General features: G+C 61.4%; 31 protein-coding genes (1 of these 31 only partly in view). 12 read left to right on the top strand and 19 right to left on the bottom strand.

Annotation, left to right across the window (positions count from 1 at the left end):
- Positions 1-93: 93 nt before the first annotated feature.
- Positions 94-612: a hypothetical protein gene (locus ACP7BV_RS01955; RefSeq protein WP_426100947.1), complete on the bottom strand. Its 519-nt coding sequence runs from the start codon at positions 610-612 to the stop codon at positions 94-96.
- 484 nt (positions 613-1,096) lie between these two features.
- Between ACP7BV_RS01955 and ACP7BV_RS01950 the strand changes: the two genes are divergently transcribed.
- Entirely contained in the window at positions 1,097-1,366 is a 270-nt protein-coding gene (locus ACP7BV_RS01950; RefSeq protein WP_426100945.1) for a transposase, read from the top strand.
- A gap of 113 nt (positions 1,367-1,479) precedes the next feature.
- Here ACP7BV_RS01950 and ACP7BV_RS01945 read toward each other — a convergent pair whose 3' ends face one another.
- The 5 genes from ACP7BV_RS01945 to ACP7BV_RS01925 form a co-directional block, all read right to left on the bottom strand.
- Positions 1,480-1,740, bottom strand: coding sequence for a PAAR domain-containing protein (locus ACP7BV_RS01945; protein ID WP_426100943.1), 261 nt, complete (start codon positions 1,738-1,740; stop codon positions 1,480-1,482).
- Positions 1,741-1,926: 186 nt separating this feature from the next.
- The gene (locus ACP7BV_RS01940) at positions 1,927-3,714 is read right to left on the bottom strand and encodes a type VI lipase adapter Tla3 domain-containing protein (RefSeq protein ID WP_426100941.1); all 1,788 of its coding nucleotides are present in this window, start codon (positions 3,712-3,714) and stop codon (positions 1,927-1,929) included.
- Positions 3,711-6,077, bottom strand: a complete 2,367-nt coding sequence (locus ACP7BV_RS01935) for a T6SS effector phospholipase Tle3 domain-containing protein (protein WP_426100939.1) — start codon at positions 6,075-6,077, stop codon at positions 3,711-3,713. Before ACP7BV_RS01935 ends, ACP7BV_RS01940 begins: the two co-directional genes overlap by 4 nt.
- An 11-nt stretch (positions 6,078-6,088) precedes the next feature.
- On the bottom strand, positions 6,089-8,851 hold the full coding sequence (locus tag ACP7BV_RS01930) for a type VI secretion system Vgr family protein (protein ID WP_426100937.1): 2,763 nt from the start codon (positions 8,849-8,851) through the stop codon (positions 6,089-6,091).
- 672 nt (positions 8,852-9,523) lie between these two features.
- Positions 9,524-11,077 (bottom strand): glycosyl hydrolase family 18 protein, encoded by a 1,554-nt coding sequence (locus tag ACP7BV_RS01925; protein ID WP_426100935.1) that lies wholly within the window; start codon positions 11,075-11,077, stop codon positions 9,524-9,526.
- Positions 11,078-11,415: 338 nt separating this feature from the next.
- Here ACP7BV_RS01925 and ACP7BV_RS01920 point away from each other — a divergent pair, with 338 nt between their 5' ends.
- Positions 11,416-12,519: a serine hydrolase domain-containing protein gene (locus tag ACP7BV_RS01920; protein WP_426100933.1), complete on the top strand. Its 1,104-nt coding sequence runs from the start codon at positions 11,416-11,418 to the stop codon at positions 12,517-12,519.
- A 177-nt stretch (positions 12,520-12,696) separates the two neighbouring features.
- On the opposite strand, the gene ACP7BV_RS01915 is transcribed toward ACP7BV_RS01920, so the two are convergent.
- The 6 genes from ACP7BV_RS01915 to ACP7BV_RS01890 form a co-directional block, all read right to left on the bottom strand.
- A complete protein-coding gene (locus ACP7BV_RS01915; protein WP_426100931.1) occupies positions 12,697-13,380 on the bottom strand; it encodes a hypothetical protein in 684 nt (227 codons plus the stop codon).
- A 105-nt stretch (positions 13,381-13,485) separates the two neighbouring features.
- The gene (locus ACP7BV_RS01910; RefSeq protein WP_426100929.1) at positions 13,486-14,958 is read right to left on the bottom strand and encodes a tetratricopeptide repeat protein; all 1,473 of its coding nucleotides are present in this window, start codon (positions 14,956-14,958) and stop codon (positions 13,486-13,488) included.
- A gap of 129 nt (positions 14,959-15,087) precedes the next feature.
- Positions 15,088-17,463, bottom strand: a complete 2,376-nt coding sequence (locus tag ACP7BV_RS01905) for a penicillin acylase family protein (RefSeq protein WP_426100927.1) — start codon at positions 17,461-17,463, stop codon at positions 15,088-15,090.
- A 259-nt stretch (positions 17,464-17,722) separates the two neighbouring features.
- Complete coding sequence (locus ACP7BV_RS01900) at positions 17,723-18,709, bottom strand: HEAT repeat domain-containing protein (RefSeq protein ID WP_426100925.1); 987 nt, start codon at positions 18,707-18,709, stop codon at positions 17,723-17,725.
- 10 nt (positions 18,710-18,719) lie between these two features.
- Entirely contained in the window at positions 18,720-19,427 is a 708-nt protein-coding gene (locus ACP7BV_RS01895; RefSeq protein ID WP_426100923.1) for a hypothetical protein, read from the bottom strand.
- 200 nt (positions 19,428-19,627) lie between these two features.
- Positions 19,628-20,392 (bottom strand): helix-turn-helix transcriptional regulator, encoded by a 765-nt coding sequence (locus ACP7BV_RS01890; RefSeq protein WP_426100921.1) that lies wholly within the window; start codon positions 20,390-20,392, stop codon positions 19,628-19,630.
- A gap of 205 nt (positions 20,393-20,597) precedes the next feature.
- Here ACP7BV_RS01890 and ACP7BV_RS01885 point away from each other — a divergent pair, with 205 nt between their 5' ends.
- Positions 20,598-20,984: a cupin domain-containing protein gene (locus ACP7BV_RS01885; protein ID WP_426100919.1), complete on the top strand. Its 387-nt coding sequence runs from the start codon at positions 20,598-20,600 to the stop codon at positions 20,982-20,984.
- Between the two features lie 92 nt (positions 20,985-21,076).
- The gene (gene xth / locus ACP7BV_RS01880; protein ID WP_426100917.1) at positions 21,077-21,850 is read left to right on the top strand and encodes an exodeoxyribonuclease III; all 774 of its coding nucleotides are present in this window, start codon (positions 21,077-21,079) and stop codon (positions 21,848-21,850) included.
- A 116-nt stretch (positions 21,851-21,966) separates the two neighbouring features.
- On the opposite strand, the gene ACP7BV_RS01875 is transcribed toward xth, so the two are convergent.
- Entirely contained in the window at positions 21,967-22,620 is a 654-nt protein-coding gene (locus ACP7BV_RS01875; protein WP_426100915.1) for a pyridoxamine 5'-phosphate oxidase family protein, read from the bottom strand.
- Positions 22,621-22,730: 110 nt separating this feature from the next.
- Complete coding sequence (locus tag ACP7BV_RS01870; RefSeq protein ID WP_426100913.1) at positions 22,731-24,143, bottom strand: pyridoxal phosphate-dependent decarboxylase family protein; 1,413 nt, start codon at positions 24,141-24,143, stop codon at positions 22,731-22,733.
- A gap of 146 nt (positions 24,144-24,289) precedes the next feature.
- Between ACP7BV_RS01870 and ACP7BV_RS01865 the strand changes: the two genes are divergently transcribed.
- The 4 genes from ACP7BV_RS01865 (at position 24,290) to ACP7BV_RS01850 (ending at position 28,221) form a co-directional block, all read left to right on the top strand.
- Positions 24,290-25,696: an L-cystine transporter gene (locus tag ACP7BV_RS01865; protein WP_426100911.1), complete on the top strand. Its 1,407-nt coding sequence runs from the start codon at positions 24,290-24,292 to the stop codon at positions 25,694-25,696.
- Between the two features lie 76 nt (positions 25,697-25,772).
- Complete coding sequence (locus ACP7BV_RS01860) at positions 25,773-26,534, top strand: histidine phosphatase family protein (protein WP_426100909.1); 762 nt, start codon at positions 25,773-25,775, stop codon at positions 26,532-26,534.
- Positions 26,535-26,559: 25 nt separating this feature from the next.
- Positions 26,560-27,468 (top strand): NAD(P)H-hydrate dehydratase, encoded by a 909-nt coding sequence (locus tag ACP7BV_RS01855; protein ID WP_426100907.1) that lies wholly within the window; start codon positions 26,560-26,562, stop codon positions 27,466-27,468.
- 222 nt (positions 27,469-27,690) lie between these two features.
- On the top strand, positions 27,691-28,221 hold the full coding sequence (locus tag ACP7BV_RS01850) for a hypothetical protein (RefSeq protein WP_426100905.1): 531 nt from the start codon (positions 27,691-27,693) through the stop codon (positions 28,219-28,221).
- Positions 28,222-28,292: 71 nt separating this feature from the next.
- Here ACP7BV_RS01850 and ACP7BV_RS01845 read toward each other — a convergent pair whose 3' ends face one another.
- From ACP7BV_RS01845 to ACP7BV_RS01835, 3 genes are all read right to left on the bottom strand, one after another.
- Positions 28,293-31,526, bottom strand: a complete 3,234-nt coding sequence (locus ACP7BV_RS01845) for an efflux RND transporter permease subunit (protein WP_426100903.1) — start codon at positions 31,524-31,526, stop codon at positions 28,293-28,295.
- A gap of 1 nt (position 31,527) precedes the next feature.
- On the bottom strand, positions 31,528-32,670 hold the full coding sequence (locus tag ACP7BV_RS01840; RefSeq protein WP_426100901.1) for an efflux RND transporter periplasmic adaptor subunit: 1,143 nt from the start codon (positions 32,668-32,670) through the stop codon (positions 31,528-31,530).
- Between the two features lie 177 nt (positions 32,671-32,847).
- Positions 32,848-33,270, bottom strand: coding sequence for a divergent PAP2 family protein (locus tag ACP7BV_RS01835; protein ID WP_426100900.1), 423 nt, complete (start codon positions 33,268-33,270; stop codon positions 32,848-32,850).
- Between the two features lie 153 nt (positions 33,271-33,423).
- On the opposite strand from ACP7BV_RS01835, the gene ACP7BV_RS01830 reads away from it, so the two are divergent.
- The 3 genes from ACP7BV_RS01830 to ACP7BV_RS01820 all read left to right on the top strand — a co-directional run bounded on the left by ACP7BV_RS01830 (position 33,424) and on the right by ACP7BV_RS01820 (position 35,311).
- Positions 33,424-34,473 carry a DUF475 domain-containing protein gene (locus ACP7BV_RS01830; RefSeq protein WP_426100898.1) on the top strand — a complete coding sequence of 350 codons (1,050 nt, stop codon included), beginning with the start codon at positions 33,424-33,426 and terminating at the stop codon, positions 34,471-34,473.
- Between the two features lie 59 nt (positions 34,474-34,532).
- The gene (locus tag ACP7BV_RS01825; RefSeq protein WP_426100896.1) at positions 34,533-34,898 is read left to right on the top strand and encodes a hypothetical protein; all 366 of its coding nucleotides are present in this window, start codon (positions 34,533-34,535) and stop codon (positions 34,896-34,898) included.
- A gap of 89 nt (positions 34,899-34,987) precedes the next feature.
- The gene (locus ACP7BV_RS01820) at positions 34,988-35,311 is read left to right on the top strand and encodes a hypothetical protein (RefSeq protein ID WP_426100894.1); all 324 of its coding nucleotides are present in this window, start codon (positions 34,988-34,990) and stop codon (positions 35,309-35,311) included.
- A gap of 113 nt (positions 35,312-35,424) precedes the next feature.
- On the opposite strand, the gene ACP7BV_RS01815 is transcribed toward ACP7BV_RS01820, so the two are convergent.
- Positions 35,425-38,166, bottom strand: a complete 2,742-nt coding sequence (locus ACP7BV_RS01815) for a polysaccharide deacetylase family protein (RefSeq protein WP_426100892.1) — start codon at positions 38,164-38,166, stop codon at positions 35,425-35,427.
- 209 nt (positions 38,167-38,375) lie between these two features.
- On the opposite strand from ACP7BV_RS01815, the gene ACP7BV_RS01810 reads away from it, so the two are divergent.
- The gene (locus ACP7BV_RS01810; protein WP_426100890.1) at positions 38,376-40,172 is read left to right on the top strand and encodes an alkaline phosphatase D family protein; all 1,797 of its coding nucleotides are present in this window, start codon (positions 38,376-38,378) and stop codon (positions 40,170-40,172) included.
- A gap of 266 nt (positions 40,173-40,438) precedes the next feature.
- Here ACP7BV_RS01810 and ACP7BV_RS01805 read toward each other — a convergent pair whose 3' ends face one another.
- Positions 40,439-40,644, bottom strand: the final stretch of a protein-coding gene (locus tag ACP7BV_RS01805) for a hypothetical protein (RefSeq protein WP_426100888.1). Its footprint extends 2,056 nt past the window's final position; the window shows 206 of its 2,262 coding nt (coding positions 2,057-2,262); its start codon lies beyond the right edge, outside the window; the stop codon is at positions 40,439-40,441.

Below are 40,644 nucleotides of genomic sequence, written 5' to 3'. Positions count from 1 at the left end.
AAAATTTCTGCGTCATTCGCTCCTGCCTCGATACGCTGCGAAAGCAGGGCCACGGCATGCTGGAGGTGCTGCAACGCGCCTTCGCCGGTAATCCTATCCAGCCCACTGCATAGGCGCTGAACAGTCACCTTTTTTGTATGCACATTCGCTTGGGAATAACGGGACCAACTGCAAGAAGTCAACGTCACATCCGGGCTTTCTTAGTGGCCGAATAATCTCATCCCCGCCTTCCGTGATAAGAAAGGTGGACATCGCCGTTCCATTCCACAGTCCCCACGGTAAGGTCACCGTATCTCCAAAATGGGGCGCTTGCTTTGTTCCAGTCCCGTGCAGGGCTACTTCCGCCAACGATTCGACGACACCATCAACTTCAGGAGCTATTCCAAGAACGAACTCGCAGCGCTTCGAAGTCGCATCCAGTTCAATCGAAGCGCCGATAGTCGCATAAATGCAAACACCCTCGCCTGACACGGCTTCTGACCATTTCCAGATTTCGATGCGCTCGCCAGTCTTAGCTACGAACTCCGCCTCACGAGTCGGAGCACCAAAGCATTCTCTGTAGTGGAACTTAATCAGATCAAGCTGATCTGCCTGTTTGTTGGCTGGCTCCATCACCTTCTCCCGGTCCAATAGGTCGCGCCCTTCTGCTTGAGTTACATGCCCTGCAAGAGCTGCTCAAATTATCAGGGTCATCGACTCGTTTATTACGAACTTCCTTCGTATCCTTCCAATTGCCTTCTTACCAATCCTGCTTCTGCGAGCAGACGTGGTCGACCGTGTCGCACTGCACGGGGTCTGTGCGCGTGTTGGTTGTCGGATCTGACCCCGTGCCGCGCGCTTCGACAGAGTCTGACGCTGTAACGTCTAGCTGCCCGCCTTTTTTCGCATCGGCTTTAGCGCACCCTCGCTTTCCGCAAGTGCGGCTGGCAGTACCGCGCAGCGGCTGATCAAGGTGCTCCAGTACTACGGCCGAGCCCCTGTCCATTTGGCACTGACCCCGTGCCGTTCTGCTGACCCCGTGCCGTTCTGTTTAAATGTCAGCCCCAGCTTCCCCCTGTGTCAGACTAGTTGTCGCCTCTAAATTTTGGAGGAAACAATGAGAAAGCAGTATTCTGACGCCTTTATTGAGCAGGCATTGATAACGGTGTATTCACGCGGCGACCGCACGATCGAGTCGGTTGCCAACGAAGTGAATGTCGGCTATCGAACGCTCAAAAACTGGGTAAATCGGTATCCCAAACATCCAAAATACCCGCACTTCGCACGACCGCGCCGGGTTAAAAATCAGGTCCCCGCCGCACATAAGCCCGGTCGTGGAAATTACGCCAAGGGCCGCTGCAATTCCCAAAAACACCAGCGTCGCTAAAATATTCATTGCACTCCCAGTGGCTCGAAAATGACTATCCCGAAATTGATGATGCCGGTTTCCCCTTAGCTTCGCGGCGCAGCAGTAGTGCTCAAGCACAGCCTCGCCACGAATCAAAGGCGGCCGAAGTTGGGCACGGTGGATTGCAGCGTAGCGCCGCAACTCGTCTTGTGACCTTCGTAGGCCACGCCAATGCCGTCAATGGTATGGTGCGGATCGCCTTCGGTAATCGTGCCGTCACCATGTAACGGACAAGTGATCTTGTCCCCAACACGGGCAACGGCGACGCCCCCGACCATAAAGTGGGTGGCGGCGACGCCGGACACTTTGCCGCCGTGGCTAGTCGGGTCGTTCAGACGGATCACTTTTCGCATGGTTTTTTTCAATAAACTATGTGCATGGCACGGCGGCCATTCCTGGCTCCATCCGCTGATGCGCCATCAAATTGCCGCCCATTTTTATTTCACACTCGATCTGCAAGCCCATTTACGCGGGGATTCTTCTTTGTGCAGGGCGCGGGCTCACATCCGTTGCGTTCCCTACCGGCGTCGCCCGTGCTATCACTGTTGATAGTTGGCCGGATCGACCGCTGGGGTCCCATGGTGCGCGAACACATCGCCGCCTTTCGGATGCTTTTGCGTCTTGCGCTTGTCCTCAGACGGCGGGCTGATGAAGACGATGGACGCCTCGTTCTTGTCGCGCAGGTTGATCGCCGCACTGACACCGCCTTCGCGGTAACTGCCCATTACACCAATGGCCATCTGCATAAACAACGTTGTCGCCCCTGTGTTGCCAAGGCGTTTGTCGGTGTCGATGAACTGGCTGGACTTGGCGGTGTCGATTTCCGGTCCGCCGTGCGCTGCGTAAGCGTTCAAGGCGCTGTGCAACATGGTGACCTGACTGCTGTCGTCTCCGGTGGCCGCGATGACGAGGACGGGCGCCTTGGCCCGCTCCCCTTCGGGCAGGGTAAGCAGCGCCGCCTGCCAGCCGGCCTGAAGTACCTTGTCGCGTTCGTCGCGGCGCGTGATCGGCTTGCCGTGTTCATCGGTGAACTTGACGAACGTGGGCCGGTGGATGAAACCGAGCGTGGGCAACTTGTCGAAGGTCGCTAGTTGTTCCTTGTTCCATGGGATCGGAAACCAGGGAGTTGGCCTCCAATCCTTTGGGGGGTGGTGCGCCGTAGGGCTGGTGATGTTCACCAGACTGACGGCACCCGACCCGCGAACGTCGGACCGTTTCGCGAAGGCGGCGGCGGCCTCAAGCCACTCGTTGATAAGCGGTTGCCGCTGGATCGCATCCAGGTCCTCGTGACGCACCGGATCCGCTCCGACCTGGGCAGGCGTACGAATGACTTTTTCGCGTCTTGGATGTGGGACGGCCGCCATCAAATGGGCGTACATCGAACGAAAGACATTTTGCACAAAACTGTTATCTGGATCGTCCCAAGCGAACTTACGAACAGGATCGACCCGTTCGCGCCGCGCCAACACGAACAGTGCGGAAGTGTCGGGCATTTCCGGGACGTATTTACCATCCTTCAAAAGCTTCGGCGTTCCGGGCAGTCGATTGCTGTCGCGCGACTCCATGCTGTCATCCGAGTTTAGAACGATATATGGCACATCAGGATTACCATCGAAAAACGTGAAAATGTCTTCCAGAATGTGGTCGGGCCGTTCACTGAAGCGGCGCGGTCCGACCACAAAAAGATGCCAAGCCATGCCCGACGAAACGGCGCTGCCTGCCAGGCCGGCGTTGGGTTCGTCCGGACGGTCGGCCATGTCCGGGTCGGCAGCCAGCGCAGCGGCATTGAATACGGGGACGCCATAATACATTGGTGTGTACTGGGCACCGTTTTCCAGCGAGTCGCCTGCCCGCCCGCCGGCGAGTCCTGATTTCTCCTGCGCGCTCCACGGATACTTTTCCTTGTCCTGTTCCCGGATTGTGGTGAACGGACTGCCCTTTTGCAAAGCCTCCCAGAGCTTGCCTTGGCGATATTTATCCAAGGTGGCGCCAAGGCCAATCACTTCCAAAACATATTCCCGTTTGGACTGATCTGTAGCGACTATTTGTTGTGTCTGAGCCGCTTGTACATGCACTTCCTTTGCCTGGACTTTATTCGTTGCACCGATCCAGCGTACGCCGAAGAACAGCGCAACCACCGCTACCGGCCCGGCGACCCACCACAGCATTCTATTGCCCATCGTTTGCTCCTGAATCAAAAGGCTTTCCGGCCGTACTACGCTCATGACGAAAATCGTCCATAGCGGGATCAGAATAATAAGCGCGATCAGCGCGGCGAGCAGAAACTTCCACAATTTCGGCGACTCGCCGGTCGCGCGGCCATTCACACTTTCCCCTTGTTTGCGGGCGCAGGCGCGCCACCTGCGGGTGCAGATTTAGGCGCAGGCTGCACGGCGGCCGTTCGCGCGCCGGCCACTGTTTCGCACACTACGGTCGATGGCAGCCCCGTATGCAGGGGCGGAACGCAGGCCGGCAATCTGCCGCTGCTGTAATAGTCCGCGCTGCCCTGGACCACGTCCTTGCGCCATTTCGGCTCAGCCTCCCAATAACCATGGAAGTCCTTCACGAACTGGCCCCATTTCATGATCGACGGCCGCGGCTGCGCGGATTTACTGCTTTGAAGTCGCCAATCCGCCACAGCGCACAGGTAGGCATAGAAGTTCGGGTCGCTCGACGCCTGTCCACCACCGATGGCGACATCGTAAGCGGTGACGTTGCGGTGGTTCTCACTGCTGCCGATAATCGCACCGTGGAACGACTTCGGACTGACTTCGTGTTGCCATCGACGCCGCGCCTCATTAGGGGTTTCATAGCGGGTGATGGAAAGTTGATCACCGTCACCTGATGCCCTTGAAACATAGAGAATTTTGTGGCATTGGTCGCCGGGCGCCTTATCTTTGTTGAATGCGTCTTGCACCTCGTGGTGCGCGCCCGACCCGAACATGCCCCCGCCGTCCGGGATGCGACCTTGCTTCGGACGGGGGTCATCAATGGTCATTTGCGGCAAAGGTATCAAACCATCGTTGCTTGTGGATGCTATGGCGGCGTCAATCGGATCGACATCCTCGCTCGGGCCTTGCTCCTCTTTCGGCAATTTTGCCTGCGTCGAACTCTTGGGGAAATCTTGCGGATCGACTTGACCGGTACCGCGTAAGTCGGCACAAAACGGCACGTGCAAGGGCTCGCCGGTAATCGAGCGAATGCCTTCTCGCTTCCCCGCCTCGGTGTGAAACACCTTAGTCCAGCCTTCTGGCTTCGGAGGCCAGTCCACTTGGGGGCTGGCCGCGCGGTGGCCGCGTCCTGACGCTGCCACGTGCGCGTGATCGTCCTCGCCCTTCAACCGCAGCGCGAAATCATGTGGGGCGCTCCCGACCAAGACACGCTCAAGCGTCTTCTTTGCGGGGTCGAGGCGCTTCTTTGCCGTGAACACGCGCTGGTAGAAGCCGGCGCCGATGGCGGACAGCGGCTTGAGTTCCTTCTTTTCCGATTCCCATATCGGCGGGCTGTCGCCCCACAGGCTATGCCGGACCTTGCTCTTCGTTTTTGAAAGCGCCGTACCCTTCATAAAATCAGGTACCCCTTGCCAGCCTATACCTTGCATATTGTCGAGTGCGACCGTCATGTCTTCGGGACAGAAATACAAGTACACTTTGCCACGATTGTCGCGATCTGCGCTCGCCACCCATTTAGAGCCGACCATGCCGTAGTACTTTGCGTGGTCCGTAAGGGCGGCCAGTGGTGGAGTCGGATGTTTCTTGCCGACGACCCCCTGCACGATCTTCGCGAGCGTTTGAAGTCGCGCATCGAAAGTCTGGCGGTCGGCAATGGCGTCGTAGTGGCCCGCCATGGCCGGGTCTGTTCCCCCTCCAAAATTTCTGATGCTCTCAATCGCGCCGAAAAAATTCGTCGTGTCTTCGACCAGGCTGTATGGCGGATGGGTCAAAATTAGCGTATCTGCGGGCTGGAGCCCCGCGTCAAGCAGGAATGCCTGCGCCAGAAGCGATACAAGACAGCCCTGGCTATGTGCGACGATGGATACAACTTCGTCCTTGTCGAAGTCACGGATCATCGCAATCAGCGCTGCGAGTCTCTTTGCCGCCAGCACCATGTACATGCGTCCTGGCGCACTCAGCAGTGGGCGGACTGGATCTCCGCCGACGTCTTTTGGCGAAAACATACCCCGGTTCCACATATCCGGGAGAGTGCTTGTCGCGTTGCCGAACGGACCGCCGCCCTTAGACAAGTCTTTATCCAGTCTGTTGCCAAACTGATCGATACGCTGGCCATTCTTAACTCCAGCCCTGTCGAAAGTTTCCCGAAAACCCCAGTAAAAAGGAATCATAGGACTGTGGGTAGTCTTTTCTATCTGGCGCTTAAAAAAAATTGCGTCAGGGTCGGCTTCCACCGTCTCCTTGTCGTCCTGATCCGATTTACTACCCGGCATGCGATAGGAGGCTGGTGTGAATACCCCAATCTTTCCCTGGACAATTCCCAGCAGCCGCGCATCCAAACCTTGACATAAGCCCTTTTCTACCGCTTGATAGCTTGTACCAACGTCGTTGACGCCATGGATGACAATGACATTGCCGGGAAGATTCGGTTTTACACCTACCGTTTTGTCGTAGGCGCGATTGCATTGAAGGACGCTTTTTGCCTGCCCAACACAATAAGGCTCGCGGGGATATGCCATAAATTTCCTCGTTATTTCTTGTCGGTCAAAATGCGGATATGCGCTATGTGCATTGCGTCGCGCGCCAGCAAGCTGGTCTTACCCATCGCGTCGCTGACTCCTTTGATCGTGCTGCCATCGTTCATATCAATTTCGAAGTTCCGGTTTGGAGCGATTGGCGAGCCCTCAATGTGGGGGGTGTACTTGAGAACGAACTTTTGGTCGGGTGTTCCACCGCCGAAGGTCGGCAATTCCTTGTGCATGGTGGCTGGGCCGCTGAACGGAAAGTTTGCAGCCTGATGTTTGATATCGCCGTTAGTACCAAGGGTAATACCGCCCCCGATCTTGATAAACGAGCCATCCTCGGCGATCAAGTGAATTTCCTTGGCCATCACCGCGACAATGCCCTCGGTGGCAGTGACCCTAACGTTTTTCGCGGAGTTGATTTCCGTGTCGTCATGCTGGCTTTGCATGACGAACTTGCCGTAGTGTGCTATCGCTTTGATACCGTCATGGTGGGAGAATAATGAGATGCCCTGGCCCGCGTTGAGATTGAAGCGCTGACCACTGGAAAACTGCAAGTGCTGTTGCGCCACAGTGTCAATATTCACGCCGGCGTAGCTGACGAGGGTTTTTGGCGTACTCAATGCAATGCCGGCCGGCGCGGTAACGCTGAGCGTTGGTTCGCCTCCCTTGCCTTCGGGGTCCGTGTTACCCCCACCGGCAGCTGCCTTGATATCGTCCTTCAGTTCGGCCTGGGAAGCGACGTCTAGAGCGAGTCCCAAATTGGCGCTGGCCACGTCTCCAAGGGACTTGAACAAGGCGGCGCAGTCCTTCAACAAACCAATGTGTTCCTCCGCGCTTGACTGATTTGCGCAAGCGTCGAGCCGAGCCCAAGTTGAAATGAGCAGCGCTTTGGCTGTACGGATGGCGCCGTTTTCGTTCGTGGTCAACTCGAAACCGTCGCCGCGCGGCTTAGCCTTGCCATTGCTTCGGGGATGGGTCAAAAATCCCAAATTCAGTTGGGTAGCGGCGTGGTCGCTGGCCAGCTGCATGCTGATTTGGCCGGCGGTATCGTCGATACGCAACTGGTTCGCTTTGCTCCCGCCGATTTCCCGGCTGACGATGCCCGACAGATGACGGTCGCCCGGCAACACGCTGACGTGGCTAAAACTGGGCGGCGGCGTGACGCCACTGTGCACCGCTCCGGTGATGATCGGCTTGTCCGGATCCCCACCCAGAAACCCGATCCGGCAAAACGTGCCCACGCGGGGCAAGGAGATGGCGCCGAATCCGCCGCCGGCCCAACTGGTGGACACCAATACCCATGCGGAGTCGTGTTCGGTAACGCCAGGCGCCACCGACCGCACGCCCTGGCGCTCCTCGGGACGTACGCCCGGAAAACGCACTCGCACGCGCCCCAGTTCATCACAGTAAACCGCCTCACCCTCCGCGCCAATTACCTGACACGTCTCTTCCTCCGTTTTTGGCAGATCAACGCGAGGGTCGTACAGTGGCACAATCGGAATCCCGCGCCGCACGCACGTAAATTGCACCGTGTAGCGACCGTCGCGTTCGGCGCTTGCCTGCGCCAAACCTACTTCATTTCCGCCCGTGGCATCGTCGTCGGTGCGCCAGCGATTCAGCGCGAAGAGGCGGTTGATCCGGTCGCCCAATGTCTTTGGCAAATTGTTCTCGGCGGCGACGCGAATTTCCGTGAAAACGAACTCGCGCTCCGACGCCGGATGGCTGTCGAGGCCGGCGTGGCCGGTGACAACAACCCACTGGCCAGGCGTCCAGTCGCGCCCTCCGCCTTCGCCCCTGCAGCACTTAGCGATGTATTCGTGGTACAGCATGCGCAGGGTGCTCAGCGCGTCGTAGTCGGCTGCGTCGTCGCCGGCGTGCTGCACGTCGATCAGGCCATCATCCAGTCCTGCGGCGAACTGATCGCCAAGCGCGCCCTGATCGCTGCCGCTAGGAACACTGACGTGACTGGCCTGCCCTGTCTTGTAGTCGAAACTTTGTCGTGTAACACTCCCGGGACTCAGGGTGCGTATGGCATGCCAGGCGGTGATGCTGTCGGCGACTTCGGTGCCATCGTCCCGGTGGTAACGTACGGTGCCAGCTGCGTTCTGCGCAAGCGAGGCGACTTCATCAAACAGGACAAGGGTGTGTGAAGGAGCGTCTTTTTCCTCCCTGTTGGCGGTAGGCTCAAAGAACCATGCCAGGCCGCGCCGCTTCCACAGGCGACGCAGGAAGGCAGAATCGGACTCCCTGTACTGCATCGTAAATTCGCGCTGCGGGTATTGGGACTTTACCCCTGATAGCTCAAAAGCGAAGGCGCCCGCCAGCACGGGGTTGGCGGCCCGCCAGTCGGCCAGGACTTCATTGGTGATGTCCACTTCGTTCATGTGGCTGAATATGCGGGTGTTGCAGCCCTTGTCCATGATGGACAGCGCATCGCGCACAATCAGCTGATAGGTGGCCAGGCCGCCGTCCGATCCGCCCTCTTCGGCGACATCGACAATGCCGCAAACCGAGCGCAAGGTGCCGGTGCTGGTGACAAATTGCACCTCGACTGGCATGGCGATGAATTGCTTGAGCTCCAGGCCGGCTTTGGCCGCGACGCATAGCAGGCGATATTCAATGCCTCCACAGACCGCTTCGATGCCGACGACTTGCTTCACATACAGGAGGTCGTCCACGAGCCCATCTTCATTCCACAACTTCAAACGAAGTGGGCGGTTTGCCCCCGTCAGGCCCGACAGTGATGTAAAGACGTCGTTCAGATTCATCGCGGGTTTCCGAGGTAACAGATGCGGTTTGTCAATTTTCGGCAATAAATACTAAAGAAATATTGTACAAGAGCTAATATTTATCAAGTATAGCACCGATGCAATATTGAACGCCTGCACCGTCTCAGGTGCAAGATATGAGTTTCGGAACATTGTTTTGGATCAACCATGCTAAGGAGCGTCAAGCATGCGGTCCTTCACCTGGCGCCCACATCTTGCAGTACTTGTGGGCGGGACAGCGCATCGCGCAACACCGAGTGCGCCAAAGCACCACGCTTGCGCTTGCGCTTGCGCTTGAGCGCGGGCAGCAGGTGCCGATAGTGGACGACGCTCCGGCCGCCGACCGGTCGGGTTGGCCGCGCAGCAACCGGATGCGCTGTGCCGAATTTGTGACGTGCCAAACCGATGGCGAACCTTGACGCCCTTGGATGATATTGGGAAAGGTACGCGGCAAGCGTTGTAGGTGTTTGATTTTAAATGAACTTCTAAAAACCCAACCGTCTTTTAATCCGTTGGTCGCAGGTTCGAATCCCGCACGGCCTACCACGAATGCGCAGTAAGCAAAATGAAGCAGTTACGAGTGATCGTAACTGCTTTTTTTGTTTGTGGGTCATGTCTTACGCTGCGATCTGCCGATACGGCACATCGGACTTTGGTAAGCGAACTTCGTAGTCACATTGACGACCTTCGGCGCGAAGCCGACCAGGCAAATGCGCAGTCCAGGTAGTCGGGGACGATCGCGTTTTGCAGGTTCAGCGCGTGCCACAGCGGGTTGCCGCCGCCAGGTACCGGCTGGCCGTTACTGTCGAGGTCGTGCCACACGTTATCGATGCCAACCGCGCCTTCGCCGCACGTCTTCACACCGGCGCAGGTAACCGTCGAGCTGACGAGTGCCGTTGTTCCCCACAGGCCATTGGTGCCGCCTGTGACATTTTTCCAGCTGCGGGTGTAATACGGCACGCCGATATTGATGCGGCCAGCCTGCAGCGCACCATGGTAATAGCGATACGACCAGTCCGCGTTCAGGTAGCCGATGTTGGCGAACTGGTAGGCGTTGCCGGCCCGGAGTTCAGCGTCGTTGCCGTCGTCAAACAAGGGCGCGTTCGGACCCACGTACTGGTTCCAGCCGCCGTGCAAGTCATAGCTCATCAAGCTTGCGTAGTCGAGGTATTTCAGGCCCGACATGTTTTCTGCACCGCGCAGTATCCATGCCGATGCCGAGCCGGCAATCGTGAGCATGTAGTACTTCTTGTCGGCGACTGCAGCCTTGTCGAGCTTGGTGCGCACTCGTTCGAGCAGGACGTTGTAGTTTCGCATGAGGCCAGCCTGGCGCGGCTTTGACAGCGCGAAATCGAGCGGATTGCCGGCCTCATTATTCGTGGTCGGGTGCTCGTAATCGATGTCGATGCCGTCGCAAAACGTGTACAGCCGCAGGAAGGCAACCATCGAATCGGCCAGCGTATCGATCCCGGCACTGTTGAGCGTGCCGTCGCCATTCGTGGTGGCCGTGTAGAAGCCGCCACTGCCAGCCCAGCCGCCCACCGACAGCATGATTTTCACGCCCGGGTACTTGCGCTTGTACTGTGCCAACAGATTGAAATGGCCCTTGTAGGGCAAGCTGGCATCCATGGCCGCTGCGGGATTGTTGGGCCAGGTCAGTCCAGTGTCAGGATTGTCCGGTCCGGTTCCGAGCGCAAGCTTCGCGCTTGTCGTATCGACCGCCGCGAACGCGTAATTCACATGGGTGATTTTGTCCCGCGGGATATTGTTGACTAGGTAGGACGGAGTCCCGCCCGCACCCGTGTGCCAGCTGGTGACGTAGCCCACGATGCGCCGGTTCAGCCCATTGGCCAAGATTTCGCGGCCGTTCTGGTCGTACACGCCGCAGTATGGCACGGCAGTTACACTCGACTGCAATCCGTCCGGCCGGCACGGGACTGGCGTCGGCGTCGGCGTCGGCGTCGGCGGCGTCGGCGTTTCCTGGACGGTCATGGCCCGCAGCTCCCACGGCCCCCACTGCTCACCTGGCACGTTGTTCAGCGTCCACCATTTGGCTTTGTACGTCTTGCCGCCGTAGGTGGCGCAGTCTCCCGCCAGATAGGTGGTGGCAGCGGACCAAGGCGGGCAGCCTGCCGCCGCGGCCAGCAGCCGAACCGGGCTCTGGGAAGGTGTTTCCAGCGACGTGGGCGAACTTCTGCCACGGCCAGCCAATGCAGTGGCCAGCATGGCGATTAATAATCGCGCACGAGCGAAAAGTGCGCTGGCAAAACGCCGCAGGAGCGCGCGCCAGCGTCACGAACGACATCCAGACCAATGTGTATGCATGCAGGCAGTGGTATTGCAGAATAAATAAACATCCCCCTCAGATTCATTGCGATATCCATGGTTTAACGTATATTATTTCGCTTCGTATCCCCGGCAACCGCTTCCCCTCGCCGCTACTCTTCTACAAACATCCAAATCAGATGCCATCCCACAAATCGCCTACGCTTCGCCCGTGTCACCTTGTAATGCTAGTCGCTGTTATCTCCTTGTCCGGTTGCGCCGATCTGCCTGGATGGATGATGGCGCAGCAGCAATCGGCCATTACGGATCATCGTCATTTCCAGAATGCGGCGATCGCCCGCGCGCCGAAGGCGTCATTGCTTCCCTCCGCCGTCGGTGAGCCGGTACAGGTTCCCGATTTCGGGGGCGAGTCATTCGATGCGGTCATGGAAAAGACCGGAACGGTGGCCATCGTGGTCGTCAAGCATGGAAAGGTCGTGCTGGAGCAGTACTACAATGGCTACCAGCGCGACAGCATCGTCACTTCCTTTTCCGTCGCCAAGTCGATGGTGTCAGCCCTGGTGGGCATTGCCATCCGCGACGGTCACATCGCCACGGTCGACGACCCGATCACCCGTTATTTGCCGGAACTGGCCATCAACGATCAGCGCTTCACACGCATCACCATACGCAACCTGCTGGAAATGCGAAGTGGCATTCAATTCGTTGAGGGCTACGGTTCGCCCTTTGCCGATGCGTCCAGATTCTATTTGACGCCCGACCTGGCAGGCAAAATAAAAGGTTTGCGCATCGAGCACGCGCCCGATGCGGCCTACCAATACAGCAGCGGCGATACCCAGCTATTGGGCACCATTGTCCAGCGCGCCACGGGCGTGCCACTACCGCGGTATTTGCAGGAAAAAATTTGGCAGCCGATGGGCGCAGCGTACGATGCAAGCTGGAGCCTGGACAGCCAGCAAAGCGCCCTGCCCAAGGCCTTTTGCTGTGTCAACGCGCGCGCCCTCGACTTTGCGCGCTTTGGCCAACTGTACTTAAAGGACGGCAGCTTTAACGGCCAACAGATCGTGCCGGCCGAATGGGTCAGGCAAAGCACGCAAGTGCGCGAGCATGCCGGAAGCAGCGCGGCAAGCCGCTGGAATATGGAAGCACCCAACACCTTCGCGGCAGCTTATTACGCATGGCAATGGCGGCGCCCGCCCGTCGCCGATGTGCCTTCGGAACTCGGCGTCAAGCCCAGCCACGACTTCTATGCGGAAGGCCATCTCGGCCAGTTTATTTACGTTGCCCCGGACGAGGACATGGTCATCGTCCGTTTCGGCAAGCGGTATGGAAATGCATGGTGGCCCGGCGTGCTCGGGCGCATTGCGCGGCTGAATCGATAGCTGACGCGCCAAGCAAGCATCGCAAGCCCACGAGGGCAATGGCGGCGAGCTCATGCTTGCCAACCATCCCGGGGCTGGCCTGAACGCGGCAATTCTTCTACCCGCTTGCGTGCCGTTTCGGCAGATGCGTACATGCAAAGGTGTGAGGCTGGCGCGAAGCCGGTTTTGACGCCGCTGCTAAGGAACTACTCCCATGTGCGCGAAGTGCACGTCGGTGTCAGGCCGAATCGCAAGTGCAGCCTTCATGTCGCGCTGCGCCCCGATCTCGTCTCCCAAACGATGCTTGACCACGCCACGGCCATACAAAGGCACCGCATTCGCACGCCCGTCCCCCACTGCGGCGTCGTAGGTCGCCAGCGCTTCCCGATAGCGCTTCATGCGCATGAGCGTAAAGGCCTTGCTGTCGAGCGTGTGCCAGGCGGTAGGGTCCTGTTCAAGCGATGCATTGCAAATTGCCAGTGCAGTCGGCAGCGCGACATCGTGAACGGCCATTGCACAACATAATTCGTTCAGATCTTGGTATGTCTTTGCCGCTAGTCTTGCCGATGTAAAGTCCGCCGCCGCTTTTTTCATCTCGGCCCGCTTGGCATAGCCGATGCCTCGACTCATTGTCAGAAATTGCCTTCGATCTTTCATCGACGGCTGCGCCATTGCCCGACTTGCGTCCTGGATGACGGCATCCCACTGTTTGGCCTGCAAATCGGCGCTGACCAGCAAGCGCAGGCCCCATGCCGAATCAGGCTCCAGCTTGAGGGCCGCTTCGATGTCAGCGCGCCGGGCGGCCTCGTCTGCAGGTGGTCGCAGCCGGGATCGCTGCAGGTAATTGTTGGCCACGGGGGATGCGGCCACGGCCTTGTCCATGCTGGCCAAGGCGTTCGGCAGATCCCCGATTTCCTGATAAATATTGGCGGCGATTCTGTAGCGTAATCGCCGCGCTTGTCGCGCGCATGAAGCACCGCATCCGCCTCAGCCTTCGCCGCAGCCACGTCTTTGCGAGCCCTGAAGACGTCCGCTTTCAGCCAGTGCGCCAACGCCGAGTCGGGGGGCCAGTGCGAGTACCCGGTCGGCGTCGCGTAATGCGTTGTCCATGTCGCCCGCTTTAGCATGCACCTGGCCGCGTCGCATGATGGTGAACACGTTGTCGGGATCAAGCTCAAGCGACCTGGTATAGGCCACGACTGCATCTTGAAATCGCATCTCGTCCTGCGCGAGCATGCCGCATGAACGGAACAGAAGCGGGTTCAATGGCGCCAAGGATTCGAGTTTTTCAAGGTCAGCCAGTGCGCGCTTTTTTTCACCCAAAAAAACCAAGGCCATCGCCCGGCCAGCATAGGCGGCCGCGTTGTCCGGGTCTTGACTGAGCGCCCGGTCATAACTCAGGATCGCCTTGTCGTATTCGTCTTCGCCAAGGAAATGGTTGCCTTGTATAAGATCCACTGAAGCGGTCACCGGCGCCGCTGGCCCATGCCCGTTAGACCCGATGGTGCTGGAAATGAGCCTGAGCACAACCAGCAACACCACCAACGCAATCCAAAACGGAACATTGAAATCGCGCCTGCGCAATTTGCGCCGCCATGACGGGACAGCCTGGTCCAGGTTGTGCCAGTGCGAGATCGTGTCGGCATCGGCAATCAACGCCAGCCATGCCGGAAAACGCGCTTCCACCGTCGCCAGCACCGGCATCAAATCGATCAATTCATTGGTCGTGGGCGGCGTTGCCTCGCGCAAGCGATTGATGAGCTGGCTTTGTTGTTCGCATGCATGGTCCGATTGCTGGTCGTGCATGGCGCGCTGGTCGATCGCAAAATGCAGCGTGTAGCCGGCCATGCCAAGGGACTGAACGCGCCGCCGATCGCTGTCCCATTCGAATCGCTTTGCCGCCACGTGAAACAGCAAATGGTGTCCGGGCCGCCAGCCGGCGGCCAGCAAATCGGCGATGCGTTGTTCGAATGCCTGGCGCGTGGGAATGTGAATCAGGCGCGCGTCAGCAAGGCTGGCCTGCAATTCGCGCGCCCACGACGCACTCGCGTGCAGATCGTCCAGACCGGCGCATCGGGCCTGAAACTGGGCGAACACTTCTTGCGACAAGGTGTCGGCATCAAGCTCAGGCGCCGCTGGCGCGGGTAACTGGCGCTGCATGCGGTTGCCGTCGTTTGCGGCGGCCGGCCGCAAGTGCAGTTCTTTTGCGGCACGGTCGATCTCGTCGAACGGATCGGCAGCGCCAGCATCAAGCTGCGCTGCTGCGTGGCGCCACCAGATGAGCGCGGCCTCGTAGGCTTCGCGCAGGTCTTGAAAGCCGGCTAAATCGGATTCTTGATCAATCAGTTTGAGTTCACGCGCATACGCGCGCTTGATTGTCCGCTCGTCGGCGCCAGCGTCGATCGTGAGCCGCCGGGCAAAGTAAGGCGCATCGTTCACTTGCAATTCGTCGTCGGTCACAGCGGGTCAATCCCTTATTTTGCAAGTCAAAGTCGACGGCATTCCAAGATGCCTGATTGGCAACTATTTTAACAGAAAGTACCTCCGACTTCCCTCATTCAGGGGGCCTGTAGCGCTATCGACGGTTTCTTACTTGTGCAGCCAAAGCCCCCGCTGCTCCGGCTCGGGCAGCCTGAACACTTCCCCGCGCGAAAACGCCGGCAGCTGGTTCAGATAATACGGCGAGCGCGGATCGGTGCTCTGCGAGTAGCTGAGGATGCCTTCTGCCGACAAGCCATGGGGGTGGTGCGAGATGAATTGCACATAGCTCACACCAAAGTAAGGCTGGTAATGGCCGTCGGTAAACGGACGCGATTCAAGCTTGTTCAGCACGCCTTCAAATTCCTCACCCCCGGGCACCGCAAACTTGCGCGTGCCCGAGAGCACATACTGCATCGCACCGAGCTGCGCGTTCGGCGGCACGCCCGCTGCCCGGAACATCGTTAGCGCACGTCCCAGGGCTTGCAGCAATGCCGAGCGCACCGCGACGTCATCCGTGTTCAGTCCCGCCGGCGTGTGAATCGGATCGCGCGGCGTGAACGCGATGCGGTGCAGGTTGGGAATCAGGCGCGCGCTGCGCCAGAATTCACGGAACAGGTGAGCGCCGCGCGAGCTCGTCGCGCTGCGCCGGTCCCAGCGCGACAGCGCGTCCCAGGCCTCGCCGAGCGCTACCTCAGTGCCATCGGGCATCGTGACGGATTGGTAGCTGCCGCGCAAGGCCAGCAAGTCGTCCAGCACCATGTTGGCTGCGAAGTTGTCGCTGTTAAACAGCAGTTTTTGCAGGTGAGCGGCGCTGAACTGGCGCCCGGGCAGGCCGTCGCTGCCGGCGAGGCGGCGCTCGATCATGGTCAGCGTGGCCCGGGTGCGCAGCCGCTGCGGCACGCCGACCGGGCCGGCCATCGGCGTAATGCCGCTCCAGGCAATGGCCGGGTTGGCCAGCCAGTAGCTGTCGTTGGAATTGGCGACATAGTCGGTGCGGATGGCCACCGGCAGCTGCGCAGCCGGGACAATGCCGGGCGCCGCCGCGCTGCTGTCATGCTTCCAGGCACAGTCGCTCGACGAACCGCGCAGCACCAGCAAATCGGCCACGCGCAGCAAGGCCGCCGCGCCCGGGCTTGGCAGGCAGCGCGCGATGTGGGCCTGGTCAACGTTGGGCATGGGGGTCAAGTCCGCGTACATGACTTCGCCGGTCGAGTCCGCCGCTACCGTATTTACCCACGGGATACCAATGTTGCGCGCCAGCGCGTCGCGCGCCTGGCGCACGGTGCTGGCCCGCCCAATGTCCAGCCAGCTGCGCACTATGCGGTTGTTGCCGATATTTACGTCGCCAAAGGCATAGGCATGCGCGCTCGACCAGGAAAGGCCGGCGCCGGGAATCACCAGCACCGGGCCGAACGCGGTGCGGTACAGGCGGCGTTTGACGTTGCCCAGCGCACCATTGACCAGCACCGGCACATTCACGTCGACCGCTTCCATGCGCTGCTCGGCGCCGTCGACGTAATAGGTCAGCGGGTCGCCCGGCTTGAGGTCCAGCTCAAAGAACGTGAAGCGGCGCGCGGCCGAGACGGTATGGGTCCAGCTCAGGCGCTTGTTGAAGCCGATCTGGATGATGGGCACCCCGCCCAACGCCACGCCGCTCACGTCGAGCACGCCCGGCACCGTCATGCGCGCCTGGTAGAAGCGGTTGCTGCCCGTCCACGGAAAGTGCGGATTTCCAACCAGCAAGCTGCCGCGCCCGAGCGTCGTGTCACGCCCGAAGGCCCAGGCATTGCTGGCCAGCGGCAGCTCCGGGCGCGATGCCCGGCGCAGGTGCTCCAGGTCCAGCTCCGGCTGCGCCGCGCTCTTGCTAAAGGCCGGCGCAAGTGCGCCCGCACCCGGGGGCGTGGCACCGGCAAAGGCTTCGATAAAATTGGCGCCGCTGGCCAGGACTGTCTTGTCGAGCAAGATCTTGTGCATGTCGGCGGTGGTCATTGGACGCACCCAGCTCTTGCCGCGGCAGGCCGGGTCGATGGCGTTCACGCCCGTCTGACTGAGGTAGCGGTTCACGCCGCTGACGTAGCCGGCGATCAGCTCGCGCGTGCTCTGGTCGGCGCCGGCATAGAGCTGGTCGGCACGCGCGCCGTCGACATAAAAGCGATAAAAGATATCGCTGGCAAGGTTGACGGTGCTGGCCCGGTCGATCTGCATCGGGACCCGCGCATCGGGGCCGAGGTGGCGCGAACGCTCGCCATTGACGGTCATGAGGTAATCCTGCAGCAGGCAAAAGTTATCCTGCGCGTAGGCAAAGCCGAGACCGGCCGCGGCACCGGTCAGCGTGGACGCATGGATCAGCGCCACGCCTTGAGCGTTGCGGCTGAGGGAAAACGGCGCCTCGGTGCCGCCCGCAGAAGCGTTGCAGGAGGTGCCCAGTACCAGTACCAGTGACAGAGATACGAGAGCGGCGAGGCGTGGCTGAGAAATCTTCATGGTGATTCCTTGGGTCGAGTCGTGAGGTTCCGGTCATGGCACGCCCTGCAAAAATGCCACGTGAATTCGCTTCATCAAACAACTGAAAACCAAGATAGCACAATTACCAACATGAAAAACAGCTGCATAACCGGCTTAACTAAAAAGCCACAAAATGTACGGTGGTGTGCGGACAGGCAGCGCCAGCGAGGCATGCTGTCCGACAGAGTCAAGGAGCTGCTCGCTGCGCGCTGCGGCGATGACTGCATGGTTGCGCCCTTCATCGGGGCGACAAACCGGCCACCTGCGCGCGTGCCGGCGCCAGGCGCGCATACTCTTCTCGGCTCAAGGCAAAGCGTTCCAGCGCCTGCAAGGCACTGCCCCGCAGATCCCGGCTCTCTTGCGCATTGTTGACCAACTCGATGAGCGCCGTCTTGGCCGACTCCGACCGCACGCCCGCCTGGGCGATCGCGAAAATTGCCGCTTGCCGCACTTCGGGCGCGCGGTCCGTCAAGGCCTGGGCCAGCCGCTGCGCACCGTCGCCGGTTTTGTCCCATGCGCCGAGCCGCTCAATGCTCATGCTGCGCACGGCAGGATCGGCATGCTGGGACAGGGTGCTCAGTTGCGCCACGATCGCTTGCGACTCTTCCGGATCGGCCACGGACGACTGCAGCGTGGCAAGCGCCTGCAGCAGCACGTCGCTCGACTGCTCGCTTGCCAGCGTGCGCTTGACCAGGCTGCGCGTTTCGGCGGCATCGGGCGCCACGCTTTGCAGCAACTCGAAGCCAAACTTGCGTTCGGCCGCGTTGCTGCTGCTTGCCAGCCGCGTGGAAAACGCGATCACGTCAGGCGCCGGGACGGTGGCCAGCACTGACTTGAGCAAGGCGCGTTCCTGCGGCGCTTGCCCGGCGCTGTAGCGGCTTAGCAAGTTGCGCAGCGCGACAGGATCGGCCTTGGCCAGCTTGCGCAGCCTGTCTTCGGCATCAAAGCCGTGATCCTGCAACGCTGGCCCCAGCAGCGAGCGCGCCCACAGCTGGTCAACGCTGGCATTTGCGGGCAGGTCGGGCAGTGCCGCGACCGCCGCGCGGCCAGGCGCCGCCCATGGCGCCGCAGGCTGGCTCGGCACAAGCGGCGCGACCGCCAAGGCCGCCACTGCGGGCGCGCCATCGACAGTGACCGGTGCATGGATGTACCACGCCAGGCCAAAACCAAGCGCAAAACTGGCCCCTGCACTGGCCAGCCACACCTTCACGGCAAAATCATCCAACGATTGCTCCCTAGTTCATGATGAGATCTGATTGCTTGCTGGTGGTCGATGTCGCCAGCCCAAAATGCCCAAGCGCGTAATCGTAGCTGGCATTTTGCGAGTCGACATTGCTGGTGTGCGATCCATACACATAGCAACTGCCAATGCAGACGATTTCATCGATCCAGCTTTTAATCGAATACATTTTCGCCCCATAGCGCTTGCCGCGCACGGATTGGATCAACGGGCTATCGATCGACAAGCCATTGGCGCCGCACGTGGGGCTGGCCACGTTAAACGGATACACGCCGCAGGAATTCAAACCATGCTGCGCGCCGGCCACGCCGATGAAGGAATTGACCCGTCCCGCATAAGCGAGCTCGTTGATCGCCTTCATCGCCAGCGTGACGCCCATCGAATGGCCGATGACATCGATCATGCCGGTGCAGGAACTGGCAACTGCCGCTTGCAATGCGCTCTTGACGACGCCGGTATTGACGCTGTTATGGTCATTGGCGCCGGCGTTGGTCTTGGAACCCCAGTTCGGGAGAAAAAGCTGGGAATCGAGGTAGCCGCGGCTTTTCAGCGTGCTCACCGTGTTGTTCCAGCGCGCCGGGGAATCGGCGTTACCGTGCACCAGCACGACATTGTCCAGGCATGCGCCATGGGAACTTGCGGCGCAGACGAGCAGCGTCGCGCCCAACAGGAACCGGCTTACAGAAAACAGCTTTTGAAACATGGTATCTCCTCCGCGTTGATGTTATCGCGGACGCTGGTATTGGTGATTCGCGTCCGAGCTTTTACCGCAGGAGCGTGCATCGTATCGTTATCGTTTTAAGCATGCACCGGGGTTGATGCAAGCTCCATGGGCTGGCTTGACTCTAGCGCCAGGCGAGCCCATGCGCCACTCCCCATTCGGACAGTTTTTCCGGACGCTGCTTAGGCGCGGCAGGCCGCCAGGTCGCGCCCTTTGGCCACCGCCTGGGCGCGGCTGCGCACTTCGAGTTTTTGGAATATCTGGTCGATGTGGTACTTCACGTTCAATTCGGACAGGTCGAGTATTTTCGCAATTTCCCAGTTGGTTTTACCTTCATGCAGCCAATGGAGAATTTCGCGCTGGCGTTCGCTGAGCGCTTTCCTGCTTTTGGAAAGCGCGCCCTGATACTCGTCCACCGTCGCCAGCACGCGGGCCAGCGCAAAATGCAGATGCGGCGTCAATAGTTTTAACAAAAAGGCGTGCTCCGGGCCGACTTCGCCGGGCATGCGCGACAAGATAAAGAAACTGGAAAAGACGCCGCCAACATCGAGCACGCCATGCGCCATCGTGTTGCGCAAATCATACTTGTTGAACAGCCGGACCCAGTCATCGGCATACGCATGATCGTCACGCCCGCTTTGAAACAGCTGCGGCTCCAGCGTTTCGCGCCAGCGCTTCATCAGTGGACTGTCGAGCCGTCCGTCGGCATCGCGCAAAGGTTCGAAATATTCAAGCGGATAATTGAAGTTGACGATCTTGCGCACGTGATTACCCTGGCCGCTGATGCCCCCTATCCCGCACAGCATCAGTTCATGGGGAATGACGGCCCGAAACGAGCCTTCAATCACGCGGGAAAATGCGTCGGCGGAGTCGACGCTGGTGCATTCGACCAGGACCGCCATGATGCGCCGGTCGAGATCGCGTTGCTGCGCTAAGTTTTGCGGCATACGAACGTCCTGTATTTATTTTTCTGCATTCCGTTCCGCCGTCTCCAATGCGCGCAACGCAGCTCATGGTATATCGAAAAACCTGTAGCGAGAAGAAAGCACTGCGGTTCGACGCCGCCACCAACTTGCGGCGCCAAATTAGGATACGATGCCTGTTTGCGAACGTTCGCACTTTCGCACTTTCGCACGTTCAATCGGAGGCACCATGTCAGGCTACAGCATCAACATCGAACAGAAGACTCTCGAAGGCAATAACTTCCGGGAAGTGCTTTACACCACCAAGCGCAGCCAGCTGGTTATCATGACCTTGCAGCCCGGCGAAGAGATCGGCATGGAACACCACACCGGCCACGACCAGTTCATCCGCGTCGAAGCGGGCGAAGGGGTGGCCATTCTCGACGGCGAGAAGCACGCGCTGGCCGATGGCGTGGCGGTCGTGGTGCCGGCCGGGGTGGAACACAACGTCATCAATACCTCGGCCACCGAACCGATGCGCCTGTACACGCTGTACACCCCGCCCGAACATCCGGACGGCATCGTCCACGCGACCAAGGCCGAGGCGGACGAATACGAGATGCAGCACGGCCATTAATTTTGGCATGATTCAGGTCGATGAATCAGCCGTGCGGCGGGCAGGCCGATGTGCGTTCAAAATAGTGGTGAGATACTTACCGCGGAGAATTCATGTTAGTCGCCACATTTAACATCAACGGCATCGGCGCCCGCCTGCCCGCCCTGCTCGAATGGCTGGAAGAAAAAAAGCCGGACGTGGCCTGTCTGCAAGAACTCAAGTCACCCCAGGAAAAGTTTCCCGAGGCGGCGATCAACGATGTCGGCTACCAGGCCATCTGGCTGGGCCAGAAAAGCTGGAACGGCGTGGCGATCCTGACGCGCGGCCAGGCGCCGCAAGAAGTGCGGCGTGGCTTGCCGGGCGACGCGGACGACGAGCAAAGCCGCTACCTGGAAGCGGCGATCGACGGCATCCTGGTCGCCTGCTTGTACCTACCCAATGGCAACCCGGCGCCGGGTCCCAAATTCGATTACAAGCTGGCCTGGTTCGAGCGGCTGATCAAGCACGCCGACGAGTTGATGGCCACCGGAGCCAAAGTGGTGCTGGCGGGCGACTTCAATGTAATGCCTACCGAACTCGATGTGTACAAGCCGGAGCGCTGGGTCAATGATGCGCTGTTCCGGCCTGAGACGCGCGAAGCGTTTCACCGGCTGGTGGCGCAAGGCTGGACCGACTCGCTGCGCACCATGCATCCAGATGAACGAATTTACACTTTCTGGGATTACTTTAGAAACGCTTATGGACGCGATGCGGGCTTGCGGATTGATCACTTGCTGCTCAGTCCCGCGCTGGCGCCGGCATTAAAGGCGGCCGGCGTGCACCGCGACGTGCGCGGACGGGAAAAGCCGAGCGACCATGCACCGACGTGGATCGAGCTCGATGTGTGAGGAGTAGTGACAAGGTCGGAAAAGCGCCAGCGCATTCCGACAAGCGCCGTCGCGACGCATGGCGCAATGCGGGCCCTGCCCTTTTCCGCCCTACTTTTCCGCGGGAGCGCAGAACTTCAGCTCGCCCCCACCCACGCACTCACATACCCCGGCGGCGGCGCCACGCACACCTCATCGCGCACCGGCGCGGCGTTCTGCACCACAAACGGCAACACTCCCGCCCACACGGTCAGCGCCATATCCTCCGGCTCGTCACTCGGCCCGCCCGCGCGCACCTTGCACGCCGCTTCATCGAGCGCGATGCGCAAGATGGTCGTCGCATCGAATTCCTTGTCGCTCCCGGCTCTGACTTCGGCCTGCCTGCCAGGCGTAATCTTGTCCATGAACGTCACCATCGAGGCGCGCTTGTCGGCTTCATCGAGTACCTTCTCGAACACGCCATAGATCATCGCCGACCGATAATTCATCGAGTGGCTGAACGCGCTGCGCGCCAGCACCAGGCCATCGAGATGGGTGATCGTCACGCACGCCTGCGCGCCCTGCGCCAACAGCTTGACCAGCCGCCCGCCGTTCGAGCCGTGCACGTACAAATACTCGCCTTCGCGCCAGCAAGCGGTCGGAATGCAATGCGCGCCCTTGGCATCGCTGAACGCAATGTGGCACAGATAGGCCGCATCGATGATGGCGTGCAGCGTGGCGCGCTCGTAGTCGGCGTTTTCGGCGATGCGGCGCACGCGGGTGCGCTCGCTTGGTGGTGCGGAGACGGTCATGGCATTCCAAAGAAGTGAAGGGGCTAAGTGAAGGTGCTAAGTGAAGCCGTAATATAGCGGCCGCCATGGCTCCCGCATAAGATCCACTATCACGTAAAAACTTGGGACCACTACTTGGCGAGCACCCGGGCCACCGCCGCCACGGCGCGCGCCACGTCGCTGTCGCTGGTCTGCCAGTTGCACACGGATATGCGCATGCAGCGCTTGCCGCGCCACGTCGTGTTGCTGAAAAAAGCTTCGCCGCCTTGCACCACGGCCTCGCACACCGCGTCGGTGCGCCTGTCATGCTCGGCCTCGGTGGCGCCGGCGCACAAGTCCTGAAAGCGCACCAGGCCCTGGTTGATGCGCGGCTCCCACACCAGCTGCGCACCAGGCAGCGCCGCGATGCCGGTCGCGATGGCGCGCGCCGCCTCGCAGCAGCGCTCAACCAGCGCCGCCACGCCTTCGGCGCCAAGCTGGCGCAGCGCCGCATAGGCGGCCACGCCGCGCCCGCGGCGCGACCAGTCCGGGTTCCAGTCCTTCTGCTCGCGCACCAGGTCGTTGTGCGCAACGTAGTGCGCCTCGTACGACATGGCGGCGCGATGCGGGGCCGGATCGGCAACGAATGCAAAGCCGCTGTCATACGGCACATTGAGCCACTTGTGGCCGTCCGTCGCCCATGAATCGGCCAGCGCCACGCCGGCCAGCAAATGCCGGTAGCGCTCACTCGCATTGACCCACAGCCCGAAAGCGCCATCCACGTGTACCCACGCGCCATGGCTGTGCGCGAGCGGAATCAGCTCGGCGAAATCGTCAAAGGCGCCGATATTCAAATCCCCCGCCTGCAGCAGCACGATCGTCAGCGCGCCGGCATCGTCTGCCAGCGCGCGCGCCAGCGTGGCCCTGTCGAGCTGGCCGGCGTCGTTGGCCGGCAGGCCGGTCACGCATGCGGTGCCCATGCCCAGCATGCGCGTGGCGCGCGTGATGCTGCCGTGGTACTGGTCGCTGCTCAAGATGCGAATGCGCGGCGCGCCGAACAGGCCGTCGCGCTCCACGTCCCAGCCGCTGCGCGCCAACAGCGCGTTGCGCGCGGCGCTTAGTGCCGTCAGGTGCGCCATCTGGCAGCCGCTGGTCACGGCGAAGCTGGCGCCGGCGGGCAGTCCCAGCAACTGCTTGAGCCACGCGCCGCACACTTCCTCGATGACCGCTTCAGCCGGCGCGCACCCAAACGATGCGGCGTTCTGGTCCCACGCGCCAGTCAGCCAGTCGGCCGCCAGCGCGGCGGGCAGCGCGCCGCCGATCACCCAGCCAAAAAAGCGGCCGCCCGCACTGCCGGTGATGCCGCCGGCGGTGTCTCGCACCAGTTCGTCGATGACCGCTTCGGGCGCCATCGATGCCCGGTTCAACGGCTTGGCGAGGCGCTCGCGCAGCGTTTCCAGGCTGGCGCTGGCCGCGACCGGAGCCGTGTCCAGGCTGTCCAGGTGCGCCAGCGAGTGGCTCAGCGCGCGTTCGAGCACCAGGCGAAAGGGGGAGGCGTTCGTCATGCGGATTCCTGGCAAGAGTAAGATGAATGCCGCCATTATCCACATCCCATCTCAGCCTGTCATGTCGGCCGGCGCCAGGCGCACCTTCGCACTGTGTCCTTGGCAGATTTTCTATAGAATGCCAACATCACTTGCCCGAGGCACACATGATTTTCTCTCCCCTGCTCGCACTCAATATTGCCATCGCCTTGGCCGGCTGCTTCCTGCTGTACCGCATGCAGGCGGCGCATCTGTCGTTTACCAAGCGCGTGTTCAGCGCGCTCGGCATGGGCGTGCTGCTGGGCGCCGCGTTCCAGGCCGTCTACGGCGCCGGCACGCCCATGATCGCCGACACCATCGCCTACCTGGACGTCATCGGCAAGGGCTACGTGGCGCTGCTGCAAATGATCATCATGCCGCTGATCATGGTGTCGATCATCGGCGCCATCCTCAAACTGAAGGATGCCCGTTCGCTGGGGAAAATCAGCGTGCTGACCATCAGCACACTGCTGGTGACGACCATGATTGCCGCCGTCATCGGCATCCTGATGGCCAGACTGTATGGCTTGAGCGCTGTCGGCCTGACTGCCAGCGCCGCTGAAGTTGCGCGCGGCGCCTATCTGCAGGGCCACCTTGAGGCGGCCAAGGCGATTTCGCTGCCCGGCATGCTGCTCAGCTTCCTGCCATCGAACCCGTTCCTGGACTTGACCGGCGCGCGCGATACCTCGACCATCGCGGTGGTGATATTTTCCATCTTTATCGGCATCGCCGGCACTGGTATCGCCGACAAGCAACCCGAGATGTTCGCCGCCTTCAGCCACTTCATCAAAGTTGCGCACGCGATCGTGATGCGCCTGGTCACCCTGGTGCTGCGCCTGACGCCCTACGGCGTGTTCGCGCTGATGGCCAAGGTCGTGGCCGGCTCCAGCCTGGCCGGCATCATGAAACTGATTACCTTCGTGCTGGCCTCATACAGCGCCTTGCTGCTGATGTTCTGCGTGCACCTGATCATCATCAGCGGCGTGGGCCTGAATGCGGTGCGCTATGTCGCAAAAATCGCGCCGGTGCTGCTGTTCGCCTTTACCTCGCGCACCAGCGCCGGCGCCATTCCCATGTCGGTGCAAACCCAGACCACGCGCCTGGGCACGCCCGAGGGCATCGCTAACTTTGCCGCCTCGTTTGGCGCCGTCATGGGCCAGAATGGCTGCGCGGGTATTTATCCGGCCATGCTGGCCGTGATGATCGCGCCCACGGTCGGCATCGACCCGATGACGCTGAGCTTTCTGGTGCCGCTGATTGCCATCATCGTGGTCGGTTCGATCGGCATTGCCGGCGTTGGCGGGGGCGCCACGTTCGCCGCATTGATCGTGCTCTCGGCCATGGATTTGCCGGTGGCGCTGGCGGGCCTGCTGATCTCGATCGAGCCGCTGATCGACATGGGCCGCACCGCGCTTAACGTGAGCGGCTCGATCACCGCGGGCACCGTGACGAGCCGCCTGATGGGCCAGACCGACCTGGCCGTCTTCAACCGCAAGGACGTGCTCGACCTCGACCGCGAAACGCTGCCAGCCTGAGCGCCGTATCGTGCGCTGACCGCCCGCCGACTGCGTCTATCATGACGTGAAGTCAATAGTGAGTTTGGAACAAGCGATGGAACAAAAATGGCCGCAAGAAATCTGGCTGGTACGGCACGGGCAAAGTGCGGGCAATGTGGCGCGCGACGCGGCCGAGGCTGCGGCCGGGCTGCTGATTGACATTGCCGAACGCGACGTCGACGTGCCGCTCTCGCCGCTGGGCGTGGAGCAATCGCGCGCGCTGGGCGGCTGGTTCGGCTCGCTGCCCGAAGCGTCGCGCCCCAATGTCGTGCTGCATTCGCCCTACGTGCGCGCCGCTGAAACGGCGCGCATCATCGTCGAGCAAATAGGCTTGCCAAAAGTGACGGTGCAGGTGGACGAGCGGATCCGCGAAAAGGAATTCGGTATCCTCGACCGCCTGACCACGCTTGGCATCAACAGCAAGTATCCCGACCTGTACGAGCAGCGCCAGCATGTGGGCAAATTTTATTTCCGCCCGCCGGGCGGCGAAAGCTGGTGCGACGTCATCTTGCGCCTGCGCAGCGTGCTCGACACCATCACCCGCGAATACTGCGGCGAGCGCGTGCTCATCGTCGGCCACCAGGTCACGGTCAATTGCTTCCGCTATCTGTTCGAGCGCCTCGATGAAGCGACCATTCTCGCCTACGACCGCGCCGGCGACGTCCCCAACTGCTCGGTCACCTCGTACGCGTTCGACAGCGAACAAGGCAGGCACGGTAAGCTGGTCCTTCAATTAACCAACTTCGTCGCACCACTCGAAGCGGCGGGAACGCCAGTCACGGTACAAAAAGATGTCCCCTCTGCTCCGAAAGCGTAGGCGCATTGGCCCGATGGAGATGCCTGTGTCACACACCCACATGATCAGTCTCGATGCTGCGGCCCTGCGCGGCTGGCCGCTGCCCATGCCCTCGCACGAAGGCGACAAGGAAGACCGCGGCCACGTGCTGGTGCTGGGCGGCTCGCGCGAAATGCCGGGCGCCGTCATCCTGGCGGCCACGGCGGCGCTGCGCGCCGGCGCCGGCAAGCTGACCATTGCCACCGGCGCCAGCGTGGCGCAGCTGGTGGCGCTGGCCATGCCCGAGGCGCGCGTGATCGGCCTGCGCGAAACAGCCGACGGCGGTTTCACGCATGAAGCAATGGCCGAACTCGATCCGCTGGCCGACAAGGTCAGCGCCATCCTGATCGGGCCGGGCATGCAGGATGAAATCGGCACCGCCGAACTGGTGCGCGCGCTGCTGCCGCGCCTGGCGGGCGCCAGCGTCATCCTCGACGCCTGCGCCATGGGCATCATCCTCAATCCCGACTTGCCCGACGACGCCCCGCCGTTCCGCTTCGAGCAAGCCGTCATCGTCACGCCGCACGCGGGCGAAATGGCTCACCTGACCGGCAACACCAAGGAAGAAATCGGCGCCAATCCGCAAGCCATGGCCACGGGTGCGGCGCAAACCTGGCACGCGGTGGTGGCGCTCAAGGGGGCGCGCACCATCATCAGCGCGCCCAACGGCGACATGTGGCAGCACGAAGGCGGCAATGTCGGGCTGGCCAGTTCCGGCTCCGGCGATGTACTGGCCGGCATCATCGCCGGCCTGGCCGCGCGCGGCGCAACGCTCGAGCAGGCAAGCTGCTGGGGCGTGGCATTGCACGCACTGGCGGGCGAACGGCTGGCGGCGCGCATGGGCCTGCTGGGCTATCTCGCCCGCGAATTGCCGGATGAAATTTCTTCCCTTATGGCACAGGCCGCTCTCGGCTGAATCCGTTTCTTTCCCGCCGCGCAATTTCGTCCTTTGATCTCGATCAAATTGCGCGGGCGTGGACGTCTATTTACCCTCGAACCGCAAAAAAAGCCGAACCCTGAGAGAAGTTACGCGTCTAAATTTTCACAGTCATATTCGTGCATCAGGACTCAAGTGCGGGACTGAAATGCGTCGTCCAACACCCGGGCGGCATCAACTGACGTGAACGAGGAGTAAACGATGAAAGCACTTTCAAATGCACCAAAAATCCTTTTGGCTGCGGCCCTGCTGACCGCCATGCTCGGCGCTTGCAAGCGCAATGACACCACGCCCGCCACCACGGGCGATACCACCACGCCGGCCACCACCTCAGGTACCAGCGGTACCAGCGGTACCAGCGGTACCAGCGGCACTGGCGGCGCTACGGGCACCGGCACCACCGGCGATACAGGCACCAGCGGGACGAGCGGTGGCACCAGCGGTACCAGCGGTACCAGCGGTGGCACCAGCAGTGGTACCAGTGGCACCGGCGGGACCGACACCAGCGGCAGCGGCACCACAGGCACAAGTGGATCGTCCGGAACCAGCGGTACCAGCGGCACCAGTGGTACCAGCGGCATGACGGGTAGCGGCACCAGCGGCACCAGCGGCATGACGGGCGGCACCAGCGGAAGCGGCACCTCGGGCAGCGGCACCTCCGGCAGCGGCACCAGCGGCACCTCCGGCAGCGGCACCACCACGCCGCCAGAGCGCAACGGCACGCGCCACTAAAGATTGCGGGCGCCGATCAAGCAAAAAAAAAGCCCGCAGAGTTTGCGGGCTTTTTCTCCAAAAAATATGGCTTACATCTTGTTCAACACAACCGGTACCGCGCCCGGCGCACGACGGCCAGTTGCCGTCCGCACACCCAGCATGATGGTGCGGTAGACAAAGCGCACCAGCAGCAGCGTCAGGATCATCTCGACCAAGGTCACCAGGAAGGCCCACAAACCGTTGGACCGCGCGGCCCGGCGTTCAAACTTGGCGAACATTCTGTCGCGTGAGACCTCGATGCTGTCGTAGAACGTCGGCACGACCAGCAAGGTTAGAATCGTCGAGGTGATCGTGCCGCCGATAATTGCAATGGCCAGTGGACGGTAGAACTCGCCGCCCTCGCCCAGCCCCAGCGCCACCGGGATCATGCCGGCGATCAGCGCAAAGGTTGTCATCAAGATCGGGCGCAAACGCATGCGGCCTGCGTCCATCAGCGCCTGCTCGCGGTCAAAGCCGTCCGCCTCGCGCCGGCGCGCGGCGTCCAGCAGCAAGATGGCGTTCTTGGCGACCAGGCCCATCAACATGATGATGCCGATCATGCTCATCAGGTTCAAGGACTGGCCGGTGATCTTCAGCGCCAGCACCACGCCGATCAGCGACAGCGGCAACGAAATCATCACCGCCATCGGCGCCGTGAACGAGCCGAACTGAATGACCAGGATCATGTACATCAGCGCAATGCCCGACGCCAGCGCAACCACCATGTTCATCATCAGGTCGTTCTGATTCTTGCCCGAGCCACCGAGTTCACGTCCATAGCCGGGCGGGAAATCGAAACTGTCGGCCAATTTCATCGCATCCTTGGTCACTTCGCCGCTGGAGCGGCCCTGCGCGTTGGCCGAGACCGAAATGGTGCGGTTGCCATTCTTGTGTTCAATGCCCGACGGGCCCTTGCCCATCGTAATCTTGGCAATCTGGTCCAGCGGCACCATTTCGCTGGTGCCCGTCACGGCGATCGGCAAGCGTTCGATGTTCTCGGCGTTGACCCGGTCCTCAGGGTGCAGGCGCACCGCCACATCGCGCGACTCGCCGGTCGGGTCGACCCAGTCGCCCACTTCCACGCCGGCAAATGCCACCCGCAAGGACTGCGCCGCATCATTGACGGAAATGCCCATCGAATTGGCCAAGCCCCGGTCCATTTCAATTTTCAATTCATTTTTCGGATCCTGTTCAGACAGGCCGACGTCGACTGCGCCAGGCACGTTGCGCAGCTTTTCCATAAAGGTGTTGGCAATTTCAAGCAGTTTGCGCGAGTCGGGACCGGTAAATTCAATTTGAATCGGCTTGCGCGAGCCATTGTTCAAGTCGTCCATCACCACGTATTCGGCGCCCACCAGCGTCTTGATTTTTTCACGCAACTCGACCGCAATTTCCTTGGCGCTACGGGTGCGTGTGCGCTTCTTGCCGATATCGATCCGCACGCGACCGCCGCTGGCGTCCACGCGGCTATTGGTTTCCTTGACTTCCTTGATCTCGCGCGCCATGGCGGCGGCGCTTTCCATTTTCAGGCGGGCATATTCCACGCTCGACGAGGCGGGCGTGCGCACGGTGATCATCAACTGGCCGGAATCGGTCTTGGGCAGAAATTCGCTGTCGCCCTTGAGAACCTGCAGCGCGATCGCGCCGACAAAGGTGACCAAGGCAAGCAGCGCCATCCAGACGCGGTGATGCAGCGCCCAGGCAATGACTTTGCTGTAGCGGTTGGCCTGCTCATCGAACCAGTGATTAAAGCGCTGCAACACCCGGCTGATGCCCGTTTTTGGCAAGGTATGGTGGCCGACCGGGTCGCCCCAGTAAGCCGACAACATCGGGTCGAGCGTGAAGGAAATGACCAGGCTGACCAGCACCGAGCACGTCACGGTCAGGGCAAAGGGACGGAAATATTCGCCCGAAATACCCGGCATGAAAGCAACTGGAATGAACACGGCAATGATCGAAAACGTGGTCGAGGCAACCGCCATACCGATCTCGGCGGTGCCGTTCAGGGCCGCGGTGCGGCGGTCCGACCCCAGCTCCTCCATGTGGCGCACAATGTTTTCGCGCACCACGATGGCGTCATCGATCAGCACGCCGATCGCCAGCGACAGGCCGAGCAGCGTCATGAAGTTGAGCGTGAAGCCGCACAGCCACACGGCAATAAAGGCGGCCACCACCGACGTTGGCAGCGACAGCGCGGTAATGAGCGTCGAGCGCCAGGAATTGAGAAAGGCGTAGACCACGAAAATGGTCAGCACCGCGCCGAAGATCAGCGACTCGATGACGTTATTCAAGCTTTGCTGCGAACGCTCGCCGGCGTCGTCGATGACTTCGAGCTTGGTGCCCGGCTGCAGTTCCTTGGCCGTTTCCATTTCCTTGACCAGCGCCTTGACCTTGTTGGCGACAGACACCGTACTTGCTTCGCGCGAACGGCTGACCGAAATACCCACGTTCGGCTTGCCGCTGCGAATCGACAAATTGTTGACGTCGGCAAAACTGTCTTTGATTTCGGCCACCTGGGCCAAGCGCACGATTTCGTCGCCGCGGCGCTTGACGACGATCTGCTGGAATTCTTCAGGCGTCTCGATGCGCCCGACCAGGCGGATGCTCTGCTCGTCCAGGCTGCCGCGAATCTTGCCCACCGGCGCATTGGTATTCTGGTTGCGCAGCGCCAGCACCACTTCGCCGACCGACACATTATATTCACGCAACTTGGCCGCCCGCAGCAGCACCGACAGTTCGCGCTTGAGCGCGCCGCCCACGTTGACGATCGACACGCCGTCGATCGAACGGATGCGGTCGGCAATGTTGTCTTCGGCCAGCCGCGAAATTTCGGCCGCGCTCTGGGTGCTCGACGACAGCGCCAGCTGGATAACGGGTTCGGACGCCGGATCGGCGCGCTGCAAAATAGGCTCGCGCATCTCGGTGGGCAGCTTGTAGCGCACCGCCGCGATCGCGTTGCGCACTTCATCGGACGCTTCGATCAAGTTCTTGTCGAAACCGAACTCGATGAAAAACGTGGCGCTGCCTTCGTTCGAGTCGGACTCGATCTTGCTAACGCCGGGAATGCTGAGGAAGGATTTCTCAATCCGGTTGACCACTTCGCGCTCGACGGTGTCGGGCGAGGCGCCGGGATACGGCACGTTGACGATAATGAAGGGAATATCGACGTCGGGATTCTGGTTTACGCGCAGCTTGGACAGTGCCAGCAGCCCCATGGCCATCATCGCGATGATCAGGACGACGGTGGCGATCGGCCGCTTGATGGAGAAATCGGATAAAAACATCTTATTTCCCCTGCACGGCAACTGGCGTAGCGGCGGCGGCAACCTTGGCGACCGTCATCTGATACTTTTGGCCATTTTTGAGCGACGAATTGGGCGTACGCAGCACAACGTCGCCAGCGGCCAGGCCACTACGCACTTCCAGGTCGCCCGTGCGGGCATCGCGCGCGCCCAGCACCAGGTCGGCCTTGCTCAGCACATTACCCTTCAGGCGCCAGGTGTAGGCCTTGTCGCCCGCTTTCACCAGCGAGCTTTCGGCCAGCATCAGCGCGTCGGTGCTTTCGGCCTCGATCCGGCCCTCGCCAAACAAGCCCGACACTTTCGGCTGCGGCGAGCCGGGCGCAAAAGCGACCAGCACTTCGACCTGGCGCGTGACTTCATTGGCGGCTGGATCGACCCGCTTGACGATGCCGCGAAATTCCTGGCCGGCATAACCGTTGATCTTGAAGGTGACGTTCTGGCCCACCTTGACCGCGCTGATGCGGTCGGCCGAGACGCGCCCTTCAAAGCGCATGCTGGTCGTATCGATGATCTTGACCAATTCCTTGCCTGGCGACGCGGTGTCGCCGGCCGACACCTTGCGGTCGCTGACCACGCCGTCGAACGGCGCGCGCACCAGCGTGTGGGCCAGTTGCAGGCGGGCGCTGGCGGCGCGCGAGCGCGCTGCGGCCACTTCACTGGCGGCGGCGTTGCGGCGCACTTCGGCGTCATCCATTGCCTGGATCGAGGTCATGCCGGAGGCGCGCAGTGTTTTCATGCGGGTAACCTGGCGCTCGGCCTGCTCCAGCGCCTGCGACGACGAACGCGCCGACGCCTCGGCCGAATTGAGGCTGTCGCGAATGGCCGCTTCGTCAAGCTTGACCAGCACATCGCCTTTTTTGACGACATCGCCGTTTTCCTTGAGCACTTGCAGCACCAGTGCGGAAATTTCGGCCCGTACGTCGGCCTTGCGCTCGGGCTGAATGGAACCGGTCACGACGGGACCGGAGGCCAGCGAATTGGAATGCACGGTCAGGATATCTTCCGGCGCAATGCTCAGCACTTTCGGCGCTTCTTCCTTGCCGTCCTTCTTGTCCGCGTCATTCGGCTTGTTGCAGGCGGCCAGGGCCGCCGCGATGGCGAGGACAAGAAATGTTTTGCGCAGCATGTGATTCTCCGGAATGAACAATATTGAAACTACCAGCGTACAAGTATCCCAAAGGCACCCCAGGGCGTCAATTGCCTTGCCTGTGTACTGCGGTTTTGGATGACTGAACTGCGCAATTAGGGGGATGAGCTGCAATTGAAGTAGCATGAATTGCTCCCGCCCATTGCCTATTGAAACTTAGAAAGACTTAAACAGATAAAAAACGGCGAAGCCCATGCCGACGCCGGTGCAGATGCCCCCGCCAATTTCGACCAGCGTATGGCCCATCCGTTCCCGCAAATGGGTGTGCTCGGCGGCGCCGTTGGCGAGGCGGTTGATCGCGCTGGCCTGGCGTCCCACGTGCTGGCGCAAGCTGTTGGCGTCGATCATGACAATAAAGCCCAGCGTGACCGCCACCCCGAAAGCCGGATGGCCCATGCCTTCGCGCAGCGCGATCAGGGTCGCCATGCTGGTGACCACGGAACTATGGTTGCTTGGAAAGCCGCCGTTGCCGACCAAATTGAACGCCCAGCGGCGCTGGCGCGCGCTATTGATAAGAAACTTGATCGGGCCAACCACCAGCCAGGTCAGGAAGGGAGTGACGAGGTAACTGATATCCATTGATGCCTTCTAAAAATCGATGCGGTAGATGCTCGGCAGAATTATCGCAGATGACCGGCGCCGCAGCCACATCCGCTGCACCTCGGCCGGCCCCGCTACGGTTAAACTGGCGGGAGTGTGTCATTTCGGCGAACACGACGGCAAAGGAACAGCATGAAGCATTTCAGATTATCGGTAGCGGTGACCATTGTATTGATGGGCCTGGCTGGATGGTGGGGCTACCATCGCCACGGCATGCCCGGGTTGCTGTCGGCGCTGTGGATTACGGCGGTGCTTGGCATCCTCGAAGTGTCGCTCTCGTTCGACAACGCAGTCGTCAATGCCTCGGTGCTGCGCCACTGGGACGCGTTCTGGCGCAAGCTGTTTCTGACGGTGGGGATCATGGTGGCCGTGTTCGGGATGCGTCTATTCTTTCCGCTGCTAATTGTCTCCGTAGCGACGGGCCTGGGCATGGGCGACGTCTGGCACATGGCGCTCGACACGCCGGACGTGTATGCACACCACCTTGGTGCCAATCACGCCCAGGTCGCCTCGTTCGGCGGCGCCTTCCTGCTGCTGGTTTTCCTCAACTTTTTGTTCGACGAAGAGCGGGAACTGCATTGGCTGGGATGGATCGAACAGAAGGTCGGGCAGTACGGCAGCGAAGGCTTGGCCGTGTTGGTCACCCTGTGCGCCGCGTTTGGCGCCATGTCGCTGGTGCCTGCGGCGAGCAAGCTCAGCGTGCTGGTGGCGGGCGTGCTTGGCGTAGTGGTGTATGTGGGCGTCAACTGGGTCAGCGGTTTGCTGGAAGAAGAGGAGCACGACCCGGTACTAGGCAAGATGATTTCGCGCGGCAGCATTGGCGGCTTCCTGTACCTGGAAGTGCTCGACGCATCCTTCAGTTTCGACGGCGTGATCGGCGCCTTTGCCATCACCAATGATGTTGTCATCATCATGCTGGGGCTGGCCATCGGCGCCATGTTCGTGCGTTCCATGACGGTGTATTTGGTCGATAAGGGAACCTTGCAAGAGTTCGTGTACCTGGAACACGGGGCGCACTACGCCATCGGCATCCTGGCGCTGATCATGTTCGCCAGCGTGACGTATGACATCAAGGAATGGGTGACGGGGCTGTCGGGCGTGGCGTTCATTGCCGTGTCGCTATGGTCATCGCTGCGCTATAAAAAGCAGCAGGAAGCGCTGGGCTTGAGCGTCGAGGCTTGATAAATCGGCCATTAGTGGCACAATAGGCGCGACCTTTAACCAACCACAGTCTATACACCATGCCAAAACGCGTCTTGTTCCTGTTTCTGTCACTGCTCGGGGCCGTTCTGGTCCTGCTCTCCCTGTACACCTGGTTTACGCTGAGCTGGTCGTACTCCGAGGGCGAGCGGGCCGGCTATCTGCAAAAGTTTTCCAAAAAAGGATGGCTGTGCAAGACCTGGGAAGGCGAAATCCTGCTCTCAAGCATGCCCGGCGCCATTCCCGAGCGCTTCCCGTTTTCGGTGCGCGATGACCTTGTCGCCAAGGACTTGCTGGCGGCAACGGGCAAGCGCGTGGTACTGACGTACGCGCAGCACAAGGGCGTGCCGTCATCCTGTTTCGGCGAGACCGAGCATTTCATCGAGAAAGTGGCGGTATCGCCTTGATGGCGACGACGCCGCTGACGCTGGTGTGAACCTGGCGTTGTGAGCGCTCCTGGCACGGCTCTTTACCAGCGCTTGCGCAGCATATGAACATGCGCAAGCGCGCCTACAACCAGGCAAATCAGGACAACAAGGTCTGCCACGACGACACGGGCAATCTGCGCGTTATGGCTTCCTGCAGCGGCCGCAAGAATGAGGAACGAAACGACGCTGAACAGTCCTCCAACAAAGGCAATGGATTGCAGCGCAGGTTTGAAGGCAGAGAACAGCAAAAAGCTGCCAACAAGGCCCTGGCGTCCGACTCGTTGTTGAAAGCAAATGCAATCGTCCTGGGTGCCGTCGCACCTATCCGGACCGGTGTATTGCGCTTCGCCCAAAAAATACGGCCCAATATGCACCACTGCAGGCGAGCATGATTGCACCACCGCCAGATGCGTGCGGCGGCGGAGCGTTTGCGACAAACCGCTACATGTAGGTGGCCAGCCCGATCAGCATCGCTTCCTTTGAATAACTTTCAAAGCCACAGCACTTACAGCTTCTCCAGCTGCTGCTTGACATAATCGGCGCCCGCACCCGTGGGCGCGAGCGCCAGGTACGTTGTGTAGGCCGCCTTTGCTTTCGCGCTTTCCCCCGCCCGCAATTGGGCGTCCCCCAGATTGCGATACGCGACCGAGCGCGACGGATCCATCTTCACCGTATTGTCAAACCAGCGCGCCGCCTCCTTGTACTTTTCCTGCTTGTAAAACACAAAGCCCAGATTATTTGCCGCCAGCGCAAAATCAGGGCGCAGCTTGAGCGCCTCGGTAAATTCCGCCTCGGCCTGCACATACTGCTTTTCCTTGTACATCTGCAGCCCGCGATCGTTCGCCCGCTGCGCCAGCTGGCGCATCGACGACGGCACCGCCTGCGGCGTCACCAGTTTTTGCTCATTGCCTTGCAAATCCTTGACGGTTACCGGCGTCGCTGGCGCCGCCTTGCCCGGCTTTTCCTCCGCCTTGGCCACCGGTTCCGGCCGCGCCGCATCAAGCTTGGAATTGAGCGCAATTGCCTCGCTGGACAGCTGCGCGCTCTGCGGACTAAGGAACTCGGTCTCGGCCGGCAGCTCGAACACGAAGTCGCCCCCTTCCGAACCCGGCAAGCTGCCGAAAGCCGGCGTCTGATTCGACACGCTGGCCACCGCCGGCGCCACATAGGCCGCCAGTTCAGTGGCGGTGATCAAGCCGTCGCCATTCAAGTCGCCCTTGCCCGCCAAACCTTGCAGCAAGGTCCAGGTGAACACCGAGTGCCCGTTCGGCCCGCCGTCCGACACCAGCTGGTCGACCCCGCCGGCAGTGAGCATCTGGCGCCCGGTGCGTTTCGCGTTATCGCGCAAAAAGTTGCCGGCCCCGCCGCCGCGCGTCAAGCCAAGGCCGCTGTAGCAGGCGTCCATCACGAACAGCACGTGCTTGGCGGTGAGACTCTCGCCGATATTCTGGATCTCGGTCATGGGAATGGCGTCGGTGGCAAACTGCGCGGGGTCCGAATCGTAGGGCACGATGTAACCCAGGTCGCGCCCGGAACTCAAGTGCCGGGTGGCGCCGTGGCCCGCAAAAAACACGAAGATGCGGTCGTTCTTTTGCACCCCGCCGTGCGCCAGCCGGTCATGGAACGCGGCCAGGATGCCGCTGCGCGTGGCGGCCGCGTTTTCAAGCGCGACCACGCGCTCGGGCGCGAAGCCGAATTTGTCCACCAGCGTCTGGCGCACCCCGCGCGCGTCGCGCACCGCGTACTGCAGCTTGGGCCACTTGGGGTAGTCGTCGATGCCGATCACAATGGCCCACGAATTGGCATAGCCCTGGCTGGCGGGCGCCGCCGGCGGCGCCATCGCGGCGCCCTTGGCGGTCTTGAAAGTGGTGCCGTCCCAGCCGGCGAACTGGTAGCCGTCCGCAATCAGGCGCTCCAGGATGGCCGGCAGCGCCTTGACCGCGCGCGCGTGGATATCGTGGAACAGGATGATCCCGCGCCCTTCTTTTTCAACCGAATGGAGCACCCGTTCGGTGATCGAGGATGGCACCGGATCGGCCCAGTCGAGCGAATCGATGTTCCACATCACCGAGCGCAAATGGGCGCCCGCCAGCGTGGTCAAGCCTTCCTTGTTGCGCGCGCCGTAGGGAAAGCGGAACAGCTCCGAGCGGTCCTTGTCGACCGCTTTGAGCAGCAGGTCGGTATTGAAGATCTCGGCTCGGAGCTTTTCGCCGGTTTCCTTGGACAGCTGCGCGTGCGTGTAGCTGTGGTTGGCCAGCACGTAACCGGCCCGGCTCAACTTGCGGCTCACTTCAGCGCCGGCGTTCAGTGTGGCCTTGCCGTCCGCGCCCACGGTGCCCAGGTTGGTGCCCACGTTGAAGAACACGGCCGGCACATTGTACTGCTTGAGGATGGCGGCGATCTCCTCGCTGTAGCGCCGGTGCGGGCCGTCGTCAAAGGTCAGCACCACGGTCTTGGGCGGCAGGCCGGCCCCGAAAATCTCGCCCGCTTCCTCCCTGCCGGGTGCGCCGGCGGCCGGCACCTCGGGGCGCGGCGGATACGGCAGCACCACGCCGTGCTCCTTGAGGATCGCTTCGCGGCTGTGCAGCGTCTTCAGGTAAGCGACGTAGGCTTCCCACTTCTCGCGTTTCAGTTCAATGCCACGCTGCTCGTAGCGCCCGAAGATCTGGCGGATCTCCTTTTCGTAATTGTGTTCGATCTCGGCGAGCGCATCGACGTCCTCGGAGACGCGCTTGTGCAGTTTGATGGCCGGCAGCGACGAGTCGCGCGCCACGTCTGCCAGCAGCGCCTGCAGCAGTTCGCGAAAGGCCAGCCGGTCGGCATCGTACAAGCTCTTGTCGGACTCGATGAACTCGAGCAGGCCATGCAGGATGTCATAGCGGTCGGACCGGTTCGACGCGAGCAGCGCTGCCAGTTCGCTCTCCAGCGCCACGCCGCGCGCCTGGTTTTGGTGAAACAGCTCCTGGCCCACCTCGGTGGTGTGCGCGCGCTGTTGTACGGTCAGTGTGGCCTCGTCGGCCAGCAGCACGATGATTTTGCGGTAGTCGGTCAGCAGCTCCTTGACGCCGCGCTCGAGCAGCGCGCCCTTGGCCGGGTCGGCCGGCGCCGGGGCCACTTGGTTGCCCTGGGCGACGGGCGCGGACAGTGCGACCGGCGGCGCCGGTGGACGGGCGGCGAACAGCGCGGCAGCGCCGATGGCGCCGGCGGCGGCCACTGCGGCGCCGATTCTTGCGGGTTTGGAGATCACGATAGAGCCTGTGGGTCGAATGAGTGCGGTAAAGGTGCGTAGATTGTATTGCAACATTTGGTCCAAGGAAAGGTGAGCCGTTCGCCGCTGTGGCGCAATCGCGCAAGCAGCTGTCATCAATGCGCAATACCAGCGCGCCGCAGTTGGCTAAGCTCATGGCAAAAACACCACGTGATGGCAAAAACTACAATCCCCAGGAGACAAACCGTATGGATCGCCGTTCATTCTTACGCAGTTCGATGTATTTCACCGTGGTGTCGGCCGGCGCCAGCCTGGCCGCCTGCGGCGCAAGCGACAACAGCGACGACACCGCGCAAGCGCCGGCCGGGTCCTTTGCATTCCCGCTCGGCGTCGCCAGCGGCGACCCGAAGGAGGCGAGCTGCGTCTTCTGGACCCGCTGCCTGTCGAGCCATGGCCTCGAAACGGTGCCGGTTAGGCTCGAAGTGTCGAGCGCCAGCACCTTCGCCACGCTGGCCGCATCGGTCGACCTGTCCGCCACGCGCCAGTACGACTACACGGTGCGCGCGAAAGTGACGGGGCTTGCGCCCGGCACGCGCTACTACTACCGCTTTTGCGCAGGCCAGGACAAGAGCGTCGCCGGCCAGACCAAAACGGCGCCGGGGGCCGCGAGCGCGCCGGCCAAGATGACATTTGCCTGGATGACCTGCCAGGACTGGAGCGTGAACCACTGGGCGGCGATGGACCTGATCGCGGCCGAAGAACTCGATTTTTTGGTACACCTGGGCGACTACATCTACGAGACGGTGGGCGCCACGTTCCAGAGCGGCGCGGCGGAAGCGGCGCACGGCCGGATCACGCTGCCCGACGGCACTGCGCGCAGCGGCGCCGAAACGGGCGTCTACGCCACCAGCCTGGAAGACTACCGCACGCTGTACCGCACCTACCGCGGCGACGCGCGCCTACAGGAACTGCACCGCAAGTTCCCGATGATCGCGATCTGGGACGACCACGAGTTTTCCGACGATTGCTGGCAGGACCACCAGACCTACAACAACGCCAACACGCGCCAGACCGAGCGCCGGCGCAGTGCCACCCAGGCCTGGGCCGAGTACATGCCGATCGACTTTGGCGACGTCTCGTTCGACCTGGGCAAACCTGGCCACGAGAACATCCGCATTTACCGCGACTTCCGCTTCGGCACACTGATGCACCTGGTGATGACGGACCAGCGCCTGTACCGCGACGACCATGTGGTGGGCGAAGCCGAACTGGCAACGCTGACCGGCCACGATCGGCTGCAGGGCGACGACAAGATCGGCGCGCGTTATTTTGTGCCGCTGCCGGTGCTGCAGCAGTTCGAGCTGATCGACAGCCAGGTGCTGGGGCACGCGCCGTCGATCCTGGGCCGGGCCCAGACCGAGTGGTGGAAGGACACGCTCAAAGGCGCCACCGCAAGCTGGAAAGTATGGGGCAACGAAGTCACGCTCAACCGCATGCAGATCGACCTGCGCGCTCTAGCCCCGGCGCCGTACGACAAGCAGTACGTGGTCAATGCCGACGCCTGGGACGGCTACCCGAGCCACCGCGCTGACTTGATGACATTCCTGAAGGCGAACAGCATCAAGAACGTGGTGGCGATCACGGGCGACCTGCATGCGTTCCAGTGCGGGACCATCCGCGACAATGCGCATCCTGCGGTAGGCACGCCCGTGGCGGTCGACTTTGTGGCGGCCGGCATCAGCAGCGACTCGTTCTACCGTTATCTGCGCGACGGCGCCGGCGCCACGCCGCTGGCGCCGCTGGTGGCAACGCCGGCCACCTTCGACGCTGTCATTCGTGGCAATAACCCGGACTTTGCGTATGCCGATCATGACGCGCAGGGGTTTGCGGTGGCCACCGTGACGGCGGCCAGTTTTGTGGTCATGTTCAACAAGGTCAAGCCCTTGAATGCGGATGGCAGCAAGCCGGTGTCGCCGCTGCTCAAGCGCACCCGCATCACGCTGGCGTCAGGGTCGACCAGCCCGGTGGTGGAAGACAACGTGTGAGGTCGGAAAAAGCGTTGGCCCGCTTCCGCAAGGCGCCCGGCCTCTACAGCGTGCCTCTGACGCGTAGGTCGAAAAAGGCCGAAGGCCGCATTCCGACAAGCGCCGTCGAGACACTTGCCGCAACCAGGGCCTTGGCCTTGCCCTTGACCTTGACCTTGACCTTGACCTTGGCCTTTACCGCCCTACGGCAATCACCAAGTCGGCTCCGCGCGCCAGCAGCACCAACGAGCAGGCGAAAAAAAAGCGGCGCATGCGCCGCCCGGCATTTACACTTTCACTGGCATCGCCGAAGGCTGGCTCAAGCGACCGATGACCTGGTGCGTCATCGTGGCCGACGTTGCGCGCTGCACTGCGCCGGCGGCGCTTTCGACCTGCTCGAGCCGAATTGCCTGCTTGGCCGCCACCAGCGTTGCCGTATCGGCTTCCAGGCGGCGCGACTCCAGTTCCAGCAACAGCTGCTTGGCCTCGGCCA

It is taken from the genome of Massilia sp. TSP1-1-2, from assembly GCF_049896185.1.
In the GTDB taxonomy this organism is placed as follows: domain Bacteria; phylum Pseudomonadota; class Gammaproteobacteria; order Burkholderiales; family Burkholderiaceae_D; genus Telluria_A.
This window is presented reverse-complemented; position numbering and strand designations above follow the sequence as displayed.

Coding starts and splice junctions, on each gene's coding strand:
- ACP7BV_RS01955 (WP_426100947.1), bottom strand. CDS start 612: ATGGAGCCAGCCAACAAACAGGCAGATCAGCTTGATCTGATTAAGTTC.
- ACP7BV_RS01950 (WP_426100945.1), top strand. CDS start 1,097: ATGAGAAAGCAGTATTCTGACGCCTTTATTGAGCAGGCATTGATAACG.
- ACP7BV_RS01945 (WP_426100943.1), bottom strand. CDS start 1,740: ATGCGAAAAGTGATCCGTCTGAACGACCCGACTAGCCACGGCGGCAAA.
- ACP7BV_RS01935 (WP_426100939.1), bottom strand. CDS start 6,077: ATGGCATATCCCCGCGAGCCTTATTGTGTTGGGCAGGCAAAAAGCGTC.
- ACP7BV_RS01930 (WP_426100937.1), bottom strand. CDS start 8,851: ATGAATCTGAACGACGTCTTTACATCACTGTCGGGCCTGACGGGGGCA.
- ACP7BV_RS01925 (WP_426100935.1), bottom strand. CDS start 11,077: ATGCTGGCCACTGCATTGGCTGGCCGTGGCAGAAGTTCGCCCACGTCG.
- ACP7BV_RS01920 (WP_426100933.1), top strand. CDS start 11,416: ATGGCGCAGCAGCAATCGGCCATTACGGATCATCGTCATTTCCAGAAT.
- ACP7BV_RS01915 (WP_426100931.1), bottom strand. CDS start 13,380: ATGGACAAGGCCGTGGCCGCATCCCCCGTGGCCAACAATTACCTGCAG.
- ACP7BV_RS01905 (WP_426100927.1), bottom strand. CDS start 17,463: ATGAAGATTTCTCAGCCACGCCTCGCCGCTCTCGTATCTCTGTCACTG.
- ACP7BV_RS01895 (WP_426100923.1), bottom strand. CDS start 19,427: ATGTTTCAAAAGCTGTTTTCTGTAAGCCGGTTCCTGTTGGGCGCGACG.
- ACP7BV_RS01890 (WP_426100921.1), bottom strand. CDS start 20,392: ATGCCGCAAAACTTAGCGCAGCAACGCGATCTCGACCGGCGCATCATG.
- ACP7BV_RS01885 (WP_426100919.1), top strand. CDS start 20,598: ATGTCAGGCTACAGCATCAACATCGAACAGAAGACTCTCGAAGGCAAT.
- xth (WP_426100917.1), top strand. CDS start 21,077: ATGTTAGTCGCCACATTTAACATCAACGGCATCGGCGCCCGCCTGCCC.
- ACP7BV_RS01875 (WP_426100915.1), bottom strand. CDS start 22,620: ATGACCGTCTCCGCACCACCAAGCGAGCGCACCCGCGTGCGCCGCATC.
- ACP7BV_RS01870 (WP_426100913.1), bottom strand. CDS start 24,143: ATGACGAACGCCTCCCCCTTTCGCCTGGTGCTCGAACGCGCGCTGAGC.
- ACP7BV_RS01865 (WP_426100911.1), top strand. CDS start 24,290: ATGATTTTCTCTCCCCTGCTCGCACTCAATATTGCCATCGCCTTGGCC.
- ACP7BV_RS01860 (WP_426100909.1), top strand. CDS start 25,773: ATGGAACAAAAATGGCCGCAAGAAATCTGGCTGGTACGGCACGGGCAA.
- ACP7BV_RS01850 (WP_426100905.1), top strand. CDS start 27,691: ATGAAAGCACTTTCAAATGCACCAAAAATCCTTTTGGCTGCGGCCCTG.
- ACP7BV_RS01845 (WP_426100903.1), bottom strand. CDS start 31,526: ATGTTTTTATCCGATTTCTCCATCAAGCGGCCGATCGCCACCGTCGTC.
- ACP7BV_RS01840 (WP_426100901.1), bottom strand. CDS start 32,670: ATGCTGCGCAAAACATTTCTTGTCCTCGCCATCGCGGCGGCCCTGGCC.
- ACP7BV_RS01835 (WP_426100900.1), bottom strand. CDS start 33,270: ATGGATATCAGTTACCTCGTCACTCCCTTCCTGACCTGGCTGGTGGTT.
- ACP7BV_RS01830 (WP_426100898.1), top strand. CDS start 33,424: ATGAAGCATTTCAGATTATCGGTAGCGGTGACCATTGTATTGATGGGC.
- ACP7BV_RS01825 (WP_426100896.1), top strand. CDS start 34,533: ATGCCAAAACGCGTCTTGTTCCTGTTTCTGTCACTGCTCGGGGCCGTT.
- ACP7BV_RS01820 (WP_426100894.1), top strand. CDS start 34,988: ATGCGCAAGCGCGCCTACAACCAGGCAAATCAGGACAACAAGGTCTGC.
- ACP7BV_RS01810 (WP_426100890.1), top strand. CDS start 38,376: ATGGATCGCCGTTCATTCTTACGCAGTTCGATGTATTTCACCGTGGTG.